Annotated in this window: 51 protein-coding genes and 1 tRNA gene (1 of these 52 running past the window's edge); 34 read left to right on the top strand and 18 right to left on the bottom strand. The window is 71.9% G+C overall.

The window, feature by feature from the left end:
- A protein-coding gene (locus tag L3i22_RS03940; protein WP_221325636.1) for an enoyl-CoA hydratase-related protein crosses the window boundary here: on the bottom strand, positions 1–669 show its beginning. It extends 1,131 nt beyond the left edge of the window; 669 of the gene's 1,800 nt are visible here — the first part of the coding sequence; its start codon is at positions 667–669; its stop codon lies off the left edge, out of view.
- A 185-nt stretch (positions 670–854) separates the two neighbouring features.
- Here L3i22_RS03940 and mfd point away from each other — a divergent pair, with 185 nt between their 5' ends.
- The 4 genes from mfd to L3i22_RS03960 are packed head-to-tail and all read left to right on the top strand — an operon-like array spanning position 855 to position 7,831.
- Positions 855–4,475: a transcription-repair coupling factor gene (gene mfd, locus L3i22_RS03945; RefSeq protein WP_221325637.1), complete on the top strand. Its 3,621-nt coding sequence runs from the start codon at positions 855–857 to the stop codon at positions 4,473–4,475.
- A 32-nt stretch (positions 4,476–4,507) separates the two neighbouring features.
- A complete protein-coding gene (locus L3i22_RS03950; protein ID WP_221325638.1) occupies positions 4,508–5,218 on the top strand; it encodes a hypothetical protein in 711 nt (236 codons plus the stop codon).
- Positions 5,215–6,204, top strand: a complete 990-nt coding sequence (locus tag L3i22_RS03955; RefSeq protein WP_221325639.1) for a nucleoside triphosphate pyrophosphohydrolase — start codon at positions 5,215–5,217, stop codon at positions 6,202–6,204. Before L3i22_RS03950 ends, L3i22_RS03955 begins: the two co-directional genes overlap by 4 nt.
- Positions 6,205–6,214: 10 nt before the next feature.
- On the top strand, positions 6,215–7,831 hold the full coding sequence (locus tag L3i22_RS03960; RefSeq protein WP_221325640.1) for a DUF885 domain-containing protein: 1,617 nt from the start codon (positions 6,215–6,217) through the stop codon (positions 7,829–7,831).
- Between the two features lie 70 nt (positions 7,832–7,901).
- Here L3i22_RS03960 and L3i22_RS03965 read toward each other — a convergent pair whose 3' ends face one another.
- Positions 7,902–8,531 (bottom strand): hypothetical protein, encoded by a 630-nt coding sequence (locus tag L3i22_RS03965; RefSeq protein WP_221325641.1) that lies wholly within the window; start codon positions 8,529–8,531, stop codon positions 7,902–7,904.
- A 172-nt stretch (positions 8,532–8,703) separates the two neighbouring features.
- Here L3i22_RS03965 and eno point away from each other — a divergent pair, with 172 nt between their 5' ends.
- The 16 genes from eno to L3i22_RS04045 all read left to right on the top strand — a co-directional run bounded on the left by eno (position 8,704) and on the right by L3i22_RS04045 (position 22,071).
- Positions 8,704–9,987: a phosphopyruvate hydratase gene (eno, locus tag L3i22_RS03970; protein WP_221325642.1), complete on the top strand. Its 1,284-nt coding sequence runs from the start codon at positions 8,704–8,706 to the stop codon at positions 9,985–9,987.
- Positions 9,988–10,068: 81 nt separating this feature from the next.
- Positions 10,069–10,668: a septum formation initiator family protein gene (locus tag L3i22_RS03975; protein ID WP_221325643.1), complete on the top strand. Its 600-nt coding sequence runs from the start codon at positions 10,069–10,071 to the stop codon at positions 10,666–10,668.
- Complete coding sequence (locus tag L3i22_RS03980) at positions 10,668–11,171, top strand: DUF501 domain-containing protein (RefSeq protein WP_221325644.1); 504 nt, start codon at positions 10,668–10,670, stop codon at positions 11,169–11,171. Before L3i22_RS03975 ends, L3i22_RS03980 begins: the two co-directional genes overlap by 1 nt.
- Complete coding sequence (locus L3i22_RS03985) at positions 11,168–11,665, top strand: amino-acid N-acetyltransferase (RefSeq protein ID WP_221325645.1); 498 nt, start codon at positions 11,168–11,170, stop codon at positions 11,663–11,665. Before L3i22_RS03980 ends, L3i22_RS03985 begins: the two co-directional genes overlap by 4 nt.
- Positions 11,662–12,573 carry a Ppx/GppA phosphatase family protein gene (locus L3i22_RS03990; protein ID WP_221325646.1) on the top strand — a complete coding sequence of 304 codons (912 nt, stop codon included), beginning with the start codon at positions 11,662–11,664 and terminating at the stop codon, positions 12,571–12,573. Before L3i22_RS03985 ends, L3i22_RS03990 begins: the two co-directional genes overlap by 4 nt.
- Positions 12,574–12,809: 236 nt before the next feature.
- Positions 12,810–13,394, top strand: a complete 585-nt coding sequence (locus tag L3i22_RS03995; protein ID WP_221325647.1) for a hypothetical protein — start codon at positions 12,810–12,812, stop codon at positions 13,392–13,394.
- An 86-nt stretch (positions 13,395–13,480) separates the two neighbouring features.
- Entirely contained in the window at positions 13,481–14,233 is a 753-nt protein-coding gene (locus tag L3i22_RS04000; protein WP_221325648.1) for a uracil-DNA glycosylase, read from the top strand.
- Between the two features lie 48 nt (positions 14,234–14,281).
- Complete coding sequence (locus tag L3i22_RS04005; protein ID WP_221325649.1) at positions 14,282–14,977, top strand: DUF4129 domain-containing protein; 696 nt, start codon at positions 14,282–14,284, stop codon at positions 14,975–14,977.
- Positions 14,974–15,549, top strand: a complete 576-nt coding sequence (locus L3i22_RS04010; RefSeq protein ID WP_221325650.1) for a hypothetical protein — start codon at positions 14,974–14,976, stop codon at positions 15,547–15,549. The genes L3i22_RS04005 and L3i22_RS04010 overlap by 4 nt, the downstream gene beginning before the upstream one ends.
- A 13-nt stretch (positions 15,550–15,562) precedes the next feature.
- Positions 15,563–16,564, top strand: coding sequence for a MoxR family ATPase (locus tag L3i22_RS04015; RefSeq protein WP_221325651.1), 1,002 nt, complete (start codon positions 15,563–15,565; stop codon positions 16,562–16,564).
- Positions 16,557–17,861, top strand: coding sequence for a DUF58 domain-containing protein (locus tag L3i22_RS04020; RefSeq protein WP_221325652.1), 1,305 nt, complete (start codon positions 16,557–16,559; stop codon positions 17,859–17,861). The genes L3i22_RS04015 and L3i22_RS04020 overlap by 8 nt, the downstream gene beginning before the upstream one ends.
- Position 17,862: 1 nt before the next feature.
- Positions 17,863–18,426 (top strand): hypothetical protein, encoded by a 564-nt coding sequence (locus L3i22_RS04025; RefSeq protein WP_221325653.1) that lies wholly within the window; start codon positions 17,863–17,865, stop codon positions 18,424–18,426.
- A gap of 99 nt (positions 18,427–18,525) precedes the next feature.
- Entirely contained in the window at positions 18,526–19,899 is a 1,374-nt protein-coding gene (locus L3i22_RS04030; protein WP_221325654.1) for an NAD(P)/FAD-dependent oxidoreductase, read from the top strand.
- 54 nt (positions 19,900–19,953) lie between these two features.
- Positions 19,954–20,036: transfer RNA gene (locus tag L3i22_RS04035), tRNA-Leu, on the top strand.
- A gap of 206 nt (positions 20,037–20,242) precedes the next feature.
- A complete protein-coding gene (locus L3i22_RS04040) occupies positions 20,243–21,076 on the top strand; it encodes a Bax inhibitor-1/YccA family protein (RefSeq protein WP_221325655.1) in 834 nt (277 codons plus the stop codon).
- A gap of 506 nt (positions 21,077–21,582) precedes the next feature.
- Positions 21,583–22,071, top strand: coding sequence for a GNAT family N-acetyltransferase (locus L3i22_RS04045; RefSeq protein WP_221325656.1), 489 nt, complete (start codon positions 21,583–21,585; stop codon positions 22,069–22,071).
- 36 nt (positions 22,072–22,107) lie between these two features.
- Here the strand turns inward: L3i22_RS04045 and L3i22_RS04050 are convergent, their stop codons facing one another.
- The 4 genes from L3i22_RS04050 to L3i22_RS04065 form a co-directional block, all read right to left on the bottom strand.
- Entirely contained in the window at positions 22,108–22,413 is a 306-nt protein-coding gene (locus tag L3i22_RS04050) for a hypothetical protein (protein ID WP_221325657.1), read from the bottom strand.
- Between the two features lie 206 nt (positions 22,414–22,619).
- Entirely contained in the window at positions 22,620–23,864 is a 1,245-nt protein-coding gene (locus tag L3i22_RS04055; RefSeq protein WP_221325658.1) for an acetyl-CoA C-acetyltransferase, read from the bottom strand.
- Positions 23,865–23,909: 45 nt separating this feature from the next.
- Positions 23,910–24,698, bottom strand: coding sequence for an SGNH/GDSL hydrolase family protein (locus L3i22_RS04060; protein ID WP_221325659.1), 789 nt, complete (start codon positions 24,696–24,698; stop codon positions 23,910–23,912).
- Positions 24,699–24,744: 46 nt separating this feature from the next.
- Positions 24,745–25,785, bottom strand: coding sequence for an SGNH/GDSL hydrolase family protein (locus L3i22_RS04065; RefSeq protein WP_221325660.1), 1,041 nt, complete (start codon positions 25,783–25,785; stop codon positions 24,745–24,747).
- A gap of 183 nt (positions 25,786–25,968) precedes the next feature.
- Between L3i22_RS04065 and L3i22_RS04070 the strand changes: the two genes are divergently transcribed.
- A complete protein-coding gene (locus L3i22_RS04070) occupies positions 25,969–26,313 on the top strand; it encodes a YkvA family protein (RefSeq protein WP_221325661.1) in 345 nt (114 codons plus the stop codon).
- Positions 26,314–26,316: 3 nt separating this feature from the next.
- Complete coding sequence (locus tag L3i22_RS04075) at positions 26,317–27,678, top strand: cystathionine beta-synthase (protein WP_221325662.1); 1,362 nt, start codon at positions 26,317–26,319, stop codon at positions 27,676–27,678.
- A gap of 31 nt (positions 27,679–27,709) precedes the next feature.
- Here L3i22_RS04075 and L3i22_RS04080 read toward each other — a convergent pair whose 3' ends face one another.
- Entirely contained in the window at positions 27,710–28,693 is a 984-nt protein-coding gene (locus tag L3i22_RS04080) for a S1C family serine protease (protein WP_255657935.1), read from the bottom strand.
- A gap of 138 nt (positions 28,694–28,831) precedes the next feature.
- On the opposite strand from L3i22_RS04080, the gene L3i22_RS04085 reads away from it, so the two are divergent.
- Positions 28,832–29,113, top strand: coding sequence for a hypothetical protein (locus L3i22_RS04085; protein ID WP_221325663.1), 282 nt, complete (start codon positions 28,832–28,834; stop codon positions 29,111–29,113).
- A gap of 979 nt (positions 29,114–30,092) precedes the next feature.
- Here the strand turns inward: L3i22_RS04085 and L3i22_RS04090 are convergent.
- The 4 genes from L3i22_RS04090 to L3i22_RS04105 form a co-directional block, all read right to left on the bottom strand.
- Positions 30,093–30,596 carry a GNAT family N-acetyltransferase gene (locus tag L3i22_RS04090; RefSeq protein WP_221325664.1) on the bottom strand — a complete coding sequence of 168 codons (504 nt, stop codon included), beginning with the start codon at positions 30,594–30,596 and terminating at the stop codon, positions 30,093–30,095.
- Positions 30,597–31,085: 489 nt separating this feature from the next.
- Positions 31,086–31,979 carry a ribonuclease Z gene (locus tag L3i22_RS04095; protein WP_221325665.1) on the bottom strand — a complete coding sequence of 298 codons (894 nt, stop codon included), beginning with the start codon at positions 31,977–31,979 and terminating at the stop codon, positions 31,086–31,088.
- Positions 31,980–32,253: 274 nt separating this feature from the next.
- Positions 32,254–33,216: a polyphosphate kinase 2 gene (gene ppk2 / locus L3i22_RS04100; protein WP_221325666.1), complete on the bottom strand. Its 963-nt coding sequence runs from the start codon at positions 33,214–33,216 to the stop codon at positions 32,254–32,256.
- 3 nt (positions 33,217–33,219) lie between these two features.
- Positions 33,220–34,647, bottom strand: a complete 1,428-nt coding sequence (locus L3i22_RS04105; RefSeq protein ID WP_221325667.1) for a CYTH and CHAD domain-containing protein — start codon at positions 34,645–34,647, stop codon at positions 33,220–33,222.
- Positions 34,648–34,741: 94 nt separating this feature from the next.
- Here L3i22_RS04105 and L3i22_RS04110 point away from each other — a divergent pair, with 94 nt between their 5' ends.
- Positions 34,742–34,912, top strand: a complete 171-nt coding sequence (locus L3i22_RS04110; protein WP_221325668.1) for a hypothetical protein — start codon at positions 34,742–34,744, stop codon at positions 34,910–34,912.
- Positions 34,913–34,991: 79 nt separating this feature from the next.
- Here L3i22_RS04110 and L3i22_RS04115 read toward each other — a convergent pair whose 3' ends face one another.
- The 3 genes from L3i22_RS04115 to L3i22_RS04125 form a co-directional block, all read right to left on the bottom strand.
- A complete protein-coding gene (locus L3i22_RS04115; RefSeq protein ID WP_221325669.1) occupies positions 34,992–35,366 on the bottom strand; it encodes a hypothetical protein in 375 nt (124 codons plus the stop codon).
- Positions 35,367–35,883: 517 nt separating this feature from the next.
- Entirely contained in the window at positions 35,884–36,579 is a 696-nt protein-coding gene (gene msrA, locus L3i22_RS04120; protein ID WP_221325670.1) for a peptide-methionine (S)-S-oxide reductase MsrA, read from the bottom strand.
- Between the two features lie 2 nt (positions 36,580–36,581).
- Positions 36,582–37,028 carry an HIT family protein gene (locus L3i22_RS04125; protein WP_221325671.1) on the bottom strand — a complete coding sequence of 149 codons (447 nt, stop codon included), beginning with the start codon at positions 37,026–37,028 and terminating at the stop codon, positions 36,582–36,584.
- 24 nt (positions 37,029–37,052) lie between these two features.
- Between L3i22_RS04125 and L3i22_RS04130 the strand changes: the two genes are divergently transcribed.
- From L3i22_RS04130 to L3i22_RS04145, 4 genes are read left to right on the top strand one after another with little or no spacing between them, the layout of a single operon-like run.
- Positions 37,053–38,204, top strand: a complete 1,152-nt coding sequence (locus tag L3i22_RS04130) for a cystathionine gamma-synthase (protein WP_221325672.1) — start codon at positions 37,053–37,055, stop codon at positions 38,202–38,204.
- A gap of 39 nt (positions 38,205–38,243) precedes the next feature.
- Positions 38,244–39,602 (top strand): amidase, encoded by a 1,359-nt coding sequence (locus tag L3i22_RS04135; protein ID WP_221325673.1) that lies wholly within the window; start codon positions 38,244–38,246, stop codon positions 39,600–39,602.
- 31 nt (positions 39,603–39,633) lie between these two features.
- Entirely contained in the window at positions 39,634–40,869 is a 1,236-nt protein-coding gene (gene ilvA / locus L3i22_RS04140; RefSeq protein ID WP_221325674.1) for a threonine ammonia-lyase, read from the top strand.
- A 52-nt stretch (positions 40,870–40,921) separates the two neighbouring features.
- Entirely contained in the window at positions 40,922–42,157 is a 1,236-nt protein-coding gene (locus L3i22_RS04145; RefSeq protein WP_221329774.1) for a M48 family metallopeptidase, read from the top strand.
- A gap of 10 nt (positions 42,158–42,167) precedes the next feature.
- Here the strand turns inward: L3i22_RS04145 and greA are convergent, their stop codons facing one another.
- Together greA and L3i22_RS04155 are read right to left on the bottom strand one after the other, a co-directional pair.
- Entirely contained in the window at positions 42,168–42,662 is a 495-nt protein-coding gene (gene greA / locus L3i22_RS04150; RefSeq protein WP_221325675.1) for a transcription elongation factor GreA, read from the bottom strand.
- 140 nt (positions 42,663–42,802) lie between these two features.
- On the bottom strand, positions 42,803–43,225 hold the full coding sequence (locus tag L3i22_RS04155) for a DUF4307 domain-containing protein (RefSeq protein ID WP_255657936.1): 423 nt from the start codon (positions 43,223–43,225) through the stop codon (positions 42,803–42,805).
- Positions 43,226–43,336: 111 nt separating this feature from the next.
- Between L3i22_RS04155 and mca the strand changes: the two genes are divergently transcribed.
- The 4 genes from mca to L3i22_RS04175 all read left to right on the top strand — a co-directional run bounded on the left by mca (position 43,337) and on the right by L3i22_RS04175 (position 49,463).
- Positions 43,337–44,221 carry a mycothiol conjugate amidase Mca gene (mca, locus tag L3i22_RS04160; RefSeq protein ID WP_221325677.1) on the top strand — a complete coding sequence of 295 codons (885 nt, stop codon included), beginning with the start codon at positions 43,337–43,339 and terminating at the stop codon, positions 44,219–44,221.
- 16 nt (positions 44,222–44,237) lie between these two features.
- Complete coding sequence (locus L3i22_RS04165; RefSeq protein WP_221325678.1) at positions 44,238–44,588, top strand: hypothetical protein; 351 nt, start codon at positions 44,238–44,240, stop codon at positions 44,586–44,588.
- Positions 44,589–44,832: 244 nt separating this feature from the next.
- Positions 44,833–47,322, top strand: a complete 2,490-nt coding sequence (locus tag L3i22_RS04170; RefSeq protein ID WP_221325679.1) for a bifunctional diguanylate cyclase/phosphodiesterase — start codon at positions 44,833–44,835, stop codon at positions 47,320–47,322.
- 149 nt (positions 47,323–47,471) lie between these two features.
- Positions 47,472–49,463: a thioredoxin domain-containing protein gene (locus L3i22_RS04175; RefSeq protein ID WP_221325680.1), complete on the top strand. Its 1,992-nt coding sequence runs from the start codon at positions 47,472–47,474 to the stop codon at positions 49,461–49,463.
- Here the strand turns inward: L3i22_RS04175 and L3i22_RS04180 are convergent.
- Complete coding sequence (locus tag L3i22_RS04180; RefSeq protein WP_221325681.1) at positions 49,444–49,608, bottom strand: hypothetical protein; 165 nt, start codon at positions 49,606–49,608, stop codon at positions 49,444–49,446. The two genes, L3i22_RS04175 and L3i22_RS04180, sit on opposite strands and share 20 nt — an antisense overlap.
- A 148-nt stretch (positions 49,609–49,756) precedes the next feature.
- On the opposite strand from L3i22_RS04180, the gene L3i22_RS04185 reads away from it, so the two are divergent.
- Together L3i22_RS04185 and purE are read left to right on the top strand one after the other, a co-directional pair.
- A complete protein-coding gene (locus L3i22_RS04185; protein ID WP_221325682.1) occupies positions 49,757–50,899 on the top strand; it encodes a 5-(carboxyamino)imidazole ribonucleotide synthase in 1,143 nt (380 codons plus the stop codon).
- Positions 50,899–51,396 (top strand): 5-(carboxyamino)imidazole ribonucleotide mutase, encoded by a 498-nt coding sequence (gene purE, locus L3i22_RS04190; protein ID WP_221325683.1) that lies wholly within the window; start codon positions 50,899–50,901, stop codon positions 51,394–51,396. The genes L3i22_RS04185 and purE overlap by 1 nt, the downstream gene beginning before the upstream one ends.
- Before the next feature lie 218 nt (positions 51,397–51,614).
- Here purE and L3i22_RS04195 read toward each other — a convergent pair whose 3' ends face one another.
- Positions 51,615–56,540, bottom strand: coding sequence for an SCO7613 C-terminal domain-containing membrane protein (locus L3i22_RS04195; protein WP_221325684.1), 4,926 nt, complete (start codon positions 56,538–56,540; stop codon positions 51,615–51,617).
- Positions 56,541–56,714 lie beyond the last annotated feature (174 nt).

Raw genomic sequence — 56,714 nt, forward strand, 5'->3', positions numbered from 1 at the left:
GCCGAGGTGCGCGTCATAGACGTACGCGGGCAGCCCGCCCACCTCGGTGAGCACGCCCGGCGACCCGTCCGCGGCCCGGATCCGCCGCAGGATCGCCTCGGCCGGCTCGCTCCAGTCGAACGCCCGGTCGGCCTGCCGCATCATCGGTCGCGGACCGGCCCCGGGCGTCTGGGTGGGCGTGTTCTCCGCCGGGACCGGGCGGAACGCCGGGTCGGCGGCCTTGACCACCACCTCCAGCGCGCACTCCAGCGCGGCGTCCGCGACCGGGCCGGTGTAGAGCGCCGACTTGCGCGGGGGAGTGGCCGGCACGGTGAACGTGCGGGTCGCCCAGATCGGGCCGGCGTCCAGTTCCTCGACCGCCTGCAGCGCGGTCACGCCCCAGGCCCGCGCGCCGTCCGCGATCGCCCAGTCCAATGACGAGGGCCCGCGGTCGCCGACCGGGCCGGGATGCAGGATCACCGTGCGGACGTGCTGCCAGATCACGGCCGGGACCCGGTCCTTGAGGAACGGGCAGAGGATCAGGTCGGGTGCGGCGGCGCGCACTCCCTCGATCATCTCCCGTTCCCCGGTCGCGAGCAGGACGCCGACCTCGTGCCCGGCGTCGCGCAGAGCGCACCAGACCCGCTGGGTCAAGCCGTTGAAAGCGCTGACGAGCAGCAGGATGCGCACGGTTGCCTCCCCTAACCAGGTGCCCCGGGGAAGTTTGGTGGCGGCGTCGCCCGCAGGCCGGACATCTTGTGCGATAACACGCACGGTGCCGGGAGTGTCGGACGGCCGGACTAAGCTGTGAGACGCACCCCCGCCTGTCTGGGCGACCGGGGTCGTTCGTCGTGCCCTCAGGGGGTCTTCCGCCCATGCAACTCTCCGGTCTGATTCCGGCCGCCCTGCGCGACCGTGGCCTCGCCCGGGCCCGTGACCTGGCGGCCAAAGGGTTCGTCGACTCCGACTCGATGGACCTCACCGCGCCCGTCTCGCTCCGCCCGTTCGTCGTGGCCACCGTGGCCGGCCCGGGTGACATCGGCGGCGCCCAGCGCCCGGTGCTCGCGGTCACCGCGACCTCCCGCGAGGCCGACGACCTGGCCGACGCGCTCGGCTGCCTGATCGACCCGGACCGGGTGGCCGTCTACCCGTCCTGGGAGACGCTGCCGCACGAGCGGCTCTCGCCCCGCTCGGACACCGTCGGCAAGCGGCTGGCCGTGCTGCGCCGGCTCGCCCACCCCGGTGACCGGCAGCCGCTCCAGGTGGTCGTGGCGCCGGTCCGGTCGCTGCTGCAGCCGCAGCTCAAGGGCCTCGGCGACCTGGAGCCGGTGGAGCTGGTGACCGGCCGGGAGGCGGAGCTGGAGGAGACCGCGCGGCGGCTCTCCGACATGGCGTACGCCCGGGTCGACCTGGTCACCAAGCGCGGCGAGTTCGCCGTGCGCGGCGGCATCCTGGACGTGTTCCCGCCCACCGACGAGCACCCGTCCCGGGTCGAGTTCTGGGGCGACGAGGTCGAGGAGATCCGCACCTTCGCGGTCGCCGACCAGCGCACCATCGAGCAGGTCCAGCGACTGTGGGCGCCGCCGTGCCGGGAACTGCTGCTCACCCCGGCGGTGCGGGCCAAGGCGCTGGAACTGGCGGCGGCGCACCCGGAGCTCGCCGAGATCCTCGACAAGCTGGCCGAGGGCATCCCGGTCGAGGGGATGGAGTCGCTGGCCCCGGCCCTGCTGGACGGGACCGGCAGCATGGAGCTGCTGGTCGACTGCATGCCGGCGGGCACCCATGTGCTGCTCTGCGACCCCGAGCGGATCCGGACCCGGGCGCATGACCTGACCCGTACGTCGAATGAGTTTCTCGAGGCCTCCTGGGCCGCGGCCGCCGTCGGCGGCCAGGCGCCGATCGACGTCGGCGCCGTCGCCTTCCGCAGCCTGGCCGACGTCCGCGCGCACGCCGCCACGCTGAGCCAGCCGTGGTGGACGATCTCGCCGTTCGGCCTGGCCGAGGCGGACGCCGCGGCCACCGAAGCCCTGCCGTGGGAGGACGCGGCGAGCGTGCAGGTCGCGCCGGACACCGGGGACGCGGTCGCGCTGGCCGCCCAGGCGGTCCCGCTCTACCACGGTGACACCGCCAAGCTGGCCGGCGACCTGGCCGGCTGGGCGGCCGCGGGCTGGGCGATCGCGCTGGTCTTCGAGGGCAAGGGGACCGCGCAGCGGGCCACCGAGCTGCTCCGCGACGCGGGCCTCGGGATCACCCCGGTCGACTCGATCAGCGAGCCGATCACCGGCGGGCAGGTCCTGGTCACCTGCGGTGGGCTGAACCACGGGTTCGTCGACGAGGCGTCCCGGCTCGCGGTGATCACCGGCAACGACATCTCCGGCGGCCGGGGCGCGTCCACCAAGGACATGCGCAAGCTGCCGGCCCGCCGGCGCAACACGATCGACCCGCTCGAACTGAAGATGGGCGACTTCGTGGTGCACGAGCAGCACGGCATCGGCCGCTACATCGAGCTGGTGCAGCGCACGGTCAACGGCGCCGACCGGGAGTACCTGGTCCTGGAGTACGCCGCGTCCAAGCGGGGCCAGCCCGGCGACCGGCTCTACGTCCCCACCGACCAGCTCGACCAGCTCTCCCGGTACGTCGGCGGCGAGTCGCCCACGCTGCACAAGATGGGCGGCGCCGACTGGCAGAAGAGCAAGGCCCGGGCGAAGAAGGCGGTCAAGGAGATCGCCGCGCAGCTGATCCAGCTGTACGCCGCCCGGCAGGCTTCCAAGGGCCACTCGTTCGGGCCGGACACGCCCTGGCAGCGCGAGCTGGAGGACGCGTTCCCGTACACCGAGACGCCGGACCAGATGGCCGCGATCATCGAGGTCAAGCACGACATGGAACTGCAGGTCCCGATGGACAGGCTGATCTGCGGCGACGTCGGCTACGGCAAGACCGAGATCGCGGTCCGCGCGGCGTTCAAGGCGGTGCAGGACGGCCGGCAGGTAGCGGTCCTGGTGCCGACGACCCTGCTCGCCCAGCAGCACTTCAACACGTTCACCGAGCGGATGAGCCAGTTCCCGGTGCAGATCCGGCAGCTGTCCCGGTTCCAGACGCCGAAGGAGGCCGCGCTCGCCCTGGAGCAGGCCGCCGGGGGCACCGCGGACATCGTGATCGGCACGCACCGGCTGCTGGCCAAGTCCACCAAGTTCAAGAACCTCGGCCTGATCATCGTGGACGAGGAGCAGCGGTTCGGCGTCGAGCACAAGGAGCAGCTCAAGGCACTGCGCGCGTCGGTGGACGTGCTGACCATGTCGGCCACCCCGATCCCGCGGACCCTGGAGATGGCGATCACCGGCATCCGGGAGATGTCGACCATCGCGACGCCGCCGGAGGAGCGTCACCCGGTGCTGACGTACGTCGGCGCCCAGGACGACAAGCAGGTGGCCGCGTCCATCCACCGTGAGCTGCTCCGCGACGGCCAGGTCTTCTACCTGCACAACCGGGTCGAGTCGATCGACCGGGCGGCGCGCCGGCTGCGCGAGCTGGTGCCCGAGGCGCGGATCGCGGTGGCGCACGGGCAGATGAGCGAGGAGCAGCTGGAGAAGGTGATGGTCGGCTTCTGGGAGAAGGAGTACGACGTCCTGGTCTGCACCACGATCGTCGAGTCCGGCATCGACATCCCGAACGCCAACACCCTGATCGTCGAGCGGGCCGACCTGCTCGGCCTGTCCCAGCTGCACCAGATCCGCGGCCGGGTCGGCCGGGGCCGCGAGCGGGCGTACGCGTACTTCCTCTACCCCCGGGAGAAGCCGCTCACCGAGCACGCCCACGAGCGGCTGGCCACCATCGCCCAGCACACCGAGCTCGGCGCCGGCATGTACGTGGCGATGAAGGACCTGGAGATCCGCGGCGCCGGCAACCTGCTCGGCGGCGAGCAGTCCGGCCACATCGAGGGCGTCGGCTTCGACCTGTACGTGCGGATGGTCGGCGAGGCGGTCAGCGCGTTCAAGGGCGAGCGCCCCGACGAGGAAGCGCCCGAGGTCAAGATCGACCTCCCGATCGACGCGCACCTGCCGACCGAGTACATCGCGGTCGAGCGGCTGCGGCTGGAGATGTACCGCAAGCTCGCCGAGGCCCGCGACGACGCGCGGCTGGAGGAGGTCATCGCCGAGATGACCGACCGGTACGGCGAGCCGACCGCCCCGGTGGTCAACCTGATCGCGGTCGCCCGGTTCCGTCAGCTGGCCCGGGCGTACGGCCTGACCGACGTCTCGATGCAGGGCAAGCACATCCGCTTCTCGCCGCTGAGCCTGCTGGACTCGAAGCAGATGCGGCTCAAGCGCTATCACCCGGACTCGGTCTACAAGACGGCGAACGACCAGGTCAGCGTCCCGCGCCCGGCGACCCGGCGGGTGGGCGGCGAGCCGCTGCGGGATCAGGCGCTGCTGCAGTGGTGCGGCCAGCTGCTGAAGGACGTCCTCGGCGACGCGCCGGTCCCGGCCCGGGTGTGACGGATCACATTGATCGTGAGAAGGTGTTGACCATGCAGCGTAGCCGCCGACTCGCATCCATGGCCGTCGTCGCGTGTGTCGCGGTGACCGGTCTGTCCGCCTGCCGCTCGGAATCGTCCGTGGCCGCCTACATCGGCGACACCCGGATCACCGAGACGCGGGTCCAGGCGGTCTGGGACGACGCCCAGACCGCGCTGAACGGCGCCACCGCCATGCCGATCACCCGGACCGACGTCGTCAACGTGCTGGTCGGCGCGGACCTGATGAAGCGGGTCGCGGCCCGGCACCAGGCGGAGATGCCGCCGAACCTGCCGTTCGACGAGTTCGCCACCCGGCTCCGGCTGCCCGCCAAGGCCGAGTACGTGCGGCTCTACACGCAGTACTACGCGCTGCTCTACGCGGTCGAGCAGTCGATCACCGCGCCGGCCGCGCTCACCGACGCCGATCTCCAGGACGCCTTCCAGCGGCTCAACGCGAACAACGCGCTGCAGGAGGGCACCACCTTCGACGCGTTCAAGAGCACCCTGCCGGCCGCCGTGACGAAGGACCTGCAGTCCGCGGTCGCCGCGCGCAACGAGGTGCACGAGGTGGCCGGTCCGCTGGACGTCACCGTCAACCCCCGTTACCTGCCGCTGGAGCTGGGCTTCTACGGCCTGCAGAACCAGCGGACCAAGTCGGTCTACCAGATCGTCGCGGCGCCGGTGGGCGACGACTCGGCCGTTCCGGTCTCCGACGTCTCTTGAGCGCCCGGATCGTTCTGCTGGTCACCTCGCCGCGGCTGCCGGCCGGGCTGCTGACCGCCGAGGCGTGGGACACCCTGCGCGCCGGCCCGGTCTTCGCGGCCGCCGAGTCCGAGCAGGCGATGGCGTTGCGGGTGGCCGGCGTGCCGGTGACCGTGCTGGACACCGACGCGCAGGGGCTGCTCGACGCGATCGGCGACGCGCCGCTCGCGGTCTGGCTGGCCGGGCCGCACGGCGATCAGCCGTTCGCCCGCCAGCTGGGGCTGCGGCTGGCCCGCGAGCCGGGGCTGGCCGAGCTGGAGCTGATGTACGGCAGCTGGGACCCGCCCGGCGCGCGCCTGCTGGACGCGGTCGCGGTGATGGATCGGCTGGTCTCGCCGGGTGGCGATCCGTGGAAACGGGCGCAGACCCACCGTACGCTCGCGCCTTATCTGTTAGAGGAAAGCTATGAGGCGTACGACGCGATCGAGCGCGACGACCTCGACGAGCTCCGCGAGGAGCTGGGCGACGTGCTGCTGCAGATCGTGCTGCACGCCCGCCTGGCCGAGGAGCTGCCGGACGGCCGGGCGTGGAACGTCGACGACGTCGCCGGGATCCTGGTGGAGAAGATGATCCGCCGCAATCCGCACGTCTTCGCCGGTGAGCGCGTCGAGGACCTCGAGGAGATCACCGCGAACTGGGACCGGATCAAGCGCGAGGAGAAGTCGCGCGACTCCGTTCTGGACGGTGTCGCGCTGAGCCAGCCGGCGCTCGCGCTGGCCGCGAAGATCCTGCAGCGGACCGCGCGGGGCGGCCTGGACGTGCCGCTGCCGACCGGCGACGATCTCGGCGAGGCGCTGTTGCGGCTGGTCGCGGAGGCCCGCGAGGCGGGCCTCGACCCCGAGGGTCAACTGCGAAAAGCCACTTTGGCGTACGGCGAAGCCGTGCGCGCGGCGGAGGAAGCGGCGCCCGAGCCGGAAGCGACGGAAAAAGTCCGACCCTCCGAGTAGTTTTCTCGGCATGCCGGAGTTCGTACCGCTCGCCGAGCGCATCGCCGACGCTCTGCTGGAGAGCGACCCCGTGACGGCCCTCAACGCGGGGGACCATCGCTTCGACGACCGCCTGCCCGACTTCTCCGCCACCGCGGTCGAGGCCCGGGTCGCCATGCTGCGTGACGCCGCCGACGCGCTCAGCGGGGTCGACGCCGACGCCCTCGCCCCCGAGGAGCAGGTGGATCACGCCATCCTGAGCGCCCAGGTGGAACGGCGCCTGTTCGAGTTCACCGACGTGCGCGAGCACGAGTGGAACCCGTTGGAGCACAATCCCGGGCCGCTGCTGCACGGGTTGCTGTCCCGCCCGTTCGCGCCGCCCGCCGAGCGGCTGGCGAGCCTGCGCGGCCGGCTCGCCGCGCTGCCGGACGCGCTGGCCACCGCCCGGGCCGTGCTGCGGGACGTGCCGCGGGTCCACGCCGAGACCGCGGCCGGCCAGTTCACCGGCACGGCCGGGCTGATCCGCGACGAGGTGCCGGTGCTGCTGGCGCAGGAGCCGGGGCTGCGTGACGCGGTCGAGCCGGTCGCCGCGGCGGCGCTGGCGGCGCTCGGCGAGTTCGACGGCTGGCTGCGGCGGCAGCTGGAGACCGGCGAGCCCGGCCGTGACCCGCGGCTCGGCCGGCCCCTGTGGGAGGCCCGGCTCTGGCACACGCTGGACACCGAGCTCTCCGCCGCCGAGGTGCTCTCCCGCGCCCGGGCGAATCTGGACCGGGTCGGCGAGGAGCTGCGGGCCCTCGCTGCCGAGATGGTCGGTGGCCCGGCCGACGACGCGACCGTGCGCCGCGCGCTGGACTCGATCGCCGAGCGGCACCCGGACAACACCACGATCGTCGGCCTGGCCAAGGGCACGATGGACGAGGCGATCGAGTTCGTCCGGCGGCACGACATCGTGTCGCTGGTGGACGATCCGTGCGTGATCGAGGAGATGCCGGAGTTCGCCCGCGGCGTCGCGGTGGCCTATTGCGACCCGCCCGGGCCGCTGGAGACCGCGGACGTGCCGACGTTCTACTGCATCGCGCCGGCCCCGGCCGGCTGGCCGGCCGAGCGGGTCCGCAGCTTCTACCGGGAGTACAACGACGAGATGATCCGGAACCTCACGGTCCACGAGGCGATGCCGGGTCACTTCCTGCAGCTGGCGCACGCCCGGCGGTTCCGGGGGAGCAGCCCGGTGCGGGCGCTGGGCTGGTCCGGGCCGTTCGTCGAGGGCTGGGCGGTCTACGCCGAGGAGGTGATGGCCGGCCTCGGCTTCGGCGGGGCACCGGTCCGGCTGCAGCAGCTCAAGATGCAGCTGCGGATGAGCCTGAACGCGATCATCGACCAGTTGGTGCACTGCGACGGGCTGGCCGAGGCCGAGGCGATGGAGCTGATGACCGGGCGTGGCTTCCAGGAGGAGGGCGAGGCCGCCGGGAAGTGGCGTCGCGCGCTGCTCACCTCGACCCAGCTGTCGACGTACTTCGTGGGCTGGACCGAGATCGCGGCGATCGCGGCGGCCCGCCCGTTCGGCGCGACCCCGAAGGCCTGGCACGACGCGATGCTCGCGCACGGGTCGCCGCCGCCGCGTCACCTGCGGGGGCTGCTCGGGGTCTGAGCGGCGGCCGGGAAAGCATTCACGGAAAGCCGCCGGGCCGGGATAATGGAATTGTTCGTCTGCCGTTTGTTCAGGCCGACTCGGCGGTTTTGGTACGCATCAGCAGTTGATGCCGCATGACATAACGTCGAATGATCTTCGCGTCCGACTCCGACGGGTCGTAGAGGGCCACCATCTCGACCGACAACGGCCCCCGGACCGGCACCTGCTGGCGCATCGCGCTGGCCTTGGTCACCGTGCCGGTCACCTCCACCACGTCCGGTCCGAGCTGGGCCCGGAGCGCCACCTCGTGACCCGGCCGCACCTCGACGTCGGTGAAGTGGGCGCGTACCGACCGCTCGCTGATGTCGTGGATCCAGCCGATGATGTCCGGGTGGCCGGACCGGGTCATCACGATCGGCTCACCGCCGCCGCCGCGCACGTAGAGCCGGTTCTGGGTGATCTCCGGATCGCCCACGAAACGCAGGTCGACCCGGTTCTCGTCGATCGCGGCCACCGCGGCGGCCACCTGGTAACGGCCGCGCGGCGCGGCCGACCAGCGCAGGGTCACCGTGGAGCCGATCAGCGGCACGTGGGCACGGGGAAGCGAGACGGTCACGGCCGCGGGGGTGGCGGTCACGACCCGGACGCCGGGGTGGATATCGCCACCGGCCTCCATCTCGACGCGTGAGCCGTCCTCGGGAAACAGGCTGCTGCTCATAGTGCCCACTGTTTCGGCAGGCCGGGCGCGGTTGTGAGACATACCGGCCGGTGAAGTTGGGCGGGCGGCCGAACGCGCGGCCGGTCGGCTCGATACGCTCACAGGCGTGGTCGGCCCGCAGGGTCGCGGACCGAAACGGTATTCGTACAACGCTTAGGGAGCGACACCACAAATGGCCACCATTGAAGCGATCGTCGCCCGCGAGATCCTGGATTCCCGGGGCAACCCGACCGTCGAGGTCGAGGTCGGCCTGGACGACGGCACCGTCGGCCGCGCCGCGGTTCCGTCCGGCGCCTCCACCGGCGCGTTCGAGGCCCACGAGCTGCGTGACGGCGACAAGGGCCGGTACCTCGGCAAAGGCGTCGAGAAGGCGGTCGCCAACATCGAGGACAAGATCGCCGACGAGCTGATCGGTTACGAGGCGAGCGAGCAGCGCCTGATCGACCAGAAGATGCTCGACCTGGACGGCACCGACACCAAGGCGGAGCTGGGCGCCAACGCGATCCTGGGCGTCTCGCTGGCCGTCGCGAAGGCCGCCGCGCTCTCCGCCGAGCTCCCGCTGTTCCGCTACATCGGCGGCCCGAACGCCGCGCTGCTGCCGGTTCCGATGATGAACATCGTGAACGGTGGCGCCCACGCCGACTCGAACGTCGACGTGCAGGAGTTCATGATCGCCCCGATCGGCGCGCCGACCTTCCGCGAGGCGCTGCGTACCGGCGCCGAGGTCTACCACGCGCTGAAGTCGGTCCTGAAGAAGAAGGGCCTCTCCACCGGCCTGGGCGACGAGGGCGGCTTCGCGCCGAACCTGCCGGCCAACGCCGCCGCGCTGGACCTGATCGCGGAGGCCGTCGAGGCCGCCGGCTTCTCCCTGGGCAGCGACATCGTGCTGGCCATGGACGTCGCCGCGACCGAGTTCTACAAGGACGGGGCGTACGTTTTCGAGGGCTCCCCGAAGTCGACCGACGAGATGATCGCGTACTACGCGAAGCTCGCCGCCGACTACCCGATCGTCTCCATCGAGGACCCGCTGGCCGAGGACGACTGGGCCGGCTGGAGCGCGATGACCGAGGAGCTCGGCACCAAGATCCAGATCGTCGGCGACGACCTGTTCGTCACCAACCCGCAGCGCATCGCCCGCGGCATCGCCGAGGCGGCCGGCAACGCGGTCCTGGTCAAGGTGAACCAGATCGGCTCGGTCACCGAGACGCTGGACGCCGTGGACCTGGCCCACCGGGCCGGTTTCAAGACGATGATGTCGCACCGCTCCGGTGAGACCGAGGACACCACGATCGCCGACCTCGCGGTCGCGGTCGGCTCCGGCCAGATCAAGACCGGCGCACCGGCCCGTTCGGACCGGGTCGCCAAGTACAACCAGCTGCTGCGCATCGAGGAGCAGCTGGAGAGCGCCGCGCGGTACGCCGGCGCGGGTGCGTTCCCGCGTTACCGGGTCGGCTAAGACCCGAGCGACAATCATGGTGTGTGGCACCCGACCCCGTTCGGGTGCCACAATCCGTGACGGTCGTGGGGAGGGGTGGAGATGACACAGCGTCGCATGCCGAGCGGTCAGGGCCCGTCCCGTCGTTCGGGTGGCGCGAGTGGCCGCCCCGGCACGTCCCGCACGCGTGACACCGGTGCGATCCGGATCGAGGCCCGCCCGACCGTCCGGGTGCCGACGTCGCGCACCGCGCGGCCGACCGGCTCCCGCCGCACCTCGCAGTCCGGCGGCCCCAACGCCAAGCGGACCGAGGCGCCCCGCCCCCGCGCGCTGACCGGCCGGGCCACCATCCTGCTCGCGGTCTTCGTGGTCCTGGCCCTGGCCTACACGTACCCCATCCGGGTGTACCTGCAGCAGGAGTCGGAGATCGCCCAGCTGGAGCGGGCCCAGGCCGCGCAGCGCGCCGACATCGCGAAGACGGCCCAGGAGCTGGAGAAGTGGCGCGATCCGGAGTACATCCGGATCCAGGCCCGCAAGGAGCTCTACTACGTCCGTCGCGGCGAGGCGCCCCTGCTGGTCTTCGACGACCCGGGCGCCGCGGCCCGCGAATCCGACCAGAAAGCCCCGGCGGCCGTCCCGGACCGCTGGTACGACACGCTGTGGAACAGCGTCCGAGCCGCAGACGCGGAGCCCTCGAACTGATGGATGCACCAGACCCCGCCGATCTCGACATCGTGGCGGCCCAGCTCGGCCGCCCACCCCGCGGCACCCGGGCGATCGCGCACCGCTGCCCGTGCGGCAACCCGGACGTGGTGGAGACCGCCCCCAGGTTGGCCGACGGCACCCCGTTCCCCACGATGTACTACCTGACCTGTCCACACGCCACAGCCGCGTGCAGCCGGCTGGAGTCGGCCGGCGTGATGCGGGACATGCAGGAGCGCCTGAGCACCGATCCGGAGCTGGCGGCGCACTACGCGAAGGCGCATCAGGACTACCTGGACCGTCGCCAGGCCATCGACGACGTGCCGGAGATCCGTAACGTCTCGGCCGGCGGGATGCCGGACCGGGTGAAGTGCCTGCATGTCCATCTCGGTCACGCGCTCGCCGCGGGCCGCGGGGTGAACCCGTTCGGCGACGAGGTGCGGGACGCGGTCGAGCCGTGGTGGATCGACGGTCCCTGCGTCAAGCCGCAACCGGACGAATGATGATCCGGCGGGCCCGGACCGGGGACGTGCGGGCGATCCGGTCGCTGGTCGACACGTACACCACCGATCGCCGGCTGCTCAGCAAGGCGACCGTGACGCTCTTCGAGTCCGTCCAGGAGTTCTGGGTGGCTACCGACGAGGCGGACGGCTCGGTGGTCGGCTGCGGCGCCCTGCACGTGATGTGGGAGGACCTGGCGGAGATCCGCACGGTCGCGGTGCACCCGAGCCGGCGTGGCCAGCGGCTCGGTCACCAGATCGTCGCCGCGCTCCTCGATCAGGCCCGTGAGCTGGGCGTGCGCCGGGTCTTCTGCCTGACGTTCGAGACCCGGTTCTTCGGCTCGTTCGGGTTCACCGAGATCGACGGGGCGCCGGTGCCGCACGCCGTCTACGAGCAGCTGCTGCGGTCGTACGACGAGGGCGTCGCCGAGTTCCTGGACCTGGAACGGGTCAAGCCGAACACCCTGGGGAACACGAGAATGCTGCTGCACCTATGAGGGTCGCCGCCATCGACTGCGGGACCAACGCCGTCCGCCTGCTGATCGCGGACGTCGACGGCGACCGGCTGACCGACGTCGTGCGCACCATGGAGATCGTCCGCCTGGGCGAGGGCGTCGACCGGACCGGCATGCTGGCCCCCGCCGCGATCGAGCGCACCCGGGTGGCGCTGGTCGGCTACGCCGCCGAAATTGCGAGATCAAAAGCGGTCGCCGTACGGATGTGTGCCACCTCCGCCTCGCGCGACGCGTCCAACGCGCAGGACTTCCGGGACATGGTCCGCGGCGTCCTCGGCGTCGACCCGGAGGTGATCACCGGCGAGGAGGAGGCCACGCTCTCCTTCCTCGGCGCGGTCAAGGGCCTGACCGCCCCGGGCCCGTTCCTGGTGTTCGACCTCGGCGGCGGCTCCACCGAGTTCGTCACCGGCACGGACACCGTCGAGCGGGCCCTCTCGGTCGACATCGGCTGTGTCCGGATGACCGAGCGGCACCTGCACTCCGACCCGCCCGGCGCCGAGGAACTGGCGGCCGCGACGAAGGACGTGACGGCGGCCGTCGACACGGCTCTCGCGGCCGTTTCCGGCCCGTCGGCGCGCACCCTGGTCGGGCTGGCCGGGACGGTCACCACGGTCGCGGCGCTGGCGCACGACCTGCCGGAATACGACTCGGACCGGATCCACCACAGCGAGATCAGCCGCGCGGCGGTCGACCGGGTCACCGCCGAGCTGCTGGCGATGACCGTCGAGCAGCGGCTGGCCCTGCCGGTGATGCACCCGGGCCGGGCCGACGTGATCGGCGCGGGCGCGCTGATCATGCGGATCATCATGGAGCGCTCGGGCCACGACACCGTGATCGCCTCGGAGCACGACATCCTGGACGGCATCGCGTTCGGCTTGGCCGCGAGCTGAGTCAAGCAACCCTGGTTGTGGCCTGAACGGGCAGCTCTTCGCCCCCGTTCGGCCAGTTTTCGCTGCCCGTGCGTGGCCCGCCCGCACACGCCGTGTGATTTTCCCAGCAAAGTCACAGCGCTTCCTGAGCATTTTCCGATAACCCCAGCTAGAACGGGGTCGCGCGACACTCCCACCGGTCGTTATTCTCGCCTGCCAAACGACCGGACGCAGTTCGTCCGCGAAAGGAATCATCGATGTCTAACCCGGTTGAGCCGGTTCCCGGCGGCCAGGCCTTCCCCCCGCCGAACGCGGGCGGCGCCGCATACCCGCCGCCGAACGCCGGCGCTCCGGGTGCGTACCCGCCGCCGAACGCCGGTGCCCCCGGCGCGTACCCGGCCCCCGGCGCCTACCCGCCGCCCGGTGCCGCGGGCTTCCCGCCGCCGGCCCCGGTCGGCCCGCCGGCCAAGTCCGGTGGCGCCGGCAAGAAGGCCCTCAGCATCCTCGGCGTGATCGCGATCGCCGTGGTGTTCGGCGTGATCAAGTTCGGCGTGCTCTCGGCGTTCGGTGGGGGCGACCCGACCAAGGACGCCAAGGTCGGCGACTGCATCTCGGTCAGCGACAAGCTCTCCGACAAGGAGACCGAGACCGAGGCCGACATCGTCGACTGCGGCGACTCGAAGGCCAAGTTCGTGGTCGTCGGCCGGGTCGCCGGCATCAGCGACGTGAACAGCACCGCGTGTGACACCTACTTCACCGAGGCGGACAAGGACCCGGCGATCCTGTCGAGCCCGTCCGGCGCCAAGGACAAGTACCTGCTCTGCGTGAAGTCGCCGAAGTAACAAGTGCTCGATCGGGGGCGGCGTTCCGGGCCTGGGACGCCGCCCCCGGTTGCATCCCGGCGCGGCGGAGATGTTGTGCTGAGCGGGTGCAACCGTCCGAGTCCTCACCGCGTACCCCTCAGGGGGTTGTCGCACAGGCGGCCGAGGCCGCCTCGCTGAGCGTGCTCGACGCCCGCATCGCGGATTGTTTTGCCTGTTCACGGCTGGTCGAGTGGCGCACCGAGGTGGCCCGGGTCAAGCGGGCGTCGTTCCGCGACCAGGACTATTGGGGCCGCCCGCTACCGGGCTTCGGCCCGGCCGGCGCCTCGATCGCGATCCTCGGCCTGGCCCCCGCCGCGCACGGCGGCAACCGCACCGGCCGGATGTTCACCGGCGACCGCTCCGGCGACGTGCTGTTCGCCGCCCTGCACCGGGCCGGCCTGGCCAACCAGCCGACCAGCGTCGCCGCCGACGACGGCCTCGAGCTGCGGCACACCCGGATCTTCGCGGCGGTGCGGTGCGCGCCGCCGGACAACAAGCCCACGCCGGCCGAGCGCGACACCTGCGCCCCCTGGGTCCGCCGCGAGCTGGAACTGATCAAACCCACCCTGCGGGCGGTGGTCACCCTGGGTGCCTTCGCCTGGGCCGCCTGGTGGCCGGCGATGCGATCGGCGTACGGCGTGAAGCCCCCCGTCCCGCGTCCGAAATTCGGGCACGGCGCCGAGGTCCACCTGCCCGGCGTGCCCCCGGTGCTCGGCTGTTTCCACGTCAGTCAGCAGAACACCTTCACCGGCCGGCTCACCCCCGACATGCTCGACGTGGTGTTCACACGTGCCAAGGCTCTGGCGGGCCTGGCATGATGCGCCTGTCCGAATCCCGCTTCGAGTCACGGATCTGATCTAGCCCGCATGGACCTCGCACAACTGCGCCGCTGGTGGCCGCTGGTCGCCGTCATCGGGCTGCTCTTCGTGACCTCGCTGGCCGCCACCCGCTCGGCGCCCCAGCTGGACCGGATCACCCCGACGTCGACCACGCCGACCACGCAGGCCCCCCTGCTGCCACCGACCCCGAACCCGTCCGCGATCCCGCCGACCGAGACCCCGGTCGAGGCCGCCCGTGGCCTGCCCGACTGGCTCGGCACGCTGACCACGGTCCTGCTCGCGTTCCTGGTGGTCGCGATGGTGATCGTGCTGGTCTTCGCGCTGCTGCGCGATGCCAACCGCCGCCGGAAGAACCGCACCGGCCGCCGGGGCCCGCGCCGCGCCGCGAACACCGCGGAGGACCTGGTCGCCGCGCTGGACGCGGGCCTGGAGGAGCTCTCCGACACCGACCGTGACCCGCGCCGCGCGGTGATCGCCTGCTGGGTGCGCCTGGAGCAGGCGGCCGCCGAGGCCGGCACCCCGCGGCACCCCGGCGACAGCCCGACCGACCTGATCAGCCGGCTGCTCGCCGAGCAGCGGGTGGACGCGGCCGTGCTGGCCGCGCTGATGGAGGTGTACCGGGAGGCCCGGTACGCCACGCACACCGTCGACGACCAGATGCGCCAGCAGGCCCGGTATGCCCTGGAGCGCCTGCGCGCCGACCTGGGAGCGGGGGTGTCATGAGCGACGGCGGGTTGAGCGATCTCTTCGAGATGACCGCGGCGCCGGTCCCGGCGTCGGTCCCGAAACCGAAGCGGCGCCGCTCCCCGGCCCTCCGGATCGCCGGCAACGTGGCCCTGGTCGCCGCGGCCACGGTCGTGGTGGTCGCCGCGCTGCGGGCCGGCTCGATCCACGTCTCGTTGCTGCTGGTGATCGCCCTGCTGGTCGGGTTGCGCCTGATCACGATGGCGGCCGCGGCGGTCCGGCCGCCCCGGGCGGTGCGCGGCGGGATCGGCGGCGGCAAGACGTCGGCCCGGACCGCTGACACGTTGCGTGCCACAGTCCGCCGCTGGGAGCGAACTCTGGACACGGCACACTCCGACTCGGACACCTATGCGCGTAACGTCTTGCCGGTGCTCGGCGAACTCGCGGACGAGCGGCTGCGGCTGCGGCACGGCATCACCCGGGCCGGTGACCCGCGCCGCGCCCGGGAATTGCTCGGCGAACCGGCTTGGGCGGTACTCTCCGACCCCGGCCGGCACGGGCTGAAGACGCGGGACCTGGAGACGTACGTACAAGCGATGGAACGACTGTGAGAAAGGTGCGCCGGTGACGCAGACAGGCGTACAGGCCATTCCCCCGTACGAGGTCGGGCGCCTGGCCGAGGCGGTGCTCGACGCCGTGAACACCGTCCTGGTCGGCAAGCGGGAGTCGCTCGAGCTGGTGCTGGCCGGCATCCTGGCGGGCGGGCACGTCCTGCTCGAGGACCTGCCCGGGCTCGGCAAGACGCTGACCGCACGTTCCTTCGCCCAGGCGCTGGGGCTCGACTTCCGGCGCCTGCAGTTCACCCCCGACCTGCTGCCGGCCGACGTGACCGGCTCGTTCCTCTACGACCAGCGCAAGGGCGACTTCGCGTTCCGGGCCGGCCCGGTCTTCACCAACATGCTGCTGGCCGACGAGATCAACCGGACCCCGCCGAAGACCCAGTCCGCCCTGCTCGAGGCGATGCAGGAGAAGCAGGTCTCGGTCGAGGGCGTGACCTACCGGCTGGACCCGCCGTTCCACGTGCTGGCGACGGCCAACCCGATCGAGTACGAGGGCACGTACCCGCTGCCCGAGGCCCAGCTCGACCGGTTCCTGCTCCGGGTGTCGTTCGGTTACCCGACCGCCGACGAGGAGTGGGAGGTCATGCGCCGCCGGATGTCGCGCCGCCAGGAGGAGTCCCAGCTGGCCCCGGTGGTGAACGCGCAGACCCTGCAGATCATGCAGGCCGCGCTGGAGTCGGTCGCGGTCGAGGACTCGATCGGCCGCTACATCGTCTCGCTGGCCGCCGCCACCCGCGAGCACAACGCGGTGCTGGTCGGCTCGTCGCCGCGTGGCTCGCTGGCCCTGCTGCTGCTGGCCCGGGCGCGGGCCGCGATGGCCGGGCGGGACTACGTCGTCCCCGAGGACGTCAAGGACGTCGCGGTGCCGGCGCTGGCCCACCGGATCACGCTGCGCCCGGAGATGTGGCTGCGCCAGGTGAACCCGGCGTTCGTGGTGCAGGAGGTGCTCAGCGCGGTGCCGGCCCCGGCCAGCGGAGCGCTTCCGACGTACGCGCGGCATGACTGAACCGGCCGCTCCGAGCTGGGCGCCGACCCGTGCGCTCGGCCGCTCGGTGCTGCTCACCGGCCTGCTGATGCTGCTCGGTGTGGCGCTCGGCCGGGTCGACCTGGTGCTGCTGGCCGCCCCGTTCGCGATCGGGGCGGCGCTGCACCTGCGCCGCCGGCCGGAGTCGGTGCCCGAGGTGACCATCACGGCCGACGAGACGCACCTGGTCGAGGGCGGGGCGGTGCAGGCCGGGCTGACCGTGGCCAACGCCGACGCGCTCGGGTACGACCTGGTCGTGGTCCGGACCCGGACGTCGCCGTGGCTGCGCCTGGAGCACGCCGACCGGCCGTTCGCGATCACCGTGCCGTCCGACGGCTGGGCCGCGATCGACCTGCCCGGCGAGGCGCTGCGCTGGGGCCGGCTGGACGTCGGCCCGGCCGCGGCCCGCGCCGCGGCCTGCGGCGGCCTGCTGGCCTGCCGCCCGGTGGTCACCCCGGCCCGTGGGGTCCGGGTCTACCCGGTCACCGAGCCGTTCAAGGCCACCGAGGCGATGCCGGCCGCGGCCGGTCTGGTCGGCGCGCACCGCTCGCGCCGGCTGGGCGAGGGCGGCGAGCTCGCCGGGGTGCGCCAGTTCGCCCCCGGTGACCGGCTGCGCCGGATCGACTGGCGGGTCTCGCTGCGCACCCGCGACCTGCACGTGGCGTCCACCCTCTCGGACCGGGACGCCGAGGTGCTGATCCTGCTCGACCTGCTCGGCGAGGTCGGCAAGTCCGGCGGGGTCGGCGGCAGCGCCTCGGTGCTGGACACCACGGTCCGCGCCGCCGCCGCGATCTCCGAGCACTACCTGCACCGCGGCGACCGGGTGTCGCTGCTGGAGTACGGCGCGACCGCCCGCCGCCTGCGCCCCGGCTCCGGCCGCCGGCAGTACCTGACGGTCCTGGAGTGGCTGCTCGACGTCCGGGCCGATCCGGTCGACGAGGAGTACGAGCCCGCCCTCGGCGCCCACCACATCTCGACGTCCGCGCTGGTCGCGGTGCTCACCCCGCTGCTCGACCCGCGCGCCGCGGACATGCTGGCCCAGCTCACCCAGGCCGGCCGGTTCGTGGTCGCGATCGACACGCTGCCCGAGGAGACCGCCCCGCCGGTCCGCAACCAGTGGACCCCGCTCGCCACCCGGCTGTGGCGGATCGAGCGGGAGAACGTGCTGGGCCGGCTCCGCGAGCACGGCGTTCCGGTGGTCACCTGGGCCGGCGCCGGCAGTCTCGACCTGGTGCTGCGCGACGTGGCCCGGATGGCCGCCGCGCCGAGGGGGCGCTGACATGCTGACCGGTCTGCTCCGGCGGCTCAGCCGGATCCCCACCGTGGTGCGCCGCGCCACCGTCGTGCCGGTGCTGGTGCGCTGCGGCATCGCGCTGGCCGGCCTGCTCGCCGTCGCGGTCGCCTGGCCGATCGGACTGGTGGCCAGCCAGTTCGTCGTGCCGCTGCTGGTGATCGCGGTCTGGCCGGCGCTCGCCCCGCGGGGCCGGGGCGCCACGTTCGCCGCGCTGGTCGTGGTGGCCGGCTGGTTGATCGACACGGCCGGTTACGACTCCCGGGTCGCGCTCTGGCGGGTCATCGCCATCGCCACCCTGCTCTATCTCGGTCACACACTCACCGCGCTGGCCGCCGTCCTGCCGTACGACGCGGTCGTCAACCTCGACGTGCCGGGCCTCTGGCTGGGCCGGGCACTGGTCGTCGTCCTGATCTCCGCGGTGCTGACGGTGCTCGCACTGGGCCTCACCGCAGATCTTGATGGTGGTGCGTTCCAATTGGCCACATTGGTGGGATTGGCTGCTGCGACGGGTGTGACAGTTCTTTTGGTCCGCCTTACCAGGCGTACCTGAATTTCGGGCAGTTTATGTGTCGTTGGACACTTGACTTTCAAGGTTGCGATGGTCACAGAACGACGCATGAACTGCCCTTAGCGAGCGACAATGGGTGGCGTGAATCCGCCGCGCATAGTCGTCGTAGGAGCTGGCCACGTCGGGCTGTACACGGCCCTTCGCCTCTCCAAGAAGCTGAACCGGAACCACGCCGAGGTCGTTGTCATCGACCCCGTGCCGCACATGACTTATCAGCCGTTCCTGCCCGAGGCAGCGGCCGGTAACATCTCGCCGCGCCACGCCGTTGTGCCGCTGCGCCGTGAGTTGAAGAAGTGCCGCATCGTTTCCGGTGAGGTCACCAAGGTCGAGCACGCCAACAAGACCGTGACCATTCAGCCGATCGACGGCCCGTCGTACGAGATGGCCTACGACCACATCATCGTGGCGCCCGGCTCGGTCTCGCGGACTCTCCCGATCCCCGGCCTCAGCGAGATGGGAATCGGCCTCAAGACCATCGGTGAGGCCATCTACCTGCGCAACCACATCCTCGACCGGCTCGACGTCGCCGCCGTGACGCCGGACCCGGAGGTGCGCAAGGCCTCGCTGAACTTCGTCTTCGTCGGCGGTGGCTTCGCCGGCATCGAGGCGCTCGCCGAGATGCAGGACGTGGTCGCCGACGCGCTGAAGTACTACCCGGAGCTGGACCCGAAGGAGGTCCACTTCATCCTGGTCGAGGCGACCAACCGGATCCTGCCCGAGGTCGGCCCGCAGATGGGTGCGTACGCCGCCCGTCAGCTCGCCGCCCGCGGCATCGACCTGCGGCTGGACACGTTCCTCAACTCCTGCGTCGACGGCCAGATCGAGCTCTCCGACGGCGGCTCGTTCCGCGCCGAGACCCTGGTCTGGACGGCCGGCGTCAAGCCGTCGCCGATGCTGCAGCAGACCGACCTGCCGCTCGGCCCGCGCGGGCACGTCAACTGCCTGCCCACCCTGCAGGTCGCGACGCTGGAGGGCGAGGTGCTCGAGGGCGCCTGGTCGGCCGGCGACTGCGCGCAGGTCCCCGACCTGACCAACCCGGGCGGCTGGTGCTCGCCGAGCGCCCAGCACGCGGTCCGGCAGGCCAAGGTGCTCGCCGACAACATCGCGCAGGTCGTCCTGGGCGGTGCCCCGAAGGAGTACCGGCACAAGCACGTCGGCGGCGTCGCCGGCCTGGGTCTGAACAAGGGTGTCGCGCACGTCTACGGCATCAAGGTCAAGGGCTACCCGGCCTGGCTGATGCACCGCTTCTACCACGTGAGCCGGATCCCGTCGTTCAACCGCAAGGTCCGGGTGCTGGCCGACTGGGTGCTCGCCTTCTTCCTCAAGCGGGAGACCGTGGCCCTCGGCCAGCTGCACCGTCCGCGCGAGGAGTTCATCGAGGTGACCCCGCCGGTCGCGCCGAAGCCGAAGGCCGAGGAGAAGACCGGCGACAAGGTCGTCTCCGGCTCCCGGTAGCCGTCAGGCCCTTCCCCGCTCCCGGGCGGCACCAGCTACGGTGTTCGCAGGCCCGCCCGGGTGGTGGAATGGCAGACACGGCCGCCTTAAAAGCGGCTGCCCTAACAGGCGTGCGGGTTCGAGACCCGCCCCGGGCACACGTAACGAAGCGGTCGCGACTCTCCGTCGCGGCCGCTCGTTTTTTGGGGCGTTTGTTGCCGACCGATTACCACTGACCCTGGTCCGGCACCCATGACAGTTGTCATTTTCAGCCTGCTCACAGCTTCCGGGAGCGGCAAGTCCGGCCAAGAGCGCTTACTCTGGAGCGACAGGCATTCTGACGTGCCAAGGGAGGCTGGACACAGTGAAGACTTCTAACCCGGTGCTCTCGCGCCTCGGCCAGGCGGCCGAGCGGGAGCGGACGGCCGGGTACGGGCCATACGGGCCGGCCGGCGCGGGTTACGGTCAGCCGGGCTACGGTCAGCCGTACCCGACCGCTGAGGGCTACCCCGCCGCCCCGCCCGCTGTGCAGCCGATGACGATCGACGACGTGGTCGTCAAGACCGTCACTCTGCTCGGCATCACCGGCATCTCCGCGGTCGCCGCGTGGAACCTCGTGCCCTACGACCTGACCCTCGCCGCCTGGATCGGCGCGGCCATGGTCGGCTTCGTGCTCGGCCTGGTCATCTCGTTCATGCGGATCGCGAACCCGGCACTCGTCATCGCCTACGCGGTGATCGAGGGCGTGTTCGTCGGCATGATCAGCAAGACCTACCAGAACATCCTGGGCTATGACGGCATCGTCCTACAGGCGGTGGTCGCCACCTTCGGCGTCTTCTTCCTGATGGCCGCGCTCTACAAGTCCCGCGTCATCCGCGCCACCCCGAAGTTCCAGCGCATCATGATCGGCGCCATCAGCGGCCTGGTCGCGATCATGCTGGTCAACTTCGTGCTGGCCCTGTTCGACGTCAACACCGGCCTGCGCGACAACGGCCCGCTCGGCTACATCTTCAGCCTGGTCTGCATCGTCGTCGCGTCGCTCAGCTTCATCCTGAGCTTCAACGAGATCGAGGAGGGCGTGCGCCAGGGCCTCCCGCGGAAATACTCGTGGACCGCGGCGTTCGGCATCCTGGTCGGCCTGGTGTGGCTCTACATCGAGATCCTGCGCCTGCTCAGCTATCTACAGGGCGACGACTGACGGTTCGTCGGTCAACGCCACCCGCAACGCCCGGCCCGCCTCCCCGCGGACCGGGCGTTGCCCCCAGCCTCAACACCAGCACCAGTTCCACCAGCTCCACCAGCACCGGATCCATCAGCGCCCGGCCCGCCTCGCGGACCGGGCGCTGCCGTTGTCACCCTTCGCCGCCGGCCTGCGCCTTTGCCCGCCCGGCCTGCGCTTTGCCCGATCAATTTCGGCCGTGCGGGTCGCTCTCCTGAAGATCAAATTCTTCATTGCCTATGCTGCGGCCAATAACTGATCGTCGCTCCCGCGGGGACCCTTCCGGGCTTCGCAGGGCGCTGGCGCGCCCAGAACGCAAAGCCCTCCAGGGCGACGTCCGAGGGTGGTTGCGGTTTCAAAGGACCCACGCCAGCCGGTTGCCGGGTCCGGGCCCATCCGCGGCTCGCGGTTTCGGCTGGCGATGAGGGCTGTTTCGGGGCTGGCAAGTGCCGTGACGATGATGGTTCAGAGGTGGGGTGGTGGGCGTGAGGATCGTGGGGGTTCGGGCGGGGGATTCCGGGTTCGGGCGGTTGGCGGAGCTCTTCGATGAGTACCGCGTTCACTACGGCGAGCGGGCCGAGCCCGGGCGGACCGGGGCCTGGCTTTCGGAGCAGTTGGGCGCGGGGCGGCTGCGGGCGGCCCTGGCGGTCGAGGACGGCGACGGCGTCGGCGACGGCGTCGGGGGCGGCGGCGGCGTCGGGTTCGTCACCAGCGCGGTGCTGCCGGCTTCGTTGCGGTTGGCGACGTTCTGGCTGGTCCGGGACCTGTTCGTGCGGCCCGGCCGGCGTCGGGGCGGTGCCGGGCGGGCGCTTCTCGATCATGTCGTCGCGGAGGCGAGCGCGGCCGGCGCGCTGCGGATCTCGTTGCAGACCGAGCCGGAGAACGGTCCCGCGCTCACCCTCTACGCCGCGGCCGGCTTCCGCACGGTCGACGGCCTGACCAGTCTCAGCCTGCCCCTGTCCGGCCCGGCCTGACCACGGGAGACCGAAAGGCGGGGCTGGGGGTGTGGGTCAGATCGTGTAGCGGAGGTCGTCGGCGGCCTTGGTGGCGCGGGCGAGCACCTCGTCGGGCGGGGTGGCGGCCAGGAGGTCGTCGGCGACTACGCGCAGCTGGTCGGGGAGGACCAGGTCGTGGAGGCGGGGGACCTCGCGGGACGGACGGTGCTCCGCTTCGGCGGCCAGGTCGGCGAGGCGCTGGACCAGGCCGTACGCAAAATCGGCCTTGGTCTTGTCGTTGATCTTCGCGGTCCATCGGGTCTCTTCCCAGTGTCGGACCTGGGTGAGGAGGCGGTCGATCGCCGTCGCGAAGTCGGACATTCGCCGAGCCTACCCGGCACCGGAACGGGCCCGGCGCCTGTGGGAGCGCCGGGCCCGTGGTGAAGGGTCGCGGGTGAAGAGCCGCACGTGTCACCAACCGCAGTTGAAGAGCCGCAGGTGGAGCGGAGCGGCCGACCAGCCCGCAGCGGCCAACCAACCGCGGCGTGGTGCCGCGGGGCCGGGCCGGAGTGAAGGGCTGCGGCCGGTCAGCTGAGGCGTTCGATGATCAGGGCCATGCCCTGGCCGCCGCCGACGCACATCGTCTCCAGGCCGATGCTCTTGTCGTGCCAGTCCAGGGAGTTGATCAGGGTGCCGGTGATGCGGGCGCCGGTCATGCCGAACGGGTGGCCGACCGCGATCGCGCCGCCGTTCACGTTCAGCTTGTCCAGCGGGATGCCCAGGTCCTGGTAGGACGGGATGACCTGGGCCGCGAACGCCTCGTTGATCTCGACCAGGTCGACGTCGTCGATGGTCATGCCGGCGCGCTTGAGCGCCTGCTTGGACGCCTCGACCGGGCCGAGGCCCATGATCTCCGGGGAGAGCGCGGTGACGCCGGTGGAGATGATCCGGGCGAGCGGGGTGATGCCCAGCTCCCGGGCCTTGGTGTCGCTCATGATCACGACCGCCGCGGCGCCGTCGTTGAGCGGGCAGCAGTTGCCGGCGGTGACCCGGCCGTCGGGGCGGAAGACCGGCTTGAGCCCGCCGACCGCGTCCATCGTGACACCGGCCCGGGGGCCGTCGTCCTTCGACACGACGGTGCCGTCGGGGAGGGTGACCGGGGTGATCTCGCGGGCCCAGAAGCCGTTCGCGATGGCCTTCTCGGCGAGGTTCTGCGACCGTACGCCGAATTCGTCCATCTCCTCCCGGGAGATGTTCTTGATCTGCGCCAGGTTCTCCGCGGTGTAGCCCATGCCGATGTAGATGTCCGGCGTCAGGTTGTCCGCGCGCGGGTCGTGCCAGGTGGTGCCACCCTTGGCGGTCTCGGCGGTGCGGGCCTGGGCGTCGGCGAAGTACGAGTTCTCCCAGCCGCCGCCGACCAGCGCCTGCGCGGCCGAGGGCAGGCCGTCGGAGCTGCCGCGGGCGAACCGGGACACGGTCTCCACGCCGGCCGAGACGAAGATGTCGCCCTCGCCCGCCTTGATCGCGTGGAACGCCATCCGGGTGGTCTGCAGCGACGACGAGCAGTAGCGCGTGATGGTGGCGCCGGGCAGGCCGTCCAGGCCCAGCTTGGTGGCGACCACGCGGGCCATGTTGAAGCCCTGCTCACCGCCGGGCAGGCCGCAACCGAGGTAGAGGTCCTCGATCAGCGTGCGGTCGAGCTGGGGCACCTTGTTGAGCGCGGCGTCGACGATGGTGGCGGTGAGATCGTCGGGGCGCAGATCCTTCAGCGAGCCCTTGTGGGCGCGGCCGATCGGGGAGCGGGCAGTGGCAACGATGACAGCTTCCGGCATCCGCTCAGTTTACCCATCGGTAACATGGTCGGAAGTGTGTATTCGTCACACCCCGGTCATGGCCGCCTTGGCCACCGCTGGGTAGAGCGCATGCGCCCAGACCCGGTTCCCGTCCGCGGACGGGTGGAAGCCGTCGTAGCAGAGCGTCCCGGCGTCGGCGCGGAACACCGCACCGGTCTCCGCCGCGAGATCGACCACCACGCCGCCGGCCTCGGCCACCGCCCGGGCCTGCGCCCGCGCGATCCGCCGGCCGAGCACCCCGGCGATCTGCCGCAGCGGCGGCGCCATCGAGCGCATCGCGCCCAGGTCGGGGCAGGTGCCGACGACCACCTGGACGCCGGCCGAGCGCAGCCGCCGGACCGCCTGGGCGAGGTGGCCGGCCGCCTCCTCCGGGGCGCGGGCGGTGGTGGCGTCCTGCGAGCCGATCAGGATCACCGCGACGTCCGGCCGGGTGCCGAGCATCGCCCGGGCCACCTGGGTGGCCAGGTCCGACGAGCGGGAGCCGGCCACGCCGACGCTGGAGAGCAGCACGTGCCGCTGGCCGGTCTCCGGAGTGCCGTCGGCGACGAGCCGGGCCAGCTGGCCGCCGACCGTGTCGGAGAGCCACTCGACGCCGACCCCGACCGCGGCCGAGTCGCCGAGCAGCACCAGCCGCAACGGTGGGGCACTGAGCGGGCCCATCGAGGTGCGCAGCGCGAGGCCCATGGTCGGCTTCGCGTAGCGGCGGGCCTTGGCGGCCAGCATCTCACCGGCGAGCAGGGCAGCTCCGCCCAGCGCACCGGCGAGCAGACTCGTGGCCGCGGCCTTGGTCAGACGTTCCGGCAGCCCAGCCATGTCCCGCCTCCTCGCGTCCCGCCGACTTCGATGATCCTTCTCGGCACTAGCCTACGGCCCGGACGGCATCTGGCGCGCTGCCCGGCTTTCCAGGGCCGAACCAGTGGCGGGACTCGCCGAACCAGGGATGCCGGCGCAACTGTGCCCACCGGCCGCCGGCCCGTGCCGGGCTGACCTCCGTCCCCGGCGCGCGGACCGCCTCGTCGGCGGCCTCGGGCAGGGAACGCATCCCCTCGGCGACCGGCACGGCGGGCCGGTCGTCGGCACCGAGAGCGGCCATCACCGTCGGCATCATCACGGCCGCGGCTCGTGCGTACCCTTCCGCGGACGGATGAAAACGATCGGAGCCGAACATCCGCGCCGGGTCGGCCTCGAACATCGGGCCGAGCAGGTTGCCGAGCGAGACCGTGCGCCCGCCGGCACCGACCACCGCGACGGTCTGCGCGGCGGCGAGCTGACGGCTCCAGCGCCGGGCCAGCCAGCGCAGCGGCGGCTTGATCGGCTGGATGGCGCCGATGTCCGGGCAGGTGCCGACGACCACCTTGCAGCCGGCCTCGCGCAGCCGGCGGACCGCGTCGGCGAGGTGCCGGACCGCCTCGGCGCGGGCCGAGACGTGGGTGACGTCGTTGCCGCCGATCAGGATGATCGCCAGCTCCGGCTGGTGCTCCAGCGCGGCGTCGACCTGCCAGGGGAGGCCGGACGAGACGCTGCCGACCACGGCGAACCGGCGCACGCTGACCGGCCGGTGCAGCCGGCGCGAGATCCCGGTGGCGAAGAGCGCGCCCGGGGTCTCCCGGGGGCGGTGCACGCCGTAGCCGGCCGCCGACGAGTCGCCGAGAATGACCAGGTTGACCGGTTTGCCGTGGAACTTCGCGCCGTAGACGCCGTCGCCGCGGGGCGGGGGCGCCTCGGCCATCGGGATGATCCGGCGCGCGTCGGCGGCCTGCCGCAGCAGGAGACCGGCCGAGATCGCGGTCACGCCGGCGAGCGCTCCGGTGAGCGAGCCGGCGATCAGGCCGGCCGAACGGATCCGCTGTCGATCCTCCGCGGTGAGTCCACGAAAGTGGGTACTGACAATGCTGTTCACAGTGTCCCTCGCTGTCGTCCGAAGGGAACCATCCGGCCCGGCTGGCTCTTCCCGGGGTGGTGGGAAGTGGTCCGGCAGGGCCAACATCGGCACCTGGCGTCGGGATTCGAGGCTAACTCGCCGCCGCGAGGGGCAATCATGGCGGACCCAGGTCATGCTGGAGTAGCGGAAAGGGGAACACAGATGGCCAAAACTCTGAAACGTGCGGCGGCATTCACCGCACTCGGCAAGGCACTGATGTCCGGCGCCCGGGGTGGGCCGTCATTGAGCGCGCGGCTCTCGGCGCTCCCGAGAATGCTCAAGGCGACCGCCAAGGGGCAGTACGACGGCGGCATGCGGGTCGCGCTGATGGCGGCCGCCACGGCGTACGTGATCTCGCCGATCGACGTCGTACCGGAGATGTTTCTCTGGGTCTTCGGTTTGATCGACGACGCCGTCATGGTCACCTGGCTGGCCGGGACCGTGCTCAGCGAGACCGAGCGGTTCCTGGAGTGGGAGAAGATGGCGAAGCCCGCCGTCGTACGCTGAAGCGTGCGCTATTACGACAACGTGGTCGAGATCATCGGCAACACCCCGCTGGTTCGACTGAACAGCGTGACCGACGGCATCAGTGCCACAGTGCTGGCCAAGGTCGAATACATGAATCCCGGCGGTTCGGTGAAAGACCGGATCGCCCTGCGAATGGTCGAGGACGCGGAGGCCGCGGGGCTGCTTAAACCCGGTGGCACGATCGTCGAGCCGACCAGCGGAAACACCGGGGTCGGCCTGGCTCTGGTGGCGCAGCGGCGGGGCTACAAGTGCGTCTTCGTCTGCCCGGACAAGGTCAGCGAGGACAAGCAGAACGTGCTTCGGGCGTACGGCGCCGAGGTCGTCGTCTGCCCGACCGCGGTCGCCCCCGAGGACCCGCGCTCCTACTACAACGTCTCCGCGCAGCTGACCCGGGACATCCCCGGCGCGTGGAAGCCCGATCAGTACAGCAACCCGGCGAACCCGCGCTCGCACTACGAGCAGACCGGTCCGGAGCTCTGGGAACAGACCGCAGGCAAGATCACCCACTTCGTGGCCGGGGTCGGCACCGGCGGGACGATCACCGGTGTCGGGCGCTACCTCAAGGAGCAGAACGGGTCGGTGCGCGTGATCGGCGCGGACCCGGAGGGCTCGGTCTACTCCGGGGGCACCGGCCGGCCGTACCTGGTGGAGGGCGTCGGCGAGGACTTCTGGCCGACCGCGTACGACACCACGGTGACCGACGAGGTCATCGAGGTCAGCGACTCGGACTCGTTCGAGATGACCCGCCGCCTGGCCCGCGAGGAGGGCCTGCTGGTCGGCGGCTCGTGCGGGATGGCCGTGGTCGCGGCGCTCGAGGTGGCCCGCAAGGCCGGCCCGGACGACGTAATCGTGGTGCTGCTGCCGGACGGTGGCCGCGGTTACCTCTCCAAGATCTTCAACGACAAGTGGATGGCCCGGTACGGCTTCCTGCGCACCCCCGGCGACGCGCCCACCGTCGCCGACGCGCTGGCCGCCAAGGGGGCCGAGATCCCGCCCCTGGTCCACCTGCACCCCACCGAGACCGTCCGCGACGCGATCGACTACATGCGGGAGTACGGCGTCAGCCAGCTCCCGGTCCTCAAGGCCGAGCCCCCCGTCGTCACCGGCGAGGTGGCCGGCTCCATCTCGGAGAAGGCGCTGCTGGACGCGCTCTTCACCGGCCAGGCCCACCTGCACGACACGATCGAGCGGCACATGGGCGAGTCCCTGCCGATGATCGGTGGCGGCGAGCCGGTCGCCGAGGCGGTGGCGCTGCTGGAGAAGGCGGACGCCGCGATGGTCCTGGTCGACGGCAAGCCGGCCGGGGTGCTCACCCGCCAGGACCTACTGGCCCACCTGAGCTGATCGTGATGCCCCTCCCTACCGCGGCTCGGTCTTACCGCAGCTCGGTGGGGAGGGCCATCACGTCCACCAGGGCGTTCCGGCGCAACAGTGTGATCGGCAGGTCCACCCCGATCGCCGGGCCCAGCATCAGCCGCTGCAGCGCCTGCACCGACTGGATCGGGCGGCCGCCCGCGGTCAGCAGCAGGTCACCCAGGTAGATCCCGGCCAGCCCGGCCGGGCTGCCCGGCACCACCTCGACCACCCGCAGGCCCTGCTTCTGCCCCAGCCGGTCGGCCAGGTTCGGCGGGAGCGGGGCGGGCATCCCGGCGACCCCGAGCCAGGCCCGCCGGACCCGGCCGGTGGCGACCAGCTCGCCGATGATCGACCGGGTGGTCTCGTTGATCGGGACGGCGAGGCCCAGGCCGTACCCGGCGACCGCGGTGTTGATGCCGACGACGTGACCGGTCGAGTCGGCGAGCGCGCCACCGGAATTGCCGGGATTGAGCGCCGCGTCGGTCTGGATCACGTTGTCGATCACCCGGATCCGGCGGCCGTCCCGGGCCGGCAGTGAACGGCCCAGCCCGGACACCACGCCCGCGGTGACCGACCCGGCCAGGCCCATCGGATTCCCCAGCGCCACCACGAGCTGCCCGATCCGCAGATCGTCGGCGTCGCCGAGCGGGGCGGCCGGTGCGCCCGGATGATGCACCCGGACCACGGCCAGGTCGGAGAGCGCGTCCGCGCCGACCACGTCGAACGGGGTGTCGACGCCGTCCGCGAACGCCGCCGAGCCGGTGGTCGCGCCGGCCACCACGTGCGCGTTCGTCAGCAGAAAACCGTCATCGGTGAAGGTGACCGCGGAGCCGGCGCCGCCCCGCATCGAGAGGGCCGCCACCGAGGGCAGCAGGCGACTGGCGACACCGGTCACGATGCGGCTGTAGGCATCGAGCGCCTCGGATTCATCGGTGTTCATGACCAGGTCAACAACCTGGGCGGCGAGGTTGATGCCGGTTGATCGTCCGCCGACGGCGAACATCCCCCGGAGAGCACAGTGGACATCGGTGGTTACAGATAGTCGTCGCAATCGCACACTCAGTCCGACCAGGGAGGTGGTGGGTGCGGTTGTATGTCTCGTGACGGAGCTATGAGCCACTCCAGGACGAGGGGGTAGGGGATGGTCGACGTCGAAGAGGCGCCGCCCAGCGAGATCGTGGATCGCCTGCTGTGGCGGGACGCGCAGGTGATGCTCGGCCGGCATGTGACCGCCGACCGGCACGGCAACTGCGTCTGGTGCGGATGGAACTATCCGTGCTCGGCCCGCCGCCTCGCCGAACGCGCCGACGCGGTGTCCCGCCGCCCCTGGCGCGAGGCCTGGACCCTGCGCCACGACTTGAACAGCCTGCCCGCCGCGATGACCGACCGCGGCCGGACCCAGAACTATCGGAGGTACGACTGACCCACGGACCCGGACGTCGTCGACGAGCTTGACCGTCCCCCGGCAAGCCCTGGACCCCGGCAAGCTCCGGCTTCCGGCCCGGCGAACGTCTCCCGGCGGTGACGCCGGGGCGCCCCGCCAGCGCTCCGGTATTCCCGCGCCCAAGCCCGCTTCAGAACCGGCCCACGGATCGGCACGCCTCCGCTGATCCGCGCCTCCGGCCAGGCGCACCGGTTCGAGCGGGGCGGTTGGCGGGAGTGCGTGACCACAGGTTCCCCCGCATTCACTCGGTCGCGCGCTCCCGCCCAACCAGCATCCCCGCACCCCGCCGCACGTCTGCCCCACACCTCGCCGCACGTCAGCCCCGCGCCGAGTGCACGTCTGCCGCCGCACCCCGCCGCACGCCAGCCCCCGCGCCCAGCGCAGGTATGCCGCCGCACGCCAGCCCCCACGCCCAGCGCAGGTATGCCGCCGCGCCCCGCCGCACGCCAGCCCTGCGCTCAGCGCACGCCAGCCCCGCGCTCAGCGCACGTCAGCCCCGCGCTCAGCGCACGTCAGCCGCAGCACCCCACTGCGCGTCTGCAGCCTCCGTGGTCTACCCGCACGTCGGCCGCCGTGGTCGGCGCACGGCGGCCGCCGTGGTCGGCGCATGGCGGCCGCCGTGGTCGGCGCACGTCTGCCGCCTCCACAGGTCCGCCGCGCCCGGCAACTCCGAGCCGTCTTTCGCGCGCCCGGCAACCCCGCGCCGGTCGCCGCACCTCGGTCGCGCGCCGCTCGTGGTCTGTTCAGATCAAGATCAAATTCTTCCTTCCTATGTCCGCCGTGGTCCAGATCGTCGCTCCCGCGGGGACCCTTCCGGTCTTTGCTGGCCGCTGGCGCGTCCAAAGCGCAAAGCCCTCCAGGGCGATGTCCGTGGCTGGTTGCGGTCACCCCCAAAGCCTTCGACGGGTCGGCTGGGTCTACAAGCGACTGGTGTGGGCCGCTGCGATCGGCCTCGTCTCTACAAAGGATGGGCATAGCGAAGCTGAGGGACCGGGATGTCGTTGACCGGTTCGGTCCGGGTCTCGCCGTCGGGCTTCCAGCCGCCGCTCTCATAGAACGCCCGGGCCGTGTGATTCTCGGTCAGGACCCAGAGGACCGCGCGGTCGCCGCCGATCGCCGGAAGGTCGGCCAGAGCCCGGATCATCAGGTCACGACCCACCCCGGTGCCGAGCCGGGACGGCTCGACGTGGATCGCATAGAGCTCGGCCGCGCCCGGCGTCTCGCTCGGCCCGATGTAGCTGAAACCGACCAGCTCGTCCCCGTCCACCGCGACCGTCATCCGGTGGGTGTCCTGCTCCCATCGGAACCGCTCGGCCCACCAGTCGCCGAACGCCTCCGCGCTGCGTGCCGCGAGGACGTCGGCGGGCAGAAACTCGGAATACGCCGCCAGCCGGGAACGCTGGTGCAGCGCACCGACATGGATCGGATCGGTCTCGTTCGCGGAGCGCAGCAGTACAACCATGCGCCCGAGGCTAGCTCCGCCCACCGACAAGATCCGGAGTTATCCACACCAGCGAGTTATCCACAGGCCGTCCCCCGGACCGCCCCGATTTTCGCGACAATGGCCGGCAACCGGGGCTCGCCCCGGACGACCGAAGGAGGCCTGCCCCCTTGGGTGGGCGGGGCCTGCGTAGACGGTGCGATGCCTGCGTGGCGCGGCACACGCGGCACACCCGTGACCAGCGTGGGGACGGCCGGGATCAGTGCTGGCAAGTCGGGCGCCCGGGGGACGGCCTGCCCGCCGAGCATGCCGGTCATCAGGTCGACTCGGCAGCGGTTTCGGAGAACGCATGGGAATTGCCAGCCTCACCGTGAGCCCGCGCGGTGCCCGCCGACCGGCGGCGCCGTGCCCCAGGCCCCAGGACGAGGCGGTGAGCTGGCGGCGCGCCGGCGGCCGGCTGGTGGCGCGCTCCGGGGCGAGGTGGCCGCCCGGCAACATGCCCGGGGGTGATCAGTGCCGGCTGGGGAACGGGATTCGCTGGAGGTCTTCCGCGATGGTGATCGGCCCGTCGAACTCCTTGCGGGCCTCCTCCAGGAAGCGGGACGCGTCCGGATAGCGCTGCGAGAAGTGGGTCAGCACCAGGCTCCGCACCTTCGACTCCCGCGCGACCGCCCCCGCCTGCCCGGCGGTCAGATGCCCGACCTGGGCGGCCATCCCGGCGTCCTCGGCGAGGAAGGTCGACTCGATGACCAGCATGTCCACCCCGTGTGCCAGCGCGTACACGTTGTCGCACAGGCCGGTGTCCATGACGAAGGCCATGCTCTGGCCGGGGCGGGCGGCGCTGACCTGTTCGAGGGTGACCGGGCCGAAGTGGCCGGTGCGCTGGAGTTCGCCGACGGCGGGGCCGCTGATGCCGTGGGCGGTGAGGAGTTCGGGGAGCATCCGGCGGGTGTCGGGTTCGGTGAGGCGATACCCGTACGTCTCGATGGAATGCCGCAGTGGCAGGGCCGTGAGTCGCCCGGCGGAGGTCTCCGCGACGAAGTCCGCGGTGACCGGCGACGGCACGATGTCGGCGTTGTCCCAGTAGCTGGTGGCGTGCCGGAGGCGGTCGTAGAACTCCTGGCCACCGGCCGGGTAGTGGACCGAGACCGGGTGCGGCACACGGTCCAGCGAGATGCGCTGGAGGATGCCGGGCAGGCCGAGGCTGTGGTCGCCGTGGAAGTGCGTGACGCAGATCCGTTTGATCGGGGTGACCGGCAGGCCGGCGAGCAGCAGCTGGCGCTGGGTCCCCTCGCCCGGGTCGAAGAGGATCACCTCGTCGTCGAAGCGGAGCAGGTAACCGTTGTGGTTGCGATGCCTGGTCGGCACCTGGCTGGCGGTGCCCAGCACGACGAGCTCACGCATCGAGAATCCCCGGAAATTAAGCGACCCCCGGGGACTTCCATGATTGAAAACCATGGTCCGGTCGGACAAGGCCGGATCCCCGGGGGTCGGGTGGCTGTCTGGTACTCGCCGGCCGCTGCCACACGGTCTCGACGTTCAAACGAAGCTGTCAAGGACAGCGGCTAGCGGACAGCCACCTCACGAGTCCCGATGCTATACAACTTCGGACCACCTCCTCTCACGTGTACGGCCACGTTAACCATCCGCCGCCGCCCGCGCCAACGGTTTTGAATCACTAGAGGCGCGGGAATACGTGCGGGCCGGATTCGGTGGTCTCGACCACGAGCGAGGCCGGGCCGACGATCAGCGGATCGGGCCGGCCGACCACTTCCTCGTCCTTGCCGGCGTAGTCGAACTGGTGCAGCACGTGCCGCATCGCCTCCAGGCGGGCGCGCTTCTTGTCGTTGCTCTTCACCACGGTCCACGGCGCGTCGGCGGTGTCGGTGTAGAAGAACATCGCCTCCTTCGCCTCGGTGTAGTCGCCCCACTTGTCCAGGGACTGGAGGTCCATGGGGGAGAGCTTCCACTGCCGGACCGGGTCGACCTGCCGGATCGCGAAGCGGGTGTGCTGTTCCTTCTGGGTCACCGAGAACCAGAACTTGATCAGGTTGATCCCGGAGAGGGTGAGCATCCGCTCCAGCTCGGGGGTCTGCCGGAGGAACTCCAGGTACTCCTGGCGGGTGCAGAAGCCCATCACCCGCTCGACGCCGGCCCGGTTGTACCAGGACCGGTCGAAGAGCACGATCTCACCGGCGGACGGCAGGTGCTTGATGTACCGCTGGTAGTACCACTGGGTGCTCTCCCGCTGGTTCGGCTTCTCCAGGGCGACCACGGAGGCGCCGCGCGGGTTCAGGTGCTCCATGAAGCGTTTGATCGTGCCGCCCTTGCCGGCCGCGTCGCGCCCCTCGAAGAGGATCACGAGCCGCTCGCCGGTGTCCTTGCACCAGTTCTGCAGCTTCAGCAGCTCGATCTGGAGCAGCCGCTTGTGGTGGTCGTACTGCTGGCGGGAGAGCCGCTCGTCGTACGGATAGTCCTCCCGCCAGGTGTCCACCGGGCTGCCGTCGGCTTTCAGCAGCCGCGGATCGTCGTCCTCGTCGTCCACTACCCGATATCCGGTCAGTTCGGCGATCGGCCCCGCATAGGGGTGGGTGGCCGCCTCCGCGAACTCATCGAACTGCTGCTCGACCTCAGTGCTCATGTCTCACGCCTTCACCAGCCAACGACGGACCTTCTTACGCCGGGACGCCCGCACCAGTGCGGGGACAGCGATGAGCGTCTCCTTACCCACTGCTTCCTGTCGACCGTAGAGAACGCCGAAGTGGAAACTGTCCGGCCCGATTTCACGCAGTGTTTCCCTGGCGATGCTGGAGTCCTGGTGGGCGCCGAGGCCGTCCTGCAGATTGGTGAGCGCCTTCACCAGCCGCTTGGCGGACTTGCCGGCGTCCGGCGCGAGTACCTCGACGGCGTACCGCGCCTGCTTGTACCGCTTGCGGGCGTCGTGCAGCTCCTCGTCGACGCCGTCGGCCAGCGCCGTGTCCAGCTGACCGTCGGCCTTGTCGAGCACCTTGCGGGCCCGCTCGGCCGGGTCGCCGGCGTCCGGCAGCGGCTGGTCGACCAGCGTGTCGATCCGGTCCAGCAGGTCGAGGTAGCGGTCCGACTCGAGGGCGGCGGCCAGCTCCTCGCGGCCCTTCGCCGCCCGGTGGTCCAGCGCGGTCCGGATCCGCTGCGCGGTGGGGATGAACTCGGGGCCGGACTCCTCGACGCCGGACAGCAGCTTCCCCTCCAGCACCTGCGGGTCGCGGACCGCGCCGAGCATCGCGGCCAGCCAGCGCAGCTCGTCGCTGAGGGTGGCGGTCTGCTCGGCCGGGAACCAGCGGCGGAAGCTCTTCAGGGTGCTGCGCAGCCGCCGGGTGGCGACGCGCATCTTGTGCACCGACTCCTCCTCGCCGAGGCGCGCGGCGGGATCGTGCTCGATGATCGCGTCGCGCTGCTCACGGGCGTACCGGGAAACGGGGTTGATCTTGTCTTTGCCGGGTTTTTCCTTGAGGCGGTCGGCGAGCGCGCGGGCGACCTTGGAGGGGCCCTCGGCGGGTCGCGCGCCGGCCGCCAGCAGGATCTTCTCGACCGCGTCGAGGACCCGTTGATCGCCGTCGACGAGCTCGACCTCGACCTCCTGCCAGGCGCTGCGTTCCTTGCCGGACTCGGCGCGGACCTGGTCCTGGGCGATCAGGGCCAGGGTGCGGCCCTTCTTGTCGCGCAGCGGGGTCTCGACCCGGTGGGTCCGCAACCGGGCGACCGGCTCCAGCGGACGGCGGCGGACGATCGTGCGGACCAGCGCCCGTAGCTCGTCGGGCACCTGGTCGCCCGCACCGGACATCCGGTGCTCCTTGCGGCCGTCGCCGTCGGCGGGGGTCTTCAGGTGCCAGCCGGCGTCGTGGCCACCGGATCGCCGCCGAAGCGTCCGGCGGTTTTTCATCAACCGGAGGTCGTCGGTGTCGAAATACGTGGCGTCGAGATCGTGGATCTCGGCACCGTCGGCCTTGGCGATGCCCGCACAGCCGGCCAGATCCGGAAGCTCGAAGGTCTCGGGTACGTCGTATTTGCGTTCGGTCTCGGTCGCGGTCTCCACCCGATCAATGGTGCCTGCCCGGACCCCTTTGACACAGCGATCCCTCAGGTTGCCCTGGCATCGTGGTGTTCCGTCGCTGGTTAAGGAGTTGTTCATGGAGAAGTCGGATCTTCGCCAGGTTTCGCTGGCGGGCCTCCGCCTGATCGGCGCCGGTGCGGTGCTGGGGCTGGCGCTCGCGGCACCGGCGAGCTCGGCGCAGGCCGCGCCCCCGCGGCCGCCCGCCTCGCCGGTCGCCGAGCACGACGTGCCCAACCCCGATCGCTAGGTTTCGCGGTCCGCGCGGCTGCGGCCGCGCCTTCCGATTCGCTGCTTTTCTTGCCGGTACGTCGTTTTCCCCGCACCGCTCACCGATGCGTCGCGCCCCGGTTGCGCAGGTACAGCGCCCGTGCGTAATTCGCCGCCGCGGCCCCGTAATACATGCTGGCCAGCGAGACGTAGAAATTGTTGTTGGTGATCGCGTTCTTCGCGGTCGTCGTCGCTGACCAGCGGATCTCCGCGTCGGTCTGGCTGATGCCCCGGCGCTCGCAGCGCAGCCGGTTCATCTCCTTGCCGGTCTTCCAGAGCTCGAGCGCGCTCTCGGCCTCGCGCATCATGGCCCGAGCTTGTTCCATCATGACCTCGGCCGCCGCCCAGGCCTCGTGCTCGTCGGCATTGCGGAAGCGCTCGGAATCGTCGCGATAACCGGTATACCGCGCCTCGTTGGTAGAGCTCGCTGACATGATCCACCTCCCGCGTCGTAGCACTTTCGAGTGTGGGCGGGATTTCGGGACATGTCGATTTTTTACCCCCGTGGGCGTGAATGCGGCACCTGAACTTGCGGTTTCCCGCAAACCCTCCAGGCATGTGACCGATGCCCGTCAGCAGTGCCGAGATGCAGTGGTGAACCGGGCCGACGGCGGTGGCAGGCGTTCTTGGCCACGCCTACGGGGCACGTCAGGCCGTTGGGGACAGGGCGGCCTCCGCCAGGCGCAGGAGTTGATCGCCCGTAGCGCCCGTTGTCCAGGACGGCGTCGATCAGATCCACATCGCCGCTCGGCCGGTCGCCCTTGAATCGGCCTGCCTGAGTTCTGGAAAGCGTTCTTCCCATGATCGGCGGAGTTCCGGCGGCAGCCGGGGCGAGGGCCAGAGTCGGGCCAGGGTCGACGCCGCTGGTCCGGCCGTTCAGCATGGCGAGATCGTCCGCCACGACGGGCGGCCCGGCCGGAGCCGGGCCGCACGTTCGGGAGAGGGTGCCCGTCAGCGTGTGGGGCCCGGGACCTCGATGTCGGTCTGGGCCGGCAGGGTGCCGACGCCGATCGGGCAGGAGAGGCCGTTGGGGCCGTGGTTGCAGTAGCCGTTCGGGTTCTTGGTCGGGGCCAGGTACTGCTGGTGGTAGTCCTCGGCGTAGTAGTACTCGCCGAGCGGCCGGATCTCGGTGGTGATCTCGCCGAGCCGGGCCTTCGTCACCACCGGCTGGAACGCCGCCAGTGACGCCCGCGCGGTCTCGGCCTGCGCCTCGGTGGTGGTGTAGATCGCCGACCGGTACTGGGTGCCCACGTCGTTGCCCTGGCGCATGCCCTGGGTCGGGTCGTGGTTCTCCCAGAACTCCTTCAGCAGGCGCTCGTAGCTGATCCTGGCCGGGTCGTAGACGACCTGCACGACCTCGTTGTGGCCGGTCGTGCCCGAGCACACCTCCTCGTACGTCGGGTTGGCGGTGAAGCCACCCGCGTACCCGGCGGAGGTGGAGTGGACGCCCGGCAACCGCCAGAAGATCCGCTCGACGCCCCAGAAACAGCCCATCCCGAAGACGGCGACCTGATAGCCGGCCGGCCAGGGGCCGACCATCGGGGTCCCGAGGACCTCGTGGCGATCGGCGACCGGCATCGAGATCAATCGGCCCGGCCGGGCGGTCTCGGCGGTGGGCAGGTCAAGCTTCTTGTGCCGCAGGAACACGGTCACTCCCTTCGTCCAGTGTCTGCAACACCGGGACGGAGGTATTCCTTACCGATGGCGGCGGCGGTCTCCGCGGCCTCGCCGTCGCTGTCGTACTTGCGGCGGGGCCAGAAGAATCCGCGCAGGCCGTCGCCCTTGGTGCGGGGGACGACGTGGGTGTGCAGATGCGGCACGGACTGCGAGACGAGGTTGTTCATCGCCACGAAGGTGCCGGTCGCGCCGAGCGCCGCCGGAACGGCTGCGGCCACCCGTTGGACGAGTCCGAAATATCCCGCTAGCAAGCTGGAAGGCAGCTCGGTGAGCTGGACGATGTGCGGGCGCGGGACGACCAGGACGTGCCCTTTGAAGACCGGCCGCGTGTCGAGGAAGGCCAGGCCGTCCGGCGAATCGGCGACGACGAAAGCCGGGACCGTTCCCGCCACGATCGCACAGAACACGCAGTCCGCCACAAGGTGAGACTAGCCTTGCGCTACATGACGACCGATGACTACGGGTTCGACACCCTGGCGATCCATGCCGGGCAGGACCCGGACCCCCGCACCGGCGCGGTGGTTCCGCCCATCTACCAGACCAGTACGTACGCGCAGGACGCGGTCGGCGCCCCGCGGCTCGGCTACGAGTACAGCCGATCCGGCAATCCGACCCGGGACGCGCTGCAGGAATGCCTTGCGGCGATCGAGGGCGGCCGGCGCGGCCTGGCCTTCGCGAGCGGCCTCGCGGCCGAGGACACCCTCCTGCGTACGGTCTGCCGGCCGGGCGACCACGTGGTCATCCCGAACGACGCGTACGGCGGCACGTACCGCCTCTTCTCGAAGGTCGCCGAGCGCTGGGGCCTGGACTGGACCGCCGCGCCGCTGGACGACCTGGACGCGGTGCGGGCCGCGTTCCGCCCCGGCCACACCCGGATGATCTGGGCCGAGACGCCGACCAACCCGCTGCTCAACATCGCCGACATCACCGCGCTGGGCGGCCTGGCCCACGAGTACGACGCGCTGCTCGCGGTCGACAACACGTTCGCCTCGCCGTACCTGCAGCAGCCGCTCGCGCTCGGCGCCGACGTGGTGATCCACTCCACCACCAAGTACCTGGGTGGGCACTCCGACGTGGTCGGCGGCGGCCTGGTGGTGGCGGACGCCGGCTTCGGCGACGAGCTGGCCTTCCACCAGAACGCGATGGGCGCGGTCAACGGGCCGTTCGACGCGTGGCTGACCCTGCGGGGGATCAAGACCTTGGGTGTACGGATGGACCGGCACTGTGACAACGCCGAGCGGATCGTCGGCTACCTGAGCGAGCACAAGAAGGTCGCGAGCGTGCTCTACCCGGGCCTGGACACCCACCCGGGTCACGAGACCGCCGCCAAGCAGATGAGCCGCTTCGGCGGGATGGTCTCGTTCCGTGCGGCCGGTGGGCCGGAGCAGGCGATCGAGATCTGCAACCGGGCGAAGCTCTTCGTGCTGGCCGAGTCGCTGGGCGGAGTCGAATCGCTGATCGAGCACCCGGGCCAGATGACACATCTGTCGGCTGCGGGCTCAGCGCTTGAAGTTCCCGCCGATCTCGTGCGACTGTCTGTCGGCATCGAAACCGTTGACGATCTGCTCGCTGACCTGGAGCAGGCGCTCGGCTAGGGTTCTTGCGCACACACCGGAGAACGCGGGAGATTCTCGATGGAAAGCACGACCTGGGTGGGCGCCACCGCGAAGCAGATCGCCCGGGCGGTGCGGCGTGGTGACACCAACGCCACCCAGGTCGTGGCTGACCACCTCGAACAGATCGCCATCTCGGACCCGGCGCTGGGCGCGTTCCGGCTGGTCCGCGGCGGTGAGGCGCTCACCGAGGCGGAGAAGGTCGACGAGCAGGACGACCTGGCGAACCTGCCGCTGGCCGGCGTGCCGGTGGCGGTCAAGGAGAACACCGCGGTCGCCGGCCTGCCCACCTGGCACGGCTCGGCGGCGGCCCGCACCCGCGAGGTGGCCGAGGTGGACCACGAGGTGGTCCGCCGGCTGCGCGGGGCGGGCGCGGTGGTCGTCGGCGTCACCAAGATGCCGGAGATGGGTCTCTGGGCGACCACCGACGACGAGGACGGGCCGGCCCGCAACCCCTGGGACCTCGACCGTACGCCGGGCGGCTCCTCCGGTGGCTCGGCCGCCGCGGTCGCGGCCGGGCTGGTCCCGATCGCGCAGGGCAACGACGGGCTGGGCTCGATCCGGATCCCGGCCGCCTGCTGCGGGCTGGTCGGGCTCAAGCCGGGCCGCGGCGTGGTGCCGGTCGACTTCGGCGACAAGGACTGGTTCGGCCTGGTCGAGAACGGCGTGCTGACCACCACGGTGGCGGACGCCGCGCTCGGCTTCAGCGTGCTGTCCGGGCAGACCCCGGTGAAGCTGGTCGAGCCGGGCCGGCTGCGGGTCGGGGTGTCGCTGCGCTCGCCGGTGGCCGGGGTCAAGCCCGACGAGGCGAACGTCTCGGCGGTCACCCGGGCGTCGAAGCTGCTGGTCGACGCGGGGCATGACACCGTCGGGGCGGATCCGAAGTACCCGACCTCGGTGGCGCTCGGTGTGCTCGCCACGTGGTTCGCCGGGGCGTACAAGAACTCGGAAGGTCTTGATCTTCGGTCTTTGCAACCGCGCACCCAGCGGCACATCCGGCTGGGCCGGGCGGTCACCCGGGCCGGGCTGGTGCGCGAGTCGCAGCGGGCGGCCTGGCGCGAGCGGTCGATCCGGTTCTTCGCCGACCGTGGCGTCGACGTGCTGCTCACCCCGGCGCTGGCCACCGCACCGCCGCCGGCGCTCTCCTTCTCGTCGATGTCCTGGGTGCAGAACATGCAGGCCAACACGAAGTACGCGCCGTACCAGGCGCCGTGGAACTTCGCCGGTCTGCCGGCCATCGTGGTCCCGGTCGGCTTCCGGCCGGACGGTCTGCCGCTGGCCGTGCAGCTGGTCGGCCCGCCCGACTCGGAGCTGCTGCTGCTCTCCCTGGCCGGCCAGTTCGAGATGCAGAACCCCTGGCAGCGCCACGCCCTCGTCTGACCGTTTTTGATTGGTGGCACGATTGGTGCCCATGACCGACCTGCTCTCCCTGGCCGACGTCGAAGCGGCGCGGGAACTGCTCGGCGGGGTCGTCAAGACCACGCCACTGGTGACCTCCCGGCCGCTCAGCGAGATCACCGGGGTGCCGGTCTGGCTCAAGTGTGAGAACCAGCAGCGCGCCGGGTCGTACAAGGTGCGCGGCGCGTACACCCGGATCTCCCGGCTCTCCGCGGAGGAGCGCGCCCGTGGGGTGGTCGCGGCCAGCGCCGGCAACCACGCGCAGGGTGTGGCGCTCGCCGCCGGGCTGCTCGGCATCACCGCGACCGTCTTCATGCCGGAGGGCGCGCCGCTGCCCAAGGTCACCGCCACCAAGGGGTATGGCGCGGGCGTCGAGTACGCCGGGACCAGCGTCGACGACGCCCTGGAGGCGGCGAGCGACTTCGCCCGCCGGACCGGGGCGGTGCTGATCCACCCGTTCGACCACCCGGACGTGATCGCCGGCCAGGGCACCCTCGCGCTGGAGATCCTCGAACAGTGCCCGGAGGCCGGCACGATCATCACCGCGGTCGGCGGCGGCGGGCTGATCTCCGGCCTGGCGGTCGCCGCCAAGGCGCTGCGCCCGGACCTGCGGGTGATCGGGGTGCAGGCGGCCGGGGCGGCCGCGTTCCCGCCCTCGCTGGCCGCCGGCGCCCCGCGCAAGCTGGACTCGTGCGCCACGATCGCCGACGGCATCGCGGTGCTGCGCCCCGGCGACCTGACCTTCGCGCACGTCGCCAAGCTGGTCGACGAGATCGTGACGGTGACCGACGAGGACCTGTCGGCGGCCCTGCTGGTGCTGCTGGAGCGGCACAAGATGGTGGTCGAGCCGGCCGGCGCCGCGGCGGTCGCGGCGCTGCTGACCGGCGCCTTCGTGCCGCCGCGGGACGGCGGGCCGGTGGTGGCGATCCTGTCCGGCGGCAACATCGACCCGATGCTGCTGCTGCGGGTGATCGAGCACGGCCTCGCCTCGGCCGGCCGGTTCCTGCGCCTGGCGGTGCGCTGCCCGGACCGGCCCGGCCAACTGGCCCAGCTGCTGCGGAAGATCGCCGAGCAGCGGGCCAACGTGGTGGACGTGGAGCACACCCGGCAGAGCCCGCGGCTGAGCTTCGGCGAGGCGGAGGTGGCGCTCTCGGTCGAGACGCGCGGGCCGGCGCACTCGTCCGCGCTGATCGGCGCGCTGCGCGACGCCGGTTACCGGGTCTCCCTGCTGGCCGACGCCACCCCCTGACGAACGGGGTTGCCGCGATCGGCCGCGACCTGGATCATCATGCCCCGTGTCGATGGGGGAGAGCTGCCCGAAGTGCTCGGCGGCGACGATCAGCAAGGGTACGGCCGAGCCGTGGTGCCCGGACTGCGAGTGGAACCTGGACCGGTTCGAGGCGCAGAACCGCCGGCCGGAGATCGGCTGGCGCTGGGTGGACCGGCGGCTGTTCCGGGCGGCGTACTGGCTGACCGAGCGGCAGCACGCCGAGCTGACCGGGGAGCCGGTGGCGGCCCGCTCGGCGTCCGCGGCCCGGATCGTCACGGTGGCCGTCTCGGTGCTGCTGCTCGCCGCGGTCGCCGCGCTGCTGGTGACCGGGATCTGGCTGCTCCTCTACGACTTCTTCACGCCGGTCAACCTGATCGGGGCGCTGATGATCGCGGTCGCGGTGTTCCTGCGGCCCCGGCTGGGCGGGCTGGACGGGCGCGCCGAGCGGCTGGACCGGGGGACCGCGCCGACGCTGTTCGCGGTGATCGAGCGGGTGGCCGGGGCGGTCGGCGCGCCGACGCCGGACGTGGTGCTGCTCGACGCCGAGCGCAACGCGTACACCAGCACGATCGGGCTGCGCCGGCGCCGGGTGCTCTGCCTCGGTGCCCCGCTGTGGGCGGTGCTGGACCCGCAGGAGCGGGTCGCGCTGCTCGGGCACGAGCTGGGCCACTTCGTGAACGGCGACGTCCGGCGGGGGCTGGTCACCCAGGCGGCGCGGACCACGCTGGCGCGGGTCTCCTACCTGCTGCGGCCGGAGCGCGGCGCCGGGATCGTCGAGATCATCGTGGAGTTCCTCGGCCGGATCGCCTCGCAGCTCTTCCTCTGGCTGCACCTGCTGCTGCTCTGGACCAGCATGCGTGACTCGCAGCGGGCCGAGTACCGGGCCGACGAACTGGCCGCGCGGGCGGCCGGCACCGACGCGGCGATCCGGATGCTGGACCAGTTCCTGTTCGGCGACGCGCTCGACACCGTGGTGCGGCGGGAGGCCCGGGCCGGCCACGGCTCGGCGGCCTGGTCGGCGGCGGGGCGGCAGTCGCTGACCCGGCTGGCTCCGGAGGTTCCGGCGTTCCGGCAGCTCAGTCGGCGTACCGAAGTGTCGCTTTTTGCTTCTCACCCGCCGGTCGGGCTGCGGTCCGGACTGCTCGCGGCCCGGGCGGCGCAGCCGGCCGCGGTCGTCGTCACCGAGCTGGAGCAGGCCCGGATGGACGAAGAGCTCGCCGCGCACTACGAGCGAGTGCGCCGCGAGCTCGCCGCCGCGACCTGGTGACGCCGGGGGATCAGCCCTCGAAGGCGCCGAACTTGACGACCGTGACCTTGATGTCGGCGCCGCTGGGGGCCGTGTAGCTCATGGTCTGGCCCGGGCGGGCGCCGAGGATCGCCTTGCCGAGCGCCGACTCCGGCGAGTAGACCGTCAGGTCGGTGGTCGACGAGATCTCGCGCGAGCCGAGCAGGAACGTCTCGGTGTCGGCCTGGTCGTCGTCGAAGTAGATGGTCACGACCGAGCCGGGCACCACGGTGTCCGCCGCCTTCGCCTCGCCGACCTCGGAGTTGCGCAGGAACTCCTTCAAGTACAGGATCCGGCCCTCCTGGCGGCTCTGCTCCTCGCGGGCCGCGTGGTAGCCCCCGTTCTCCCGGAGGTCACCCTCTTCGCGTCGCGCGTTGATCTCCGCAGATATCGCCGGGCGGCCGGCGATCAGCTCGTCGAGCTCGGCCTGCAGCCGGTCGTATGCGTCCTGGGACAGCCAGGTCTTCGGCGCCTCGGAACTGGACACGGTCGATCTCCTTGCTGGAACGGGAACTGCGAAAGCGGGGCAGGGCGGTGCGGATTTTGTGTGCCGCGTGAACGCAGCGAATCACCAACCTTACCAGCGGTACGCATTCCGCTGGAGTGGTCGATCCCCCGGGGCGGTGCTCAGCCGACCGGGCGGCAGTTCATCACGTCGCCCACCGCGCCGCGCGCCGTGGTCGGCACCGACTCGGTCACCTCGACCTCGCCGCCACCGGGTTTCGCCGGCACCGTCACGGTGCGGGTGCCCAGCTCGTAACCCTGGAAGTCGCGGGCCCGCAGGGCGCAGGCGGCGGTCTCGCCGGACGGCACCCGGACCCGGAACTTGATCACCATCTCGGTGTCGGTCGGCTCGTTCCAGCCGACGATCTCCGGGCTGTAGTTCGTCTGGCCGAATTTCTGGTAATAAGCCCAGCTCAGCGCGAGGCCGCCGACGGCGAACACGACCGCGGCCACCACGAGCGGCAGCGATCGGCGCCGGCCACCCTCCCGGCGCCGCCCGTACCGGCCGGGCGGGAAAACCGGGGTTGTGGCGCGCGTCTCGCTCACCTGGGGGCCTCTCGTGCGTTTGTTGTCGGTGGGATCGGCCAGAATGGCAGAGTCCATCTTCGCAGCCGGTCCCGGCCCGCTGACGGCAGGCCTGGTCGAGAGGGTAATCAAGTGGCAGAGCAACTGCGTCTCATGACCGTGCACGCGCACCCGGACGACGAGTCCAGCAAGGGTGCCGCCACGATGGCGAAGTATGTCGCCGAGGGCGTCCAGGTGCTCGTCGCGACGTGTACCGGCGGTGAGCGCGGCAGCGTGCTCAACCCCAAGCTGAAGGACGACCCCGAGGTCCTGGCGAACATCACCGAGATCCGTCGCAAGGAGATGGACCGGGCCCGCGAGATCCTCGGTGTGGACCAGGCCTGGCTCGGCTTCGTCGACTCCGGCCTGCCCGAGGGCGACCCGCTGCCGCCGCTGCCGGAGGGCTGCTTCGGTCTGCAGGACCCGCAGGAGGCGGCCAAGCCGCTGATCAAGCTGATCCGGGAGTTCCGCCCGCACGTCATGACCACCTATGACGAGAACGGCGGATACCCGCACCCCGACCACATCATGTGCCACAAGATCTCGGTGGTCGCCTTCGACCAGGCCGGCGACCCGGAGCTCTACCCGGAGCTGGGCGAGCCGTGGCAGCCGTCGAAGCTGTACTACAACTCCGGCTGGACCCGGGCGCGGATGCTCGCGCTGCACGAGGGGATGCTCGCGGCGGGGCTGGAGTCGCCGTACGCGGAGTGGCTGGAGAAGTGGTCGGACCGGGAGGACCGCGGCGACAAGCTCACCACCCGGGTCGAGTGCGGGGAGTACTTCGCGGTCCGGGACGACGCCCTGCGCGCGCACGCCACGCAGGTCGATCCGGACGGGTTCTGGTTCCACATCCCGCTGGAGATGCAGCAGAAGGTGTGGCCCACCGAGGACTTCGAGCTCGCCCGCTCGGTCGTCGACAGCCCGGTTCCGGAGTCCGACCTGTTCGCCGGCATCCGCGAGACGGTCGAAGCCGTCTGAGCAGTAGTCTGAACCCGTGGACACTTTCGCGGTCAACAACTTCGGAGACACTCGGGGCGGCGGTCTGGCCGGCCCGATGGGCCTGTTCGTGATCGTGCTGATGGGTATTGCGACAGTCGTGTTGATCCGCAACATGAACAAACGCATTCGTCGGCTTCCCGACAGTTTTGATGACAAGAGCGATCGGGCACGTGTGGCGGAAATCGCGCGGCTCGATGCCGATCTCGAGCGATCCGGCGGCGATGTCGCTGACGGTGTCGACGCGGATCGATCGTCCAAGACCGTCGCCGCCACGGAAGACGAGGTGGCGGCGGTTTCGGAGCCGAAACATGAGTCCGCATCGGACTCCGGCCGCGCCGCACAGTGATCATGCCGTTGCTCGCCGCGCCCGTGTTCCGGGCCGCGGCGAGCGGCGAGTGTGGTCAGTCGCCCAGCGTCAAGCCCTGTTGCGTTCTCCGCGATTGATTTAGCCTTCCGCCCGGGGGCCACACGGCTCCTGGACCCTGCGCGGAAGGGGGCGCCGAGATGCACACTGTCCGGCGCAGACTCTCGATCCCGCATCTGCACGTGCATCGTCCCGTGCCGGTCCGATTCCGTCCGCGGGCACGACCATGAGGGTTCCCGGGTGGACCCAGCGACCGGCGCGCGTCCTGACCGTGACCGTCGTCGTGGCCGCGCTGGCGGCCGTCCTCCTCGGCGCCCTGCAACCCGCACACCTCCCGGCCGGCAGCCCGCTGTCGCCGGTCGACGGCGTCTGCGTGGCGGCCGTGCTCGCGGCGATCGCCCAGCTGGCCGGCCTGCGCTTCCGGCTCGGCCCGGACGCCGTCTCGGTGACCTGGGCCGAGGCCGCCGTGGTGGTCGGGCTCGTGGTCTGCCCGGTCGGCTGGCTGCCGGCCGCCACCCTGGCCGGCATCGGCGCGGCCTGGCTCCTGCTGGCCTGGCTGACCGGGCTGCGCAACGTCGCCGAGATCGTCCACCTGGTCGCCTCGATGACCCTGGGCGTGTCCGCGGCCGCCCTGGTCACGTCGCTGCTGGCCGGGGACGCCGGGGTGCACAGCGGGCGGCTGGCGCTGGCCCTGGCCGCCGGTGCGGCCACCTATCTGCTGGTCACCTTCGTGCTGGTGGTGCTCACCCTGAGCCTGCAGCGGGACGTCCCGCCCGGGCAGATCGCCGCGAAGGTGCTCTACGCCAAGGCGCCGATGTCGGCCGGCAACGTGATCGTCGGCCTCTGCGCGGTGTTCGCACTGGTCCGCGAGCCGTTCTGGCTGCTCGCCTTCGGCCCGGTGCTGTGGCTGCTGCACCGGACCTACCGTTTCCACCTGCGCACCGCCGAGCAGCGCCGGATGTGGGAGGCGTTCGCCACCGCCACCGCGCGGCTGCCCGGCGCCACCGAGGCCGATGTGGCCCGGGCCGGTCTGCGCGGGGTGCTGGACGTCTTCGGCGCGCACCGCGCCGAGCTGGAGCTGAGCGCCGAACACGGCAGCCGGCGGTACACCCAGGAGGGCCCGGGGCAGAACCCGGGCGTGGCCCGCGCCGGGACGGCGGTCACCCGCAGCATGGCGGTGGCCGGCCGGCCGGTCGGCGAGCTGACCGTCTGGCTCGGCGAGTCGTCCCTGCCGGTGCCGCACGACGAGGCGGCCATCACGGCGTACGGGGAGGCCCTGGCCGGCGCCCTGCACGACGCGGCCGCCCACCAGCGGATCGCCGAGCTCGCCGCCCGGGTCGCGCACGACCGGATGCACGACCCGCTGACCGGGCTGATCAACCGGTCCGCGCTGGTCACCGGCGGGGACACCCGGCTGCGCTCCGGCGAGCGCGGGCGGCCCGCCGCCCTGCTGCTGCTGGACGTGGTCGACTTCCGCGAGGTGAACAGCACGCTCGGGCACGGCGGCGGCGACGACGTGCTGCGGGTGATCGCCGAGCGGCTCACCGAGCAGGCCCGGCCGGGCGAGCTGGTCGCCCGGATCGGCGACGACGAGTTCGCGCTGCTGATGCCGGCCCTGACCGCGCTCGCCGACCCGGCCGGCTGGGCGCACGGCGGGCCGCACAGCCTGTCCCAGGCGCTGCGCCGGTCCCGGGAGCTGGTCGAGCAGCTGCGGCTGCCGATGCGGGTCGCCGGGGTGCGGCTGGCCGTCGAGGTGACGGTCGGCGCGGTGGTGGCCCAGGCCGGGCACGTCGAGGTCAACGAGCTGCTCCGGCGGGCCTCGCTGGCGGCCGGGCGGGCCAAGGAGCAGGGGCTGACCGTCGGGACGTACGACAGCGGCCAGGACGCCAGCAGCACCGACCAGCTCGCGCTGCTCGCCGAGCTGCAGGACGCGTTCGCCGCCGACGACCAGATCGTGCTGCACCTGCAGCCCGCGGTCGACCTGATCACCGCGGAGCCGACCGGCTGCGAGGCGCTGGTCCGCTGGCGGCACCCGCGGCGCGGGCAGCTGTCCCCGGCCGAGTTCCTGCCCGCGGTCGAGCGCAGCGAGCTGCTCATCCCGTTCACCCGGCGGGTGCTCGACCTGGCCCTGGCCTCGGCGGCGGACTGGACCGCGGCCGGCATCGACGTGCCGGTGTCGGTGAACGTCTCGGCCCGCAGCCTGACCGATCCGACCTTCCCGGCGCAGGTCACCGAGGCGCTGCGGCGGCACCGCACACCGGCCTCCCGGCTGGTCCTGGAGATCACCGAGTCGGTGGCGGTCAGCGAGCGGGACATCGTCGACGAGGTGCTGGCCCGGCTGGAGGCGACCGGGGTGCAGCTGTCGCTGGACGACTTCGGCACCGGCTTCTCGTCGCTCTCCTCGGTCACCCGGATCCCGGTCCACGAGATCAAGATCGACCGCTCGTTCGTCGACGAGATGATCGACAAGCCGGCCGCGGGCGCGGTCGTGCGCGGCGCGGTCGAGCTGGGCGCCCGGCTGGGCGTGCGGGTGGTCGCCGAGGGCATCGAGACGATCGAGCAGCGGGCGGCGCTGATCGCGCTCGGCTGCCCGTCCGCCCAGGGCTACCACTTCTGCAAGCCGATGCCCGCCGACAAGATCGTCCACGCGCTGTCCCAGCTACAGGCCGCCTCGTCCGCGACGGTCACGCCGCTGCGCGCCGACGGTGCCTCCTGACGGGTAAGTGGTTCGTCCCGCCGAAACGGTCCGATACGAGGAACGCGCCGGGCCGTTCGTCGTATCCCGAGTCGGCCGAACCGGTGTGTCAAACTCGGGTGTCACGGGATCATCCGTAATTCACGTACGTCAAGGTCGGGAGTGTCAGGGTGGCGAATCGGCTGGCTGGATCGCAGAGCCCGTACCTGACCTCCCACCAGGACAACCCGGTCGACTGGTGGCCCTGGTGCGACGAGGCATTCGAGGAGGCGCGGCGCCGGGACGTGCCGGTGCTGATCTCGGTCGGCTACGCGGCCTGCCACTGGTGTCACGTCATGGCCCACGAGTCGTTCGAGGACGCCGAGGTCGCCGCGCAGCTCAACGACGGTTTCGTGGCGATCAAGGTGGACCGGGAGGAGCGCCCGGACGTCGACGCCGTCTACATGACCGCGACCCAGGCGATGACCGGCCAGGGCGGCTGGCCGATGACCGTCTTCGCCACCCCCGGCGGCGACCCGTTCTTCTGCGGGACGTATTTCCCCAAGGACCAGTTCGCCCGCCTGCTCACCTCGGTCACCACCGCCTGGCGGGACCAGCGCGACCAGGTGCTCACCCAGGGCGCCGCGGTGGTCCAGGCGGTCGGTGGCGCCCAGGCCGTGGGTGGCCCGACCGCGGCGATCTCGGCGGAGATGCTGGCGGCCGCGGCGCAGGCTTTGGGCAAGGAACACGATCAGACGTACGGCGGATTCGGCGGCGCCCCCAAGTTCCCCCCGCACATGGACCTGCTGTTCCTGCTCCGCCACCACGAGCGCACCGGCTCCGCTGAGGCCCTGGAACTGGCCCGGCACACCGGCGAGCAGATGGCCCGCGGCGGCATCTACGACCAGCTGGCCGGCGGTTTCGCGCGCTACTCGGTGGACGCCCACTGGACCGTGCCGCACTTCGAGAAGATGCTCTACGACAACGCGCTGCTGCTGCGCGTCTACACCCAGCTCTGGCGGCTCACCGGGGACGCCTTCGCCCGCCGGATCGCCGACGAGACCGCCGCGTTCCTGCGGCGTGACCTGGGCACGCCGGCCGGCGGTCTGGCGTCGGCGCTGGACGCGGACACCGACGGGGTCGAGGGCCTGACGTACGCGTGGACCCCGGCCCAGCTCACCGAGGTGCTCGGCGACGACGACGGGCCCTGGGCCGCCGACCTGTTCCGGGTCACCCCGGACGGCACGTTCGAGCACGGGACGAGCGTGCTCGTGCTGGGCCGCGACATCGACGCCGCCGATCCCGGGCTGATCGCCCGCTGGCAGTCGGTCCGCGCCCGCCTGCTCGCCGCCCGCGCCACCCGGCCGCAGCCGGCCCGCGACGACAAGGTGGTCGCCGCATGGAACGGGCTGGCCGTCACGGCGCTGGCCGAACACGGCGTGCTGACCGATTCTGATTCCTCCCGCTCGGCTGCCGTCGCGCTGGCCGAGGTGCTCGCCGACCGCCACCTGGTCGACGGCCGGCTGCGCCGGATCTCCCGGGACGGCACGGTCGGCGAGCCGGTCGGCGTCCTGGAGGACTACGGCTGCGTCGCCGAGGCGTTCCTGGCCGTGCATCAGATCACCGCGGATCCGCGGTGGTTGCGGTCCGCCGGCGGCTTGCTGGAGGTCGCGCTGACCCATTTCGGTACCGGGTCCGGCGGCTTCTACGACACCGCGGACGATGCCGAGAAGCTGCTCACCCGTCCGGCCGACCCGACCGACAACGCCACCCCGTCCGGCCTGGCGTCGGTGTGCGCGGCGCTGGTCTCCTACGCGGCGCTGACCGGTGAGACGGCCTATCGGGAGGCGGCCGACGCGGCGCTGGCCACGGTCGGCCCGCTGATCGAGGGTCATCCGCGGTTCGCCGGCTACTCGGCGACGGTGGCGGAGGCGGCGCTGACCGGCCCGTTCGAGATCGCCGTCGCCACCGAGGACCTGGCCGACCCGCTGGTCATCGAGGCGTACCGGGCGGCCCCGGCCGGCACGGTCATCGTCGCCGGCGCCCCGAACCTGCCCGGCGTCCCACTGCTGGCCGACCGCCCGTTGACCGACGGCCGGGCCACCGCCTACGTCTGCCGCGGCTTCGTCTGCGACCTCCCGGTCACCACCCCGTCCGAGCTGCTCACCCGCCTTCAGCACTGATCTCGGGAGGCTCCGGCAGGAACTCGCCGATCGGCGCCGCCAGCAGGTCGGCCAGGGGCACCACACCCGACATTTCGTATCTGCCGGAGATGGCGAGCCGGTGCAGCGTCACCGTGTCGTCGTCGACCACCCAGTAGCGCGGCACTCCGGCAGTCGTGCACCTTGACGTACTGATCCACCGCGCGCGACGCGGAGGTGACGACCTCGAACGGGTGTGGTCAGCTGCCTGGGTTCTGGGATGACGCTGGGTTGATTTCCGGGTGGGGAAACGGCGTGGCTAGGCTGGGCGGGCGATGGATACCCGAACCGGTCTGCCCGTAGTCGGCATGGTGGGCGGTGGCCAACTGGCCCGGATGACCCACCAGGCCGCGATCTCCCTCGGCCAGTCACTGCGTGTGCTCAGTGAGAAGCCTGATGACAGTGCCGCGCTCGTCGCGGCGGACGTGCCGATCGGGTCGCACACCGATCTTTCCGCGCTGCGGGAGTTCGCGAAGGGGTGCGACGCGGTCACCTTCGACCACGAGCAGGTGCCGACCGAGCACATCGAGGCGCTCGAGGCCGAGGGCGTGAAGATCTTCCCCGGGTCCAAGGCGCTGGTCTTCGCGCAGGACAAGGGCATGATGCGGGAGCGCCTGGAGGCGCTCGGCGCGCCGGTGCCGCGGTGGGCCCGGGTCAGCTCGGCCGACGAGATCGAGGCGTTCGCCGCCGGGTCCTGGCCGGTCGTGGCGAAGGCGACCCGCGGGGGCTACGACGGCCGCGGCGTCTGGATGGTCGGTTCCCGCGAGGCCGCCGAGGACCTGGTGTCGACCGGCATCCCGCTGATCGTCGAGGACCGGGTGCCGCTGCGGCGCGAGCTCGCGGCGCTGGTGGCGCGCTCGCCGTTCGGCCAGGTCGCGGCGTACCCGGTGGTCGAGACCGTGCAGCGGGACGGGATCTGCGTCGAGGTGATCGCCCCGGCCCAGGGGCTGGACGACGAGCTCGCGCTGCACGCCCAGCAGCTCGCCATCGACCTGGCCACCGAGCTGGGCGTGGTCGGCCTGCTGGCGGTCGAGCTGTTCGAGACCGACGACGGCATCGTGGTGAACGAGCTGGCGATGCGCCCGCACAACTCCGGGCACTGGACCATCGAGGGCGCCCGGACGTCGCAGTTCGAGCAGCACCTGCGGGCCGTGCTGGACTATCCGATGGGCTCGACCGCGCTGGCCGCGCCGGTCGTCGTGATGGCGAACGTGCTCGGTGGCGAGCCGGGCGGCATCTCGATCGACGAGCGGCTGCACCACCTGTTCGCCGAGGTGCCGGACGCGCGCGTGCACCTCTACGGCAAGCAGGTCCGTCCCGGCCGCAAGATCGGGCACGTGACCGTGCTCGGCGATGATCTCCCCACGGTGCGCTCGCGGGCCGCGCGCGCCGCGCAATGGCTTCAGGAAGGCAAGTGATGGCACCCGTCGTCGGCATCATCATGGGCAGTGACTCGGACTGGCCGACCATGGAGGCCGCCGCCGAGGCGCTCGCCGAGTTCGAGGTACCGTTCGAGGTGGGCGTGGTCTCCGCGCACCGGACGGTCCGCAAGATGGTGGACTACGCCGAGTCGGCGGCCGGTCGCGGCATCCGGACGATCATCGCGGGGGCCGGCGGGGCCGCCCACCTGCCGGGCATGGTCGCGGCGCTCACCCCGCTGCCGGTGATCGGCGTTCCGGTGCCGCTCAAGCACCTGGACGGGATGGACTCGCTGCTCTCCATCGTGCAGATGCCGGCCGGCGTCCCGGTGGCGACCGTGTCGATCGGCGGGGCGCGCAACGCCGGCCTGCTCGCGGTCCGGATCCTCGGCGCCGCCGACCCGGCCCTGCGCCAGAAGATGTCCGATTTCCAGTCCTCGCTGGAGAAGCTCGTCGCCGAGAAGGACGCCGCGCTCCGCGAAAAACTTCTGGGCTAAAACCTTTCGACGGTACGACGTGACGCCGCCAGTGGCACTGACGGCGTCGCGGCCACCTGCCCGCCCCGGGCCGCCACGCGACGCGCGCGTGCAGCCGGTGGTCACCGGCTGTCGGGTGACCACCCGCCCCTGAGCGCGCCGCCCAGCGGCCCGGAGCGGGCCGGGCGTCGCGACACAGTCGAGGCCACGGGCGTCGTGACCGCGTACCGTCAATGGGTTTATCGCATTTGGGAGACCCGGGCGCGCAGGTCCTGGGTGCGGCGGCGGCTCTCGCTGGTCGCGCCCAGGAAGATCAGGACGACGCCGACCGGCACCAGCATGACCCAGGGGCCGGCCAGGCTGAAGACGAACGTCAGCGCGGCGACGACGGTGGCGACCGTGCCGATCACCACCGGGGCCTGCTGCCGGGTCCGCGAGCCGATGATCAGCGTGGTGACGCCGCCGAGCAGCAGCAGCACCTCGCGGATGTCCTGGTGACTGCTGCCGACCAGGACCAGCGCGACGGTCGGGATGAACGCCGCGAGCAGGGCCGGACCATACGCCGCCCAGCTGCTCAGCTCCGGGCGGTGATGCGCCTCGACGACCCCGACGGCGAGCGCCAGCGCGGCGAAGGGCAGCGTGTACGCCTCCCAGAGCGCCACGTCGGCCAGCGCGATGAACAGCCACCAGCCGACGATCTCGAAGCCGACCGCCAGCCAGAACAGCATCCGCCGCTGACTCGCCGTGCGGTCCGGGCGGGACGCGGTCAGGCCGAGCACCGCACCCCAGGCGGCGAGCAGCGCGGCCAGATGGGCCGGCGAGTCGAAGGCCAGCGCACCGGCGATCGCCGCCGACGCGTAACCGCTCCACTCGACGGTGACCGCCTCGGCGCGGAACTGCGCCAGGCCGAGCCGGGGGAGCAGCGACTCCAGGGCGAGCAGCCCGGCGCCGACGGCGAGCACGCCGAACGCCGCCCAGTGCCGGTCCAGCCCCAGCGCGATCGCCCCGGCCAGCACGAACATCTGGCCCATCAGCGCGGCGAACAGCCAGCCCAGCAGGCGGGCCGCCGAGGTGCGCCCGGCGATCGCGGCGACCAGCCCGACCCCGACCGCGGCACCGAGCGTGAACAGCGTCAGGTCCTGCCGGGCCAGGCTGCCGGACAGCCCGGCACCGCCGGCCAGCAGACCGATCACGAACACCACGGTCCGGGTGCCGCGCAGCATCGGCGAACGGCTGGCCACCGGCGGCAGGGTGAGCGCCAGCCCCAGCATCGAGATGGTGAAGACGGCCAGCGCCGCGCCGGTCGCCGCCGGGAACCCGGCGTGCAGCGCGATCGGGGTGATCAGCAGGGTCAGCGCCACCCCGGGCAGGATCACCGGCACGGTCTCGGCCGCCCGGCCGCCGAACCCCAGCGCGGCGATCGCGGCCGCGCCGGTGAGCAGGACCGCGGCGAGCGCGCTGGTCGCGTCGACAGTGCCGGCGGCCGGCGAGATCAGCGCCGGGACCGGGCCCTCCCACACCGCGGAGAGCTGCTTCATCGGGTCGATCAGCGCCGCCCGCAGAGCCGGGGCCAGCGAGAACAGCGCGAGCACGGTGGGCAGCAGGGCGAGCATCACCGCGCCGGTCGCCGGGTCGTTCAGCCAGCGCTGGAACAGGCCGCCGCCGCGCAGGCGACGGGCCCGCTGGTAGCGGATGTCACCGGCGGGGAACTCGTCGACCACGCTCGGCCGCATCGGCGCCGGCACCGAGCCGCGCAGCATCTCGGCGAGCACGCCGAGCAGGGCGGCGGCCGCGGCGTAGAGCGCCGTCGGGTACGACGACGGCACCGAGACCAGCGCGGTCACGGTCGCGCCGAGCACCAGCCCGATCGTCGCCCAGGGCAGGTACTGCGGGACGTGCCGGCCGAGCAGGGCCAGCAGCGCCAGCCCCAGGCTGGAGCCGGCCAGCGCCGCGGTCAGCACCACCTGGGCACTGTTGCCCTGGTCGGCGGCGAACGCGGCGAACACACCGGGCAGGGCGAGCAGCACCGCCCCGGTCGCGGCGCCGCCGATCTGCGCCCGGTGCGGGAGCAGGACGAGCTCCCGGCCGCGGGCGAAGGCCGCGGTCAGCGCGCCCAGCAGGACGATCGTGAGCAGCGCCATCCCGGTCGACCACGGGCGGGCCAGACCGACCGCGGCGGCGTGCAGCAGCACGATGGCGGCGACCGCGGCGCGGGCCCGGGCGGCCTGCGGGTCGGTGGTGGCGAGCGCGGCCAGCAGGTACGCCGTGGCGACCGCGGCCGCGATCAGCAGCGGGGACCACCAGGGCAGGCCCAGCGCCCACGGGGCGCCCATCGCGGCCAGCGCGGCGCACACCCCGGAGGCGTAGTGCGACCACGGCCGGGGCAGCGCGATGGCCGCCGTGATCGCGACCATGACCAGGGCGAACGGCGCCTGCCAGGCACCCGGCGGCGGGTTGACCGCGAAGTGCTCGACGTCGGTCGCCCAGACCGGGCCGGGGGCGGACAGGATCCGCAGGCTGCCGCCGACCGCCTGGACCCCGGCCAGCCCGGCGACCACCAGCGCGGCGATCCCCAGACCCCGGGACGGGCCGCGCTTCCAGTCCTCCATCAGCACGGTCACGCCCATGCCGACCAGCAGGATCACCACGCCGGCGACGGCCAGCGGGGCGGTCGGGAAGGCGAGCGCGGCGACCCGGGCGAGCGCGCCGCAGATCGCCACGGTGGCGGCCGCGGCGGCCCAGTCCGGGCCGTCCATCATCCGATCCGTACGCCCGCGGTTGTCGATGCTCTTCGCGAAGAACAGCAGCAGCGCCGCGGCCAGCAGCAGCGCGCCGACGGCGACGTCCGCCGGGGCGCGGCCGGGCGCGAACAGGGCGGCCACGGCCAGCGCGACCGCGCCCACGCCGGTGCCGAGGGTCAGCGGGAAGCTGATCTCCCGCCGGGCCACCTGGAACACCGCCGCGTAGCTGAGCGTGCCGGCCACCGCGAGGAAGCCGGCGGCCAGCGCCGGGACGGTCGCCGCCGCGGTGGGCGGCGGGCCCTGACCGGTGTCCGAGATGGCCAGCGCGGCGGTCACCGCGGCGCCCGGGATGGCCAGGGCGGCCGCACCGGACGCCCAGTCGCCGATCACCCAGGCGAAGATCTTGAACGGGATCTGCCGGGCCGCGATCGTCACCATCACGCCCGCGCCGGCCAGCGCGGTCAGCACCGCGGCGGTCAGCCAGGTGGCGGAGAGCGCGGCGCCGGCCCCGAACAGGCCGACCACGCCGGCCGTGGCGACGTGCGTGATCGCGATCCGCCGGGTGGTCGACCAGAGGCCGCCGGCACCCAGCGCGATCGAGGCCAGGACCAGCGGCCAGGGCGCCTCGGACCAGTTCAGCCCGAGCGAGGCGGGCAGGGCGAGCGCGGTCAGCGCGACGCCGATCACCGCGCCCTCGTGCCGGATCGCGGCGGGCAGGGCGAGCGCGGCGGCGATCGTCACCAGCAGCGCGCTGAACACCAGCAGCCAGCCGGCCGGGCTGACCGCCTCGGCCAGGGTGCGGGCGTAGTCCGCGGTGTCGGCGTGCCAGATCGGGCGGGCCGCGACGACCGGGGCGAGCGCGGCGCGGACCGCGTCGATCGCCACGAACACGCCGATCAGGGCCAGGGCGCCGCTGGCCGCCCACTGCGGGCCGGCCCGGACCGGCTCCGGCAGCAGGCCGGCGATCGCGCCGGCGACCGCCACCGTGGCGGCCGCGACCACCAGCGTCCAGCGCGGGTCGACGACCGCGGCGAGCCGGGCGGCGGTGCCGATCACCGCGAGGGCGAGCACCCCGCCGGCCACGTGCCGTTCGATCGGGTGGTCCAGCAGTTTCGCCGCGGCCACCCCGGTGAGCGCGGCGGCGATCAGGATCAGGCCGGAGCGGAACGCGTCCGAGAACACCTCGGCCTGCAGCAGCGCGACCGAGGAATAGAGCAGCGCGCCCGCGCACGCGAAGCAGAGCAGCGCGAACGTCAGCTCGCGCAGCCAGTCCGCCGAGGGCGGGGTGGCCGGCGCGGCGAGCGGAACGGCACCGGCCGGGCCGGCGCCCTCCGGCCGGGGGCCGGGGAAGATCCGGGTCGGGATCCAGCGGCGGCGCTTCGGCCGGAGCCCGGAGATGATCAGGTCGGGCTCTTCCGGCTGGGACTCCGGGCGGGGCTCGGGCGGGGCCTCGGAGTCGGTCATCTCGGCCGCGTTCGCCCGGTCGGCGAAGGTCGGCCGGCCCAGCGGCCAGCGCGGCACCAGCCGGCCCTGCTTGATCACCCGGGTGAGCAGCAGCAGGTCGAGCACGGCCACCGCGGTCAGGGCCAGGCCCCAGCCCGCCGGGCTCTGGATCCACGGGTACGCCAGCAGCGGCGCGACCGGCTGGGTGGCGATGACCGTCGCGTAGCGCGGGACGGCCAGCTTGTTGGCCATCGCGTAGACCGAGCTCGCCACCGCGGTGATCGCGAACGTGATGCCCAGGTAGAGCGGGGCCGCGATGGCGTGCCCGCCGCCCAGCGGACTGCCGTGCAACGTGTACAGCGTCATCGGCAGCAGGATCAGGCCGATCGCCGCGATCGTCTCGGCGGTCGAGGTCAGCGTCCGCTTGGCCACGCCCGGCGCCACGCTCAGCGCGATCGCGGTGAACAACGCCAGGATGGTCGCGCGGGCCACCGGGTTGGAGAAGGCCACCCCGGCGAAGACCACGGCGGCCACGCCGATCAGCAGCGCGCCCAGGACCAGCAGGATGGTCTGCACCGACTGGGTGGACGCCTCCGGCCCGTGCTCCAGCGGCGCCATCGGCTGCCGGGCCGACCGGCGGGCGTTGCCCTCCGGCCCGTCGGCGGTGGGACGCCGGGGCGCGCTCTTCGGCGCGGCCGGCGGCGGCTCCTCGCCCGGGCCGGTCGCCCGGGCGCCGGGCGGTGGTGGTGGCGGGAAGTCCTCGGCCGGGCGGCGCGTGCCGGTGCCGGCCCGCCGGGACTTGCCGGCCTTCTGCTTCTGCGCGTGCGCCAGGATGTCCTTCTGGAACTGGGCAGCCTGGATCTTGCTGGCGATCTTCGTGCGGGTGGAGGCGGCCTCCATGTCCTGCTGCTTGAGCGCCGCAATCGAGGCGTCGATCCGAGACAGCTGCTCGCCGTAGTCAGGCTCTTCGGCCTTCGCCACCGGTCCTCCTCGCCAGCGTGCCGCTCCGTAGTTAGAGCATGCCGGTACGCCACACCATTAGAACAGTCTCAACCGGGTGGAGATCTGTTGAAACGGCCCCGAACCCGGCAGTGACCTCGCGGTGGCGATATTCGGCACAGTCGAGATCCGTTGCCCGGCGTACGCTACGCGCCA

Origin of the sequence: Actinoplanes sp. L3-i22, assembly GCF_019704555.1 — a bacterium.
Classification (GTDB): domain Bacteria; phylum Actinomycetota; class Actinomycetes; order Mycobacteriales; family Micromonosporaceae; genus Actinoplanes.

What these genes read in the sequence shown, in the direction of transcription:
- ppk2 (WP_221325666.1), bottom strand. Translation starts at nt 33,216, where the DNA reads ATGAGCACTGAGGTCGAGCAGCAGTTCGATGAGTTCGCGGAGGCGGCC.
- L3i22_RS04050 (WP_221325657.1), bottom strand. Translation starts at nt 22,413, where the DNA reads ATGTCCGACTTCGCGACGGCGATCGACCGCCTCCTCACCCAGGTCCGA.
- ilvA (WP_221325674.1), top strand. Translation starts at nt 39,634, where the DNA reads ATGACCGACCTGCTCTCCCTGGCCGACGTCGAAGCGGCGCGGGAACTG.
- L3i22_RS04135 (WP_221325673.1), top strand. Translation starts at nt 38,244, where the DNA reads ATGGAAAGCACGACCTGGGTGGGCGCCACCGCGAAGCAGATCGCCCGG.
- L3i22_RS03980 (WP_221325644.1), top strand. Translation starts at nt 10,668, where the DNA reads ATGGATGCACCAGACCCCGCCGATCTCGACATCGTGGCGGCCCAGCTC.
- L3i22_RS03960 (WP_221325640.1), top strand. Translation starts at nt 6,215, where the DNA reads ATGCCGGAGTTCGTACCGCTCGCCGAGCGCATCGCCGACGCTCTGCTG.
- L3i22_RS04080 (WP_255657935.1), bottom strand. Translation starts at nt 28,693, where the DNA reads ATGTTCGCCGTCGGCGGACGATCAACCGGCATCAACCTCGCCGCCCAG.
- L3i22_RS04185 (WP_221325682.1), top strand. Translation starts at nt 49,757, where the DNA reads ATGGATACCCGAACCGGTCTGCCCGTAGTCGGCATGGTGGGCGGTGGC.
- L3i22_RS04130 (WP_221325672.1), top strand. Translation starts at nt 37,053, where the DNA reads ATGACGACCGATGACTACGGGTTCGACACCCTGGCGATCCATGCCGGG.
- L3i22_RS04020 (WP_221325652.1), top strand. Translation starts at nt 16,557, where the DNA reads ATGACTGAACCGGCCGCTCCGAGCTGGGCGCCGACCCGTGCGCTCGGC.
- L3i22_RS04070 (WP_221325661.1), top strand. Translation starts at nt 25,969, where the DNA reads ATGGCCAAAACTCTGAAACGTGCGGCGGCATTCACCGCACTCGGCAAG.
- L3i22_RS04005 (WP_221325649.1), top strand. Translation starts at nt 14,282, where the DNA reads ATGGACCTCGCACAACTGCGCCGCTGGTGGCCGCTGGTCGCCGTCATC.
- L3i22_RS04110 (WP_221325668.1), top strand. Translation starts at nt 34,742, where the DNA reads ATGGAGAAGTCGGATCTTCGCCAGGTTTCGCTGGCGGGCCTCCGCCTG.
- L3i22_RS04085 (WP_221325663.1), top strand. Translation starts at nt 28,832, where the DNA reads ATGGTCGACGTCGAAGAGGCGCCGCCCAGCGAGATCGTGGATCGCCTG.
- L3i22_RS04170 (WP_221325679.1), top strand. Translation starts at nt 44,833, where the DNA reads ATGAGGGTTCCCGGGTGGACCCAGCGACCGGCGCGCGTCCTGACCGTG.
- L3i22_RS03950 (WP_221325638.1), top strand. Translation starts at nt 4,508, where the DNA reads ATGCAGCGTAGCCGCCGACTCGCATCCATGGCCGTCGTCGCGTGTGTC.
- L3i22_RS04025 (WP_221325653.1), top strand. Translation starts at nt 17,863, where the DNA reads ATGCTGACCGGTCTGCTCCGGCGGCTCAGCCGGATCCCCACCGTGGTG.
- L3i22_RS04090 (WP_221325664.1), bottom strand. Translation starts at nt 30,596, where the DNA reads ATGGTTGTACTGCTGCGCTCCGCGAACGAGACCGATCCGATCCATGTC.
- L3i22_RS04145 (WP_221329774.1), top strand. Translation starts at nt 40,922, where the DNA reads ATGGGGGAGAGCTGCCCGAAGTGCTCGGCGGCGACGATCAGCAAGGGT.
- eno (WP_221325642.1), top strand. Translation starts at nt 8,704, where the DNA reads ATGGCCACCATTGAAGCGATCGTCGCCCGCGAGATCCTGGATTCCCGG.
- L3i22_RS03985 (WP_221325645.1), top strand. Translation starts at nt 11,168, where the DNA reads ATGATGATCCGGCGGGCCCGGACCGGGGACGTGCGGGCGATCCGGTCG.
- L3i22_RS03975 (WP_221325643.1), top strand. Translation starts at nt 10,069, where the DNA reads ATGACACAGCGTCGCATGCCGAGCGGTCAGGGCCCGTCCCGTCGTTCG.
- L3i22_RS03990 (WP_221325646.1), top strand. Translation starts at nt 11,662, where the DNA reads ATGAGGGTCGCCGCCATCGACTGCGGGACCAACGCCGTCCGCCTGCTG.
- L3i22_RS03965 (WP_221325641.1), bottom strand. Translation starts at nt 8,531, where the DNA reads ATGAGCAGCAGCCTGTTTCCCGAGGACGGCTCACGCGTCGAGATGGAG.
- L3i22_RS04095 (WP_221325665.1), bottom strand. Translation starts at nt 31,979, where the DNA reads ATGCGTGAGCTCGTCGTGCTGGGCACCGCCAGCCAGGTGCCGACCAGG.
- mfd (WP_221325637.1), top strand. Translation starts at nt 855, where the DNA reads ATGCAACTCTCCGGTCTGATTCCGGCCGCCCTGCGCGACCGTGGCCTC.
- L3i22_RS04060 (WP_221325659.1), bottom strand. Translation starts at nt 24,698, where the DNA reads ATGGCTGGGCTGCCGGAACGTCTGACCAAGGCCGCGGCCACGAGTCTG.
- L3i22_RS04115 (WP_221325669.1), bottom strand. Translation starts at nt 35,366, where the DNA reads ATGTCAGCGAGCTCTACCAACGAGGCGCGGTATACCGGTTATCGCGAC.
- L3i22_RS04055 (WP_221325658.1), bottom strand. Translation starts at nt 23,864, where the DNA reads ATGCCGGAAGCTGTCATCGTTGCCACTGCCCGCTCCCCGATCGGCCGC.
- L3i22_RS03995 (WP_221325647.1), top strand. Translation starts at nt 12,810, where the DNA reads ATGTCTAACCCGGTTGAGCCGGTTCCCGGCGGCCAGGCCTTCCCCCCG.
- L3i22_RS04010 (WP_221325650.1), top strand. Translation starts at nt 14,974, where the DNA reads ATGAGCGACGGCGGGTTGAGCGATCTCTTCGAGATGACCGCGGCGCCG.
- purE (WP_221325683.1), top strand. Translation starts at nt 50,899, where the DNA reads ATGGCACCCGTCGTCGGCATCATCATGGGCAGTGACTCGGACTGGCCG.